Genomic DNA, 57,671 nt, shown 5'->3' on the forward strand with positions numbered 1-57,671 from the left:
CGTGCAATACGGTGATGCGGTCTGATGTTGTTGGCAAGTGTGATTCTATCGTTGTCTTGTCACCGACCAGCGTAATATGAAGGTCATCAAATGCCTCAATACTCTTCATTACTCCGTCAATAACAGCTTTGGGTGCGTTGTCGCCTCCCATTGCATCTACAGCTATTCTCATGCATGCTCCACCTTTATGATTGTTTTGAACGGTACATGTCAAAGTTTCCGGAGAATACGACTTCTTCTCCCACATAACTGTTTACTTCCACTACCGTTCTGCCTTTTTCTTTTTCGACTGCCGTCACTTTGGCTTTCGCAACAACGCGCTCGCCCTCTTTCACCTGTCTTGTAAAGCGGATATTTGCGCTTGCGGTCAGCGCCAGCTCATCATCTATGACGGCTACGGCGAGTGAGTTCGCCTGCGCAAACAAATGATGCCCCCGCGCAATCTGATTGCGGCTGAAAACATGTTCGCGTCTTACTTCTAATATAGAAATGGCCTGGCCGTCAAGCTCCAGATCAATGATTTCACCGATCACTTCATCTAAAGGCAGTGATTTCACTTCATCTTCAAGCGTTTGCTCTGCCACGTTTTTAATTCTTTCCCTCAGCTCCGGTATCGAGAGCTCTAAGCGGTCTAAACGGATCGTCTGAATGCTGACGCCGAATTTCCCCGCTAATTCTTCATCTGTGATGAAGGGTGTCGATTTGATCGTCTGCTGCAATAATTTTTGGCGTTCTTTCTTGCTTCTTCTCATCTATAAACACCATCCGGACAATTAAGACTAGGTACTAATAGTAGTATATAATTTCATAGATTGGAATGCAATGATTGTTTTTTGAAAGCCGCCGAATTTTGCAGAATCAGCTTAATTTCTCCCCTTCTAAGACACCGCTTGAAAGCAATTGAGCGCGAAGCATGCTGTACTCGTCATCTTTCCAAAAAGCTTCTGAAGACACAAGATTGGCCGCATCCTGACGGGCCGTCTCCAAAGCTCTGTAGTCATGAACCATATCCGCCACCTTGAACTCGGGCATACCGCTTTGTTTTTTTCCGAAGAAATCGCCGGGACCGCGCAGTTCAAGATCCTTTTCAGACAGTTCAAACCCGTCATTTGTCTCCGACATGATTCTCATCCGCTCTTTCCCGGTTTCGGATTTCGGATCGGCCATCAAGATGCAGAAAGATTGGTGGTCTCCCCGTCCGACCCGGCCGCGGAGCTGATGGAGCTGAGATAATCCGAAACGGTCGGCGTCATAGATGACCATAATCGTTGCATTCGGCACGTTCACCCCGACTTCTACGACGGTTGTTGACACGAGAACCTGACATTGATTGGCGCTGAATTCTCTCATCACCTGATCTTTTTCATCAGAATGGAGCTTCCCGTGCATCAGACCGACATTCCATTTGCCGCGGTACACATCAGACAGCATGTTATATACGTCAATCGCATTCTGCACATCCAGCTTATCCGATTCTTCAATGAGCGGACAGATTATATAGGCTTGTCTGCCCTGTTTCAGCTCTTTTTCAACAAAAGCCAAAATCCGCTCCAGCATGTCGTGTTTCACCCAATACGTTTCGATTTGCTTTCGTCCCGCGGGCATTTCATCTATCACGGAAACATCCATTTCTCCGAAGACGGTAATGGCCAGCGTTCTCGGAATCGGGGTGGCTGTCATAAACAGCACATCCGGATCCTGGCCTTTATTCTTGAGTTTTTTGCGCTGTTCGACCCCGAACCGGTGCTGCTCGTCCGTAATGACAAGGCCCAGCGCTTTAAATTCCACTTCATCCTGGATTAAAGCATGAGTCCCTACTAAAATATCAATCTCTCCGAGAGCAAGCCGCTCCAAAAGCTCCCTGCGCCGCTTGCCTTTTACAGAACTCGTCAAAAGCGCGATATTCACGTCTTCATTTGAAAACAACGATACGAGAGAGTCAGCATGCTGTTCGGCCAGAATTTCTGTCGGCACCATTAATGCCCCCTGATACCCCGACAGAATCGCAGCGTACAAAGCGATGGCGGCGACCGCCGTTTTTCCTGAACCGACATCACCTTGCAGCAGACGGTTCATTCTGTAAGGCGATGTCATATCAGCGGTAATTTCACGGAGCACGCGCATCTGTGCGTTCGTGAGCGAAAACGGAAGGCTGTCTGTGAAAGCGGCGAGCTTTTCAGCAGGATACACGTGGCTGATGCCTTTTGACTGTTCTCTTTCCGCTTTACGGAACGCCTGCATCTTCAGCTGAAACAATAAGAATTCCTCATACACAAACCGGCGTCTTGCCTGCTGCAGCGATTCCCTCGTCTCCGGCTGGTGCATCGTCTGCAGGGCTTGTTTGTAATCGGGCAGCTTGTAGCGGATTCTCAATTTTTCAGGAAGCGGATCGGCCGCACTGTCCAAATGATGCTGCAGCGCATCCTTAATAAATCGTCTCATCATTTTAACGGTGACGTTTTCTTTAACGGAATAAACAGGCTCAATGCTTTTATCTTCTTGATGAGGGCCGTTTTTTAGTTCCTGCACGGATACGGTCTGCCTGTGTTTATCCCATTTACCGGATATCGTGACGACAGAACCGAGCGTCAGTTTCTTTTTTAAGTACGGACGGTTAAAACAAACCGCGGTAATTAAATAATTGCCGACAAGCACTCTGAATGTCAGCCTGTTTCGTTTTTTGCCGTAATAGGTAAGAGAAGGTTCTGAATGAACCTTCCCTTCTACCGTCACTCTTTCTTCATGTTTTACTTCTGCTAAATCCCTCAGCTCATAGTCGTCATAACGGTAAGGGAAATAATTCAGAAGATCAGAAATGTCATAGATACCCAGTTCATGCAATGTTTTTTCTGTTTCCGGCCCAATGCCCTTAATCTCCGCTATACTAGTTTGCTGCTGGTGTTTCACTTGATTTCAGCGCTCCTCCGAAAATTTTTTTCTCTAATTCTCTTCCCGTCGGTGTCGCGGCTAAACCGCCTTGTCCCGTTTCACGCAGTGCTGTCGGCATCGTCTGGCCGATTTTGTACATCGCGTCTATTACCTCATCGCAAGGAATGCGGCTCGTAATCCCTGCCAGCGCCATATCCGCCGCGATCATCGCATTGGAGGCTCCCATTGCGTTCCGTTTGACACACGGCACTTCTACCAAGCCGGCGACCGGATCACATACGAGACCGAGCATATTTTTCAGCGTAATCGCCATTGCTTCCGCTGATTGCTGAGGCGTTCCGCCCGCCATTTCCACAATCGCAGCGGCAGCCATACCGGATGCCGATCCGACTTCCGCCTGACAGCCTCCCGCCGCTCCCGAAATACTCGCGTTATTTGCTACGACAAAACCGAACGCGCCGGCTGTAAACAGAAAACGGATCATTTGTTCCGTCGTAGGGTTCAGCTTATGCTTTACGGCGAATAACGTTCCCGGCACAACCCCGGCAGAGCCGGCGGTCGGTGTAGCGCAGATCGTTCCCATCGCCGCATTGACTTCATTTGTGGCCACAGCTTTAGACACGGCGTCTAAAATCAGATTGCCTGACAGGCTTTTTCCCGATTGGATGTATGCCTGCAGTTTCACGGCATCTCCTCCTGTTAAACCGGTCTGGCTCGTGACGCCCTTCAGCCCTTTTTCAACCGCCGCTTCCATGACGGAAAGATTGCGTTCCATTCCTTGAAAGATCTCTTCCCGCGTTTTTTGTGTCACTTCCATCTCTTGGGTGATCATCACTTCTGAGATCGGAATTTGTTTTTCTTGAGTGATTTCTATTAATTCTTTTACATTACGAAACATGTCATTTTCCTCCTGACTTTTTAGTCAGCTATCTTAGTAACCTGTATAATATTAGGAAGTGTTGATAGTTCGTCCAGCACTTCTTCTTCAATATTCTGATCGACCTCAATCGTCATCAGCGCAAGCTGGCCGACGTCCTTACGCGCCACTTCCATATGTCCGACGTTGATTGAGAATTTCGCAAGCACATTGGCAACGCCTGCAATTGTGCCGAATTTATCATTATGAACGACTAAAATAGCCGGGTGGTTTCCGGAAAGCCGCAGCTCAAAGCCGTTAAGCTCCGTGATTTCTATTTTCCCGCCGCCGATTGAAATACCGGTTAAGGCAAGCTCCCCCTCATCATCAGAAATGATGATACGCGCCGTATTCGGATGAACGGGCACGGCATCCTCTGTGCGGAACTCTATATCTATGCCCTTCTCTTCAGCAATTTGAATCGCTGTTTTAATCCGTTCATCAAATGTATCAAAATCAAGCAGGCCGCCGATAATCGCCACATCAGTGCCGTGACCCTTATACGTTTCTGCAAATGATCCGTAAAAAGACACAACGATCCGGCGGGGCTCCCGTCTGAATAAGCTTCTTGCCACTCTGCCGATCCGGGCTGCGCCTGCGGTGTGTGAACTGGACGGGCCGATCATTACCGGTCCGATAATATCAAAAACGCTTCTATATTTCATGCTGGTTTGTTCCTCCTTAACATCACTTCATTCAGCGCTTTTCTTTAGACTAATTGAACATTTATCAATTGGCAAGCAGGCACACTGCCGCACTGCCGCAGGTAAATTAAGGCATAAGAATAGAAGGGCCTGATAAGCCCTTCTATTCTGCCGCAAATATATATGGATAAAGAGGCTGTCTGCCGTTATGGATTTCAACTTCGATATCTTCACAGACGCTTGTAATATACTCAGCGAGTTTCTCAGCTTCTTCTTCCGGCGCGTCTTCTCCGTACAGGATGGTGACGATTTCATCTTCTTCCCCGATCATCTCATCCAGCAGTAATTTCGCCGCATTTATCCGGTCTTCGGCGCTGCCGATAATCGAACTGTTTAAAATGCCGATAAAATCACCTTTTTTGATATCCTTGCCGTCGATATGGGTGTCTCTGACTGAATATGTTACCTGTCCGCTTTTCACATTCCGGATGGCTTCAAGCATATTGGCTTCATTTACATCAGCCGGCTGGTCAGGGTTAAACGCAAGCAGGGCGGTCATGCCTTGAGGCACCGTTTTTGCCGGAATGACAATGACATTTTCTTCAGCCACGCTCGCCGCCTGATTGGCAGCCATCACAATATTGGAATTGTTCGGAAGAATGAAAACCGTTTCCGCATTCACAGACTGAACGGCTTCCACAATATCTTCCGTGCTCGGATTCATTGTCTGGCCGCCTTCGATAACGTGTGAGGCGCCGATGCTCGCAAACAGTTCAGAAATGCCTTCGCCCATTGCCACAGTCACGATCCCAAAAGGTTTACGGGCTTCTTTCATTACACCGGCCGGCTTTTTTTCATCATGTTCTTGGCTGATGATGGACGTATGCTGCTCCCTCATGTTTTCAATTTTGATTTTAATCAAATCGCCGTAACGCTGCGCGAGATTGAGCACGTTCCCTGGCTCTTCGGCATGAATGTGAACTTTCGCCAGCGTATCATCAGCGACGACCAGCAACGAATCACCGAAACGGCTCAGTTCATTTCTGAACGTCTCTTCTTTGAACGTCCGTTTATCTTGATCCAGCCTTACCATCACTTCCGTACAAAATCCGAATTCAATGTCTTCTGTACTCAGCATGCTCTGCGCGCTTTTATGATGTTCGGCATTCACCATATCATCGAGTGCCGGAAGAACCGCTTTTTTCGGTACGGACTCTCCTTTTAAGGAAGCCAAAAAGCCTTCATATACACAAAGCAGACCTTTTCCGCCGCTGTCAACGACACCGACGTCCTTTAAAACAGGGAGCAGATCCGGCGTGCGGTTGAGCGACGCTTCCGCTTCTTCAATAACGGCCTCCATGAGAGCAATGATATCGGTTTCTTCTTTGGCCGAGGCGACCGCTTTTTTAGCCGCGTCCTTTGCCACGGTTAAAATCGTTCCTTCAACCGGTTTCATGACCGCCTTATATGCCATATCCACTCCCGCTTGGAGTGCAGCGGCAAATTCTTGGGCGTTTATTTCTTTTTTGTTTTCAATGCTCTTTGTGAAACCTCTGAATAATTGGGACAGGATCACCCCTGAGTTTCCTCTTGCTCCCATAAGCAGGCCTTTTGACAGGGCGATGCCGACTTTGCCGATGTCAGGTGAGTCAAGGTGTTCTACCTCTCTTGCACCGGATGACATCGATAAATTCATGTTTGTTCCGGTATCGCCGTCCGGCACGGGAAACACGTTCAGCGCATCCACCGCGGATGCGTTTTGAGACAATGTCTCAGCCCCCGCCAGAATCATTGCCGCAAAAGCTCTCCCATCTAAGTTTCGTCTAGACAATACTCATCCTCCTCACTACGGGTTCGTTACTCGTACGCCTTGGACATAAATATTTACAGAATCAACTGCAAGTCCGATTGTTTGATTTACTGTGTATTTTACCTTCGTCTGAACATTGTGGGCTACTTCGGATATTTTCGTGCCGTAGCTGACAATAATGTACATGTCGATATGTATTTGTTCGGCTTCCTGACGGACATGTACGCCTTTTGCGAAGTTCTCTTTCCGGAGGATTTCAGACAAACCGTCTTTAATCTGGTTTTTAGAGGCCATCCCCACTATTCCGTAACAGTCAATGGCAGCGCCTCCGGCAACCATTGCGATGACTTCGTTGGATATATCAATCTGTCCGTATTTTGTCTTCATTTCAATGGACACACAGGTTCCTCCTTCAGGTGCATAGAGTTATCATTATTCTACTATATGTATCCCATTATGAAAAGAAAAGATACAGACAGCGGCCTTCAGCGCGGAAATGTGATTGGTTTTACATGTCAAGTGATTTTTCTTGAAAGTAAGGTAAACAATAGTTGCAAACGGTTTTTAGCTGTGGTAAATTATTTAAAGTATTGTATAACGAAAGCATCTGAGACACTATGTTTGAAAAGATGTTTCGCGCAGTTAGGAGGGAAACAAATGGCACGTAAATGTTTTATTACAGGTAAAAAAACAAAAGCCGGAAACAACCGTTCTCACGCAATGAACGCTTCTAAACGTACTTGGGGCGCCAACCTTCAAAAGGTCCGCATCCTCGTTGACGGCAAACCTAAAAAAGTATATGTATCTGCCCGGGCTTTAAAATCCGGAAAAGTTGAGCGTGTATAAGCAAAAATGAACGCCTGCCCTTTTATGCGGCAGGCGTTTTTTATGCGTTCAAAGAGGGCGATTTCAGCTCCTTGGGCCTACTCTTTTCTAAATGAGCCCAGCATCGCCCGGACAATTCCTCCTAAAAACTTCGGCAATTTAATGGTATAAAATTTCATTTTGTCCCCTCCTATAAGTTCCGTATCCGCTGCGTTCATCACTTTAGGATTCATGGTTTTTTCCGCATATGGCAGAAGCCGCTTTTTTAATCCGCGCTCCTTACCATTATTAATATGCCTTTTGCAAACGAAAAAGTACCTCGTGAATGAATGAGTTCGTTACTAATACATAGTGTGGAACCCAGGGGAATATGACAATTATCCAGAGGATATTTAAAACCGTCGAGTGTCAGGCCCTCTGCCGCTTCCGCAAACGGAATAAAAGAAACATAGCGTCTGTTGCTTTTTTCTTCAATTGTATAATGGCCGGGTCCGAACATCTGAATCTCATTCTGCCTGTCGATCAGTTTGACATCAGTGTCCTTATTTACGGCTTTATACAGCAGCTGAATGTTCCCTAAAAAATGATCGGCTCTTCCGCCCGTCACACCGAATATCCGAATGTGCTCCGGTTCTTTTTGTAAAGCCCAGTCAAGAGCGAGTTCCAGATCGGTATAATCTTTTTCCGCCTGATACACATGGAGGGACGGCGCAGCTTCTTGAATCTGCAGGAGCTCTTCTTCCGTAATGCTGTCAAAATCACCGAAAGCTTCCTGCGGAATGATCCCGGCCTCCAAAAGAGCGACCGTCCCTTTATCCACTCCGACCCACGTCGTATCTCCGTCTGTGTACACGGACAGCTCAGGAATAAACTCCCGAGGGCCGCCCGCAACAATATTGATTGTCTTCATACATTATCCTTTCTCTTAAATACGAAAAGAGCCGGCGGCTTTCACCGGGCTCTTTTTCAGCATGTTTATTCTGCGTTTCGGATGTCAGCGATGGCTTTTTTCCGATCCGGCTGATTATATACGGCAGACCCGGCAACAAGCAGGTTGGCGCCCGCTTCAGCGCATAAAGGAGCTGTTTCTTTATTAACGCCGCCGTCCACCTCGATTAAAAGTTCAGTAAGGCCTTTCTCCTCAGCCAGCTGTTTGACCTGACGGATTTTCGGCAGGACCGAATGAATGAAGCGCTGTCCTCCAAAACCCGGATTAACCGTCATTAACAGCACAAGGTCCAGCTCATCGATCACATGTTCAATGATTTGAACGGGCGTATGCGGATTGAGCACAACTCCCGCTTTTACCCCTTGCTCTTTTATCAATTGAATGGTCCGGTGAAGATGCGGACACGCCTCGGCGTGGACGGAAAGGATGTCCGCGCCGGCTTTTGCGAATGCCGGGATGTAGCGGTCCGGGTTTTCAATCATAAGATGGACATCCAGCGGCAGATCAGTCACCGGACGGACGGCTTCAACGATAAGCGGCCCGATTGTAATGTTAGGGACGAAATGGCCATCCATGACATCAATATGGATATAGTCCGCCCCTCCTTTTTCCACGTCTTTAATTTCCTCGCCCAGTGAAGCAAAATCGGCGGAAAGAATTGATGGCGCAACCTTAATCATATTAATACCTCGGCTTTCTCTCTTTTATTTCCTGCATAAATTCTTTGTAATGCTCATAGCGGTACGTCCGGATGTCTCCTTCTTCCACCGCTTGCTTTACCGCGCATTTCGGCTCCTTAAGATGCAGACAGCCTCTGAATTTGCACGAGGCGCTTATGTCTCTGATCTCAGGGAACGTGCTGCCGAGCTCTTCTTCTTCAATATCGGTAAACTCAAGCGAACTGAACCCGGGAGTATCCGCCACAAGACCGCCTGATGTATGAATGAGCTCCACATGGCGCGTCGTATGTTTCCCGCGTCCTAAATGTGCGGAAATCTCGTTTGTTTTCAGCTCAAGCTCCGGGCTGATCGCATTTAAAAGCGAAGATTTTCCGACTCCGGACTGGCCGGCAAACACCGTGGTTTTGTTCTCAAAGTGTTTCACAATGTCTGTTAAACCGCTGTTTTCTTTTGATGACGTCACATATACGTCATAACCAATCGCTTGATAGTCTTTCACATAAGACAGGATCTTCTCTTTCGTTTCCGCGTCTGAAGCTAAGTCCATTTTGGTTATGCAGATGATCGGATGAATGCCGTTGGCTTCCACAAGGACGAGAAAACGGTCCAATAATGACGTGCTGAACGCCGGCTGAACGGCGGAAAAGACGAGAACGGCCTGATCGACGTTTGAAATCGGCGGCCTGATCAGCTCATTTGTTCGTTCTTTGATTTCCAGCAGGTAGCCTTCTTTATCATTTTCAGCCTGATAAACGGCATAATCGCCGACCAAAGGCGTTATTTTATTTTTTCTGAAAATGCCCCGGCCCCTGCATTGAATGATCTTGTTCTGTGATTCATCCAAGACATAATAGAATCCGCTTAATGCTTTAATAATTTTGCCCTCAGGCATACGGTCCCTCCTTGGTCAGTCTTTATCTTCAGGGTATTCAATCGTCTTATAGCTGACGACTTTATGGTCGACCATCACTTGATAATACCCTTTTTGTCCTTGATCTATCTTCAGTTCAATCGTTTTTTCAGTCGGCTCTTTAATTTTAAACGAATCATACGTATCAGAGATGCTGTGGTCTTTATCATCGATGGCGATTTGCACTTCAAGCTCGTCCCCTTCATGTTCGGGTTCGTAGGGAATGCTGATTTTTTCTTTTACCGTTTTCGCCGGTTTTTCTTCAGGTCCGAGCGAAAACGTCACTTCAACATTACTTCCCGGCTTAACCGCTGTGCCGGCTGACGGCTCTTGCTTCATGACTTGTCCTACCGGCACGTCATCTGAATGCGCTTCTTTTTCAACAAGCTGCAGGCCATTATCTTCAAGATACCCCGAAGCCGCTTCTTTGCTGTAAGTTTTTAAGTCCCTCAGCGTAACATCCGCCGGCCCGAGGCTGACCGTTAAGCTGACTTCATCATCGCTTGCGACCATGTCGGTGCCGGCTGACGGGCTCTGATCAATCACGGTGCCTGCCGCACTGTCATCATTCTCTTCTTTTACATTGACATGTTTGAAGCCTTTATCCTTCAGCGCTTTTTTCGCGTCGTCGATCTGCCGGCTTTTCACGTCGATCAGCTGGGTTTTCGGTTTCCCGATACTTTTGTACAGTTTTACAGAAGAGCCTTCTTTAACGGCAGATCCCGCTTTCGGATCAGTTTTGACCATTAACCCCTCTTCGATTTTTTCATCTTCAATGTCCGCCATATCAGGGTCGGCTTCGAGACCGTTCTTTTCCAGCAGGGCTTCCGCTTTTTCGTACTTCATGCCCCGTACGTCGGGGACGCTTACATCTTTGGGCATAAACAGAGACGGGAACACGGTGACTGCTAGAACAGCCGCCATAATGAAAATGAAGCAGACGGCCAGCAGAATCCACGGCCATTTCCGTTTTTTCTTTTTGACGGGCTGCTGTTCTTTATCGTCCGTCTCCTCCGGCGTTTCCGCCTGTGGCGCGGTTTTTGCACCGTCAGTAATAACGGGAATCGCTTTCGTCATTTCCTCATCATCCTGCACGGAAAATTTTTGTTCATTCAGCCTGCTGGCGTCAAAAGCCGTTCTGATGTCCGCTTCCATGTCCTCTGCGCTGTCATAGCGGTGAAACGGATCTTTGGCGGTTGCCTTTAAAATAATGTTTTCAACGCTCTGCGGAATCGAAGGGTTCCACTTTCTGGCGGAAGGCGTTTCTGTCTGCAAGTGCTTTAATGCGATGCTTACGGCTGATTCTCCGTCAAAAGGGATTTTGCCTGTTAAAAGCTCAAACAGCACGATGCCGAGTGCGTAAATATCTGATTTTTTCGTTGCCAGACCGCCTCTCGCCTGCTCCGGAGACAAATAATGAACCGAGCCCAGCACAGAATTCGTATGTGTGATTGTCGTCGAGGTGAGGGCTGTGGCGATGCCGAAATCCGTCACCTTAATATGCCCTGAATGATCTATCAAAATATTGTGCGGTTTAATATCCCGGTGCACAATATGATTTTGATGGGCATGGGCGATGGCTGAGACGATCTGCTCCATAACGGACAGCGCTTCTTTCGGATGAAGCGGTCCGTGTGCGGTTATGTATTCCTTTAATGTCATGCCTTCCACATATTCCATGACAATGTAATAAATATCGCCTTCCTCCCCGATATCGTAAATACTGACGATATTCGGATGGTCAAGGCTTGATGCCGACTGTGCTTCTCTTCTGAAACGCCTGATAAACTCAATGTCATTCACAAAGTCAAACCGCAGAATTTTAATTGCGACTTCACGTTCGAGAATGATGTCCTCAGCTAAAAAAACGTTCGCCATTCCGCCGCCGCCAATGGGCCGGAGGATATGATAACGCCCGCTGATCCGCTTGCCGGTTAGCACTTGTCTTCACCCTCTTTTGCATCTGCGGAAAACTCAATCAATACAGCCGTGATATTATCTTCGCCGCCGTTTTGATTCGCTTTGCTGATGAGAAGGTCTACTTTTTCCTGAGGAGCAGATTCGGCTTGAAGCATTTGTTTGATCTCGTGATCTTCTATTTTATTTGAAAGTCCGTCAGAGCATAAAAGCAGCTGATCGCCGTCAGACAGCTCAAAAGAACGGGCGTCGGGGCTGATGGTTTCATCTGTCCCCAGCGCTCTCGTCAATACATTTTTCCGCGGATGATGCTCAGCGTCCTCTTTCGAAATTTCTCCCGTCTTGACCAGCTCATTCACAAGCGAGTGGTCTTCAGTCAGCTGAACGAATTCACCCTCTTGAAGCAGGTAGCACCGGCTGTCTCCGATATGGGCCACAGTGACAAACTTCTCCGTGAATAAAGCGCAGACAACGGTGGTGCCCATTCCCCGGCATTCTTCATTCGCTTTTGCGTGTTCATACACCCTGACATTCGCCTCATGAATCCGGTCTTTGAGCCAAACCTCACAATCAGACGGCAGAGACGGAACGGATTCGGCCCGGTTCCACTGCTCTTCCATCGCTGCAACCGCCATCCTGCTTGCCACATCTCCGGCAAGATGACCGCCCATGCCGTCGGCGACAACCGCAAGCACCGCTTCTTCTTTTGTGAAAATGCCCGCCGCATCTTCATTATGCTGGCGGACTTTACCTGTATCTGTTTTCAAGGCTGTAATCAACCTCTTCACCTCGTCTCGTCTTGACGCTCCTTCGCGCGAAGCTGACCGCAGGCCGCGTCAATGTCATGGCCTTGCTCTCTTCTGATCGTGACATTTACACCGCGGGATTTTAACGTTTTTTCGAATGCGAAAATCTGATCTCTCGGTGTGCGGACGTAATCCCGTTCAGGCACATAGTTTACCGGAATTAAGTTGACATGGCATTTCACGTCTTTTAACAGTTCTGCAAGCTCTTCCGCGTGTTCGACCTGATCATTTACGCCTCCGAACAAACCGTATTCAAAGCTGATCCGTCTGCCTGTTTTCTCGATGTAATATTTGACGGCTTCCATAAGGTCAGGAAGCTTATAGGCTTTGTTAATCGGCATCAGACGGCTTCTGATCTCCGTATTCGGGGCATGCAGAGAAATCGCGAAATTGATCTGCATTTTTTGATCGGCGAAATCGTAAATCTTCGGAATGATGCCGCTTGTGGAAACCGTGATATGACGCGCTCCGATGTTCAGTCCTTTATCATGGTTAATGATTTTTAAGAAAGCGAGCATCTCATTGAAATTATCAAACGGCTCTCCGATTCCCATGATGACGACTGAGCTGACGCGTTCATCCGTTTCATCAAGCGCCTTTTGCACTTTCACGACTTGAGCGACGATTTCTCCCGCTTCAAGATTCCGTTTCAGTCCGCCAAGTGTTGACGCGCAAAATGTGCAGCCGATCCGGCAGCCGACCTGTGTCGTTACACATACAGAATTGCCATACTCGTGTCTCATTAAAACCGTTTCAATTGTATAACCGTCGTGAAGCTCGAATAAAAATTTCATCGTGCCGTCTTGTGACGTCTGCTTTACAGCCGTTTTCAGCGTTGTCAGCACAAAATTGCTCTCGAGTTTTTCACGCAGGCTTTTTGAAAGGTTTGTCATTTCCTCGAAAGAAGAAACCCGTTTTTCATAAAGCCATTCAAAAATCTGTGCTGCGCGGAACGGCTTTTCGCCATTCTCAGTCAGCCATTGTTTGATTTCATCTAATTCAAAAGAGTAAATGGACGGTTGTTCAGTCCGCAGCTCTTTCCGTATGCTTGTCTTTTTTAATTGTGTCATTTTTTTATCCCTTCTTTCTCATGCTGCTAATAAAGAAACCGTCTGTTCCGAAATAATGCGGAAGAATTTGAAGGCTTCCATCCTGAACAAAGGGTCTCGCCTTTTCAGGCAGCCGCTTTTCAAGAGACAAATCGGGTTCAAACTCAGGGTGTTCTTGTATAAACGCATGCATAACTTCATCATTTTCTGTCCGGTCCATTGTACACGTACTGTATACGAGTGTGCCACCTTTTTTTACTAATGGGGCGATTTCCCTTAAAATACCGAGCTGGATCTCTGACAGCCGTCTGCTGTCATCCGGCGTCTTCGTATATTTCATATCAGGCTTTCTTCTGATGACGCCGAAACCTGAGCATGGGGCATCGACGAGAACCCGGTCAAACCGTTCTGCGCCAAAAGCGTCCCCAGCTTTTCTGGCATCCATCGTTTGCGCGTCGATGATCGTAAGTCCGAGCCGTTCCGCGCCTTCTTTAATCAGCTTCACTTTATGGCGGTGAAGATCAAGCGATGTGAGGCTCCCCTCGTTCTCCATTAATTCCGCGATGTGAGCCGACTTTCCTCCGGGTGCGGCGCATGCGTCTAACACGGTTTCCCCCGGCTTCGGGTCCAGCGCCCGCGCGACGAGCATTGAGCTTTCATCCTGGATGGATACTTGCCCGTTTTGGAAAAATTCCGTGTTTGCGATGCTTCCTTTTAAAAGCTTAATCGCATCAGGAGAAAGGTCTCCGGCTTCCGCTTCCAGACCCGCATTTTCCATCTCATTCAGCAGCTTTTCCCTGTCGGCCTTGATGTGATTGACACGGAGCGTCTGTTTCGGCGGAACGAGATGAATCCGGCAGATCTTTTCGGCCGCCTCAAAGCCGTATGCCTCAACCCACTCCTTTACGAGCCATTCGGGATGGCTCGTCTCTGTTGAAAGGCGGAGAATCGGGTCTTCGATTTCAGCGAATGACGGCGCGCCCTCACGCTGCAGGGAGCGCAGGATGCCGTTGACAAAGGACGCGATTCCCTTATGCCCGCGTTTTTTGGCGATTTCAACCGCTTCATGGATGGCGGCGCGATCCGGAATTTTTTCTAAATATTCCATTTGATATGCGGACAGACGCAACAGCTGAATCACCCATGGCTTCACCTTATTCGGCTTGCGGATAAAAGGCTTCAGTATATAGTCTAGAGCGATTTTATTTTGCAGCGTTCCGTAGACAAGCTCTGTCAGCAGTCCCCTGTCCTGGTCGCTGAGCGTGTTCGTTTTGATAACCGATGTAAGAAGCAGGTTGCTGTATGCCTGATTTTGTTCAAGCTTCTCAAGCGCTTCAAGGGCAAGCTCACGGACATTAATTTTTTTCATCTGCTGCTCCTAACACGTCACCTGACTGAACATTTTTTCCTCTTACAAAATCCTCGCCCTTCATCCGTTTTTTACCTGACGGCTGCAGCTCTGTGATTAAAAGGGCGGTGCTGTTTCCCGATGCGACGACAATGCCGTTTTGCTCCGTGCGGATGACTGTTCCGGGCGCTGCTTCAGTTTTTGCCGCAACTTTTTCAGACGCCCATACTTTAATATTTTGTCCGTTTAATGTTGTATAGGCGACAGGCCAAGGGTTTAAGCCTCTGATCTGGTTGTAAATCTCTTCCCCGGGCTTTGTCCAGTCGATCCGCTCCTGCTCACGCTTAATGTTAGGCGCGTAAGTCGCTTTTGATTCGTCCTGCCTGATCGGTTTAATATTTCCGGAAATGACGTTCGGAACGGTCTCTGACAAAAGCTTCGCCCCCGCTATGCTTAATTTGTCGTGAAGCGTGCCGACATTATCCGTTTCATCAATTTCCACTTCGATTTTAGAAATCATATCACCTGCATCAAGCTTTTCTACCATATACATGATCGTGACGCCCGTTTTCTTCTTGCCTTGGAGAATCGAATAATGTATCGGCGCTCCGCCTCTTAATTCAGGCAATAGTGACGCGTGCACGTTAATGCAGCCGTATTTCGGGCCGTCAAGCAGCTGCTTGGGCAGGATCTGTCCGAATGCCGCGGTAACAATCAGGTCCGGTTTCAGGCTGAGCACTTTTTCTATTTCTTCTTCAAGCCTTACTTTTTCGGGCTGAAGCACGGGGATGCCGTGACGTTCAGCTTCAGCCTTTACGGGAGGCGGCGTCATGATTTTTTTTCTGCCTTTGGGGCGGTCAGGCTGCGTAACGACCCCAACCACTTCATATCCGTCTTCAATAAGCGTGCGCAGCACGGGAACTGAAAAATCGGGCGTTCCCATAAAAACGATCCTTGTCATCCAATCATCCTTCCATTTCTGCCAGTTGTTCTTCAGTGTAGTAAGCCGTGATTTTTGACGTGAATAAAATGCCGTCTAAATGATCCATTTCATGCTGGACGGCTCTGGCCAAAAAGCCTTCCGCTTCTAAAACAAACGGTTTTCCTTTACGGTCGTAAGCTTTTACCTTTACGTAATCCGGGCGGGTGACGTCGCCGTAAACCCCGGGAAAGCTTAAGCAGCCTTCAACTCCGGTCTGCTCACCGCTCTTTTCAAGAATAACCGGATTCACAAGGTCGATCCGGCCGCTTTCTTCACCGATATCAACGACGGCCGCTCTTTTTAAAATGCCGATTTGCGGCGCGGCGAGGCCGACGCCATCCATTTCAAGCATCGTATCGTACATATCATCAAGCAGTTTTTTTAATTTTTTATCAAACACTGTCACTTCTTCAGCGGGTGTTTCCAGAACTTCCGCGGGGTGTGTGACGATTTTTTTCACAGCCAAAATTTTGCCCTCCAAAACTAATGTTACATCAGCATGTACGGATTCATATCGATTGAAATCATCACATGCTTTTGCGCAATGTCGCGTTTATAGTGCTCCAGTATTTTTTTTAACTGAATCTGCAACTCGTTTTCCTGTCTGTATTTTATCACGCATTGATAGCGATATCTATCTTTGATCCTGGCAATCGGGGAAGCCGCCGGCCCTAGAATTTTCGTGTCGGGCCCGCACCCCGCTCTTAAATAGTTTGTAATCTTTTCTGCGGTGACCGCGGCTTTTGCCGCTTCTTCATGAGAAACGGTCACCAGCGCCACGTAATAATAAGGCGGATATGACTGAGCCCGCCTGTGCGCCATCTCCTGCTGAAAGAAAGTTTCATAGTCATGCGATTTCGTCAGCTGAATGCTGTAATGAGACGGTGTATACGTTTGAATGACCACCGTTCCCGGCTTTTCATGCCGCCCGGCCCGTCCGCTTACTTGGGTCAACAGCTGAAATGTCTTCTCAGCCGCCCTGAAATCAGGGATGTGAAGCGTCGTATCCGCGCTTAATACTCCGACGAGAGTCACGTTCGGAAAATCAAGCCCTTTTGCGATCATTTGCGTGCCGAGCAGAATATCCGCTTTTCCTTCACCGAACGCGGACAATAGCTTTTCGTGGGCGCCTTTTCTTGAAGTCGTGTCCACATCCATCCTGATGACGCGCGCCTGAGGCAGTACTTTGGTAAGCTCTTCCTCCACACGCTGCGTTCCCGTGCCGAAAAAGCGGATATGTTCACTGCCGCATTCCGGACATGTTCCCGGAACAGACTCCTCATGACCGCAGTAGTGGCATTTCAGCCTTTGCCCGTAGCGGTGATAAGTCATTGAAATGTCGCAATGCGGACATTGCGGTACATAACCGCAGTCCCGGCACATGACAAACGAAGAATACCCCCGTTTATTCAGAAAGAGAACAGCCTGCTCTTTTTTCGCAAGCTTCTCTTCCAGCTGTTCCATCAGCTCTCTTGAAAACATCGACCTGTTGCCGTTTCTCAGCTCTTCTCTCATATCAACGAGAGAAACATCCGGCATGAGCTGGCGATTTACGCGGTGTTTTAACGGAAGCAGCTCATAAACGCCTTTTTTCGCCCGCGCAAATGACTCCAATGTCGGCGTGGCGCTCCCGAGGACGACCGGACAGCTGTGATGCTCGGCCCGGCGGATGGCTACGTCCTTTGCATGATACCGCGGCATTTCCTCCTGCTTATAAGAAGATTCATGCTCTTCATCAATAATGATCATGCCGAGATTCTCAAACGGGGCAAAGATGGCCGACCTGGCTCCGACGACAAGCCGGACTTCCTTGCGCTGAATCTTCCGCCATTCATCGTATTTTTCACCTGTGGATAAACCGCTGTGCATGACCGCAACCTGAGAGCCGAAACGGCCTTTAAATCGGTTCACCATTTGCGGCGTCAATGAGATTTCCGGAACGAGCACGATGGCTTCTTTTCCTTTTGCCAGCACCTTTTCAATGGACTGCAGGTAAATTTCTGTTTTGCCGCTTCCTGTTACGCCGTGAAGCAGAAAGACGTGATGAACATGATCGGCTACGGCTTGTTTAATCGGCTCAAAAGCGGCCTGCTGCTCTTCAGTAAGGGCAAGCGGCTCTGTTTTTTTGAACATTCTGTCCTGATAAGGATCGCGGTAAACCTCCTCAAAACTTTCCGTAAGAAGCCCCTTTTTGAGAAGCGTTTTCAGCGTCGCTGAACTGGAATCGGTCTTTTTGCAAAGCTCAGCCGCGGAAATCTTTTCTCCCCCGCCGATAAAATAAGTAAGGACGGCGAGCTGTTTAGCAGCCTGCTTTGTCAATGAATCTGCGTGCCGGGCGAGTTCCTCTCTGTCTGCCCCCGCCTCGATCATGCGGATCATTTTTTTATTCGTTTTCTGGGCGACCTTATACGTGACATCAATGCTTCCTTTGCGCACGAATTTTTGAAGTGACGAAAGAAGCCGTTCATCGGTAATATCCGAGTACAGAAGACTTTTCTGATTTCTGAAAAGCTGTCTGATGTCCGGTGTCAGCGCTTCTTCGTCAACGACTTTCAGCTCTTTTTCGTACTTCGCCTTCAGCGCTGCCGGCAGCATGGCCTGAAGCGCCGTGATTTTAAACGACAGTGTTTTGTCAGAAAGCCATGAAGACAGCTGCATCAGTTCTTCAGTCAGAACGGGCGTCAAATCCAGCAGCTTCTCGACTTCCTTCATTGACCCGCCGTTTAATTCAGACGAATCTTTCAAACCGGTCACAAACCCTTGAAGCTTGCGCGGGCCGAACGGGACAATCACCCGCATACCGACTTCGATCATTCCCTTTAAATGATCGGGGATTTTGTAATCAAAGGGTCTGTCAATGTTTTTGGAGCTTACATCAACAATGACTTCAGCTACATTCATACGGGTTTTCGGTCCTCATCTTTCAAAGAGATCATTTCCTTCAGCATTTCAAAGGAAACGTCAAGTTTAGACATAAGCGCAAGCTCCCGCTTTCTTCCGTCCCGGAAATAGAAGGTGACGAGATTCGTATCTGTGCCAAACCCGGCTCCTTCCGCTTTCACGTCATTCGCCACGATCATATCAAGGTTTTTCTGTTCAAGTTTTCTGCGCGCATAACGTTCGATGTCTTGCGTTTCAGCCGCGAAGCCGATCAGAAGCTGGTGTGTTTTCCGTTCGCCGAGTTCTTTCAGGATGTCTGCCGTACGGTTGAATTCGATCACGAGTGAACCGTCTTTCTTCTTCATTTTATGTTCAGAAACAGCCGCCGGCGTAAAATCGGCCACGGCCGCCGTCTTAATGACGATGTCACATGAATCAAACACAGATAGCACGGCTTCTCTCATATCTGCTGCCGATTGCACGGGAAGGAACTGATACAGCCCCTCAGGAGGTTCTATTGACACCGGACCTGAAATCAGCGTCACCCGCGCACCCAGCCGGACGGCAGCTTCGGCAGCGGCATAGCCCATTTTGCCGGTGGATTTATTTGTGAAAAAGCGGACGGGGTCCACGGCTTCGCGCGTCGGACCTGCCGTAATGACAATATGTTTTCCTTTCAGCGGCGCATCGTCTTCAGGCTCCTTAAAGTGCTCTCTGACACGCTCAACAATAAGCTCCGGCTCTTCTAATCTTCCTTTGCCGACATATCCGCATGCCAAATAGCCTTCACTCGGCTCAATAAAGCGGACGCCGTCCTGATAAAGCACGGAAATGTTCCGTTTCACCGCCGGATGATCATACATATGGACATTCATCGCAGGCGCCACCCAGACAGGAGCCTCCGCCGCCAGCACCGTCGTTGTGAGCATATCGTCAGCAATTCCGTTGGCAAGCTTGCCGATGACATTTGCCGTAGCGGGCGCGACAATAATTAAATCCGCCCAGTCAGCGGCGTCAATATGAGAAATCACCTTCGGATTTTGTTCTTTAAAAGTATTTGTATACACTTCATTCCGGCTCAGCGCCTGAAATGTCAGCGGAGAAACAAACTCACGCGCAGACTCAGTCATAATCACTTTTACGTTCGCCCCGGCCTGAACCAGCTTGCTCGTGAGCGCGGAAGCTTTATAAACAGCAATCCCTCCGCTTACGCATAGCAGAATGTTTCGGTTTTTCATGAAGTCTCTCTCCTTTATGAAAGCATTGGACAAATCCCAAACGGAAAAAAATAACAACCTATGTAGAGATAGGTTGCTACGTGTGCTTGTTATTCGCTGTCTTCTCTTTCAAACGAAAGCAGGCCCGCGTCAATTTCTTCTAAAGCTTTGCCTACATATTTGTGAGAAATGGTATGTTCAATCTGCTGGTCTTTTTTGATCTGCATTTCACGCGCGCGTCTTGCAGACACAGTCACCAGCGTATATTTAGAATCTAATTTATTCATTAAAGAGTCAATTGACGGATCTAACATAAGTTATTCTACCTCCAGCATTTTCTTATATCTCGGAGCAACGCGTTCACGCTTTAAGTGCTCGGCGAGAACAATTGCGTTAATTTTATCACAAGCCGTTTGGATATTGTCGTTTTCCACGACATAATCATACGCGTCCATCATTTCGATTTCAGCTTTGGCGGCCTTCATTCTGTTTTCAATTAAATCGTCTGTTTCTGTCCCTCTTGTCACGATTCTGTTTTTCAGCTCAGAAAGACTCGGCGGCGCTAAGAAGATAAACAGGCCTTCCGGAAATGCATTCCGCACTTGGAGCGCGCCCTGCACTTCAATCTCTAAGAAGACGTCTTTTCCTTCTTGAAGCGTCTGTTCGACATAATCAACGGGCGTTCCGTAATAGTTGCCGACATATTCTGCCCATTCAAGCAGTTTGTTGTTTTCAATCATGCGTTCGAATTCATCTCTTGATTTAAAGAAATAATCGACGCCGTCGACTTCTCCCTCTCTCGGGTTTCTCGTCGTGACTGAAATTGAGTATTCAAATTTTGTGTCTTCTTGTGAAAATATTGCTTGCCGAACCGTTCCTTTTCCAACTCCGGAGGGACCTGAGAGAACGATTAATAACCCTCTTTCTTTCATGCGGCAATTACCCCTGCCCTTCATCCATAATTTCTTCTTTCACAGAAAGTCTGTGTGCAACTGTCTCAGGCTGGACGGCAGATAGGATAATGTGATCACTATCCATGACGACAACTGCACGGGTTCTTCGTCCGTATGTAGCGTCTATTAGCATTCCGCGGTCTCTTGCATCCTGGATCATTCGCTTTATTGGCGCAGACTCCGGGCTGACAATCGAAATCATCCGATTGGCGGAGATGATATTGCCAAATCCGATATTAATCAGTTTAATCGTCATCTTCTACGTTCCCCCTGTAAAATAGACGTCTCTAGTGTAACCTGAAGAGACCGTCTGTAAACAATACGCACAGTCGCTATTCTATATTTTGCACTTGTTCCTTCAATTTTTCAATAGAACTTTTCATTTCCACGACAAGCTTTGTGATTTGATGATCATTGGCTTTTGAGCCGATCGTGTTCGCTTCGCGGTTAAGTTCCTGAACGAGGAAATCAAGTTTGCGGCCGACTGCACCGCCTTCTTTTAATATATCACGGAATTGAACAAAATGGCTCTTTAATCTGGTAATTTCTTCCGTTATATCAGAACGGTCGGCGAAAATGGCGCATTCCGTAATCAGCCTGCTTTCGTCAATCGCGTCCTCCGTCCATTCCTTCATTCGGGTGTAAAGACGCTCGCGGTAATGGGTAACAACGGCCGAAGCGCGGTCTTTCACCCGTTCGGACAGCGTCTCAAGCCGCTCAATGTGCAGAAAGCAGTCTTCCGCCAAAAGCCGGCCTTCTTTTTCCCTCATGTCACAAAGTTCCTTTACCGCCAGCTCAGCAGCCTCCCTGATGACTTCTTCAAGCTTGTCATCACGCATCTGCTCTTCATGAATCTGTGCAATGTGTTCAAAAGCAAAGAAATCCATTGCGTCGGGTTCAGCGGCCAGGCTGTAGCGGTCTTTCATGACGCGGGCGGCGCTCACATATTCATCAAGGAGCTCCCAATCGATTTTCAGGCTTCTTTTTATGAGCGCGTCACTGTTTACAGTAAGAAACAGTTCTACTCTTCCGCGCTGTATATGCTGCAATATGATTTGTTTCAGCTTATCCTCTACATATAGCAAAGGCCTTGGCAGACGGGCGTTCACTTCTTTGAACCGGTAATTGACGGATTTCAACTCAACGGTTGCCGAGAGATCGCCTTTTGTGCTGCTTGCGCTGCCGAAGCCTGTCATACTCCGTATCATATGAAACACCCAATTCTTTCCCGTTATCAAAATAAAAGGGCAATAGACATGCTATTACCCCTAAGATTATATCATATGGAATTATTTTTTTCTTGTCAAAAGTGAACCCGCCAGCAAAAAAGTAGGTATGCCCGACATGCCGAGAATCAGCATCCAATCGCCCGGCGTAATCGGCACAGTTTTGAAAATAGGCTGCAGCGGCGGATAATAGATGACGATGACCATCAGGAAAACAGAAGAAACGATGGCGCCTAGCAGATAGATATTTTCAAACGGATTGCGGGAGAAAACAGACGTTTCGCTCCGGCAGTCAAATACGTGTATAAGCTGAGCCAGAACAAGAGTCGCGAATGCGACGGTCTGTGCATACGGCAGATTTTCAGGATTGCGGTGATACACGACGATAAACGCTAAAATGGTTGCGGCTCCGATTAAAAATCCTCTTGAGACGACTTTCCAGCCCAGTTTTCTCGCAAATACCCCTTCTTTCGGATGCCGCGGCTTCCGCCTCATCAGGTCATCTTCCGGCTGATCCATACCGAGCGCCATAGCCGGCAGCCCGTCAGTGACTAAGTTCACCCACAATATCTGAATCGGAACGAGCGGCAGCGGCAGAGCGAGAAGCATCGCAAACAGCATGACTAAAATCTCACCGACATTGGAGGCGAGTAAATACCGGACGAATTTTCTTATATTTTCATAGATATTTCTCCCCTCTTTTATGGCTGATTTAATCGTAGCGAAGTTATCATCGACCAGAATGAGAGAGGACGCTTCCTTTGCCACATCCGTTCCCGTCACGCCCATAGCAACGCCGATATCAGCCTGCTTTATGGCCGGGGCGTCATTTACTCCGTCTCCTGTCATGGCGACGACGTGTCCGTTTTCCTGAAACGCTTTGACAATTTTCAATTTATGTTCAGGTGATACGCGTGCGAATACGTAAATATCATCGACCGTCTCCGTAAGCTCTTTTTCAGAAAGCTTATTCAGCGTTTTTCCGTCCATCACACGCCCTTTTTTCGGAAGAAGCCGCAAATCTTTCGCGATCGCCTTTGCCGTTTCGACGTGATCACCGGTAATCATCACCGTTTTAATGCCTGCTTCACGGCATTCTTTAATGGCCTGTCTGACCTCCGGACGGGGCGGATCAATCATGCCGGACAGGCCGAGTATCGTCAGGTTCTTTTCCGCCTGCTCCATTGTCGGCTTTTCACCCGGATTTAACGGTTTATAAGCAATCGCGATCGTCCGGAGGGCTTGCGACGCCAGTTCTTTCAAGACCGCTTCTGTCTCAGCTTTCTTTTCTTCTGAAAATGGCGCACTTCTGCCGCCGTGCATCATATGTGACGAGCGGTCAATCAGCACATCAGGCGCTCCTTTGGTGATGACGAACCGCTTTTTTTCCTTATCTTCGGCGATGACGGTCATCATTTTGCGGACGGAGTCAAACGGAAACTCGGCAACAACACGGTATTGTTCACTGAGCCAGTCGTTTGAATAGCCGCCTTTTCTCGCGGCCGTCAGTAGCGCTCCTTCTGTCGGATCGCCGTCAAGCACATAATGGCCGTCTTTCAGTTCAATTTCGGACGTATTGCATAATGCGCCGAAAACCAGCATCTGTTCAAGCATCTTCTCATCTTTCGGCTTGATTTCCCGCTCATCGCGCGTAAAAACTCCCGCCGGCTCATAGCCGATACCTGACACTTTAAATGTTTTTCCCCCTGACCACATATGGGTGACGGTCATTTTGTTTTGTGTCAGCGTGCCGGTTTTATCAGAACAAATGACAGAGGCGCAGCCCAATGTTTCAACTGCCGGGAGCTTTCTGACAATTGATTTTTGTTTGATCATGCGCTGAACGCCGATTGATAATGCCACCGTAACAATGGCGGGAAGCCCTTCCGGAATCGCGGCGACGGCCAATGACACCCCGGCCAAAAACATGCTGTAAAGCTCATGTCCCTGTAAGACGCCGACTGCAACGACCAATACCGTCAAAAGCAGCGCGACGATAATTAAAATTTTGCCGAGCTCTTCTAGTCTTCGCTGCAGCGGTGTTGAAAGGTTGCCGGCGGATTCCAGCATATCGGCGATTTTCCCCATTGCCGTATTCATTCCTGTACCGACGACGACGCCGACACCGCTGCCGCGCGTTACGATCGTCCCCATAAACGCCATATTGTTGATATCGCCTAAAGAAACATCCGGCTTTCTCAGCTTATCAGCTTGTTTGACAACCGGGATCGATTCCCCGGTCAGCGCCGATTCTTCGATTTCAAGGCTCTTCGCTTCAACGATCCGCACATCCGCGCCGATCCGGTCGCCGCTTGAAAATTTCACGATATCGCCGGGAACGAGCTCCTTGGACTGAATTTTCTTCCAGCTCCCGTCCCGCAATGCTGACACATACGGCGTTGACAGCTCTTTTAATGCATTTAATGACTTCTCCGCCCGTCTCTCCTGAAAAAAACCGAGCACCCCATTGACAAATACAATCGCCATAATCGCCACGGCATCTACATATTCGCCTAAAAACCCGGAAATTAAGGTTGCCACAAGCAGCACGAGCACCATAAAATCTTTAAATTGGGCGAAAAACACGACGATCGCCGGTGTCCTCTTGCCCTCCTGAAGCTCGTTCGGTCCGTGCTTTTCAAGGCGTTTTTTCACCTCTTTTTCGGTCAATCCCTGTTTAATGGACGTATTTGTTGCTTTCAGCAAATCGGTTTGACCCATTTCATGAAACTTCATTCTTCTCGTCCACTCCCCTGCCTCGCTTTAGAGATGTCACTCTGTAAACAAGCTTATTCTGACTCGTCCCTTTTCATGCTATAATTATCGAATGCAGGAAGAAGGAAAGGGTGTTTTATATGTCTTTTGATGGCATGTTTACATACGGAATGACACATGAATTAAACAGCCGGATCGCCGGAGGCCGGATTACGAGAGTCCACCAGCCTTTTAAGCACGATGTGATATTCCATATCCGCGCTAACGGAAAAAACCATAAATTATTATTATCGGCCCATCCGAGCTATTCACGGGTGCACGTGACAAACCAGGCCTATGAAAATCCGAGCGAGCCCCCGATGTTTTGTATGCTGCTCAGAAAGCATATAGAAGGCGGCTTTATTGAGAAAATAGAACAGGCCGGATTAGACAGGATTATGATATTCCGCATAAAAAGCAGAAATGAAATCGGCGACGAAACCGTCAGAACACTGTATGTTGAAATTATGGGGCGCCACAGCAACATTATTCTCACTGACGGAGAAGGTGCCATCATTGACGGACTGAAGCATTTATCTCCGTCGATGAACAGCTACCGGACCGTTCTGCCGGGCTATGATTACAAACTCCCTCCCGCTCAGGAAAAAATTTCGCCGCTCGCTGCGGATGAAGAGGACATTTTGCGTCATCTCAGTTTTCAGGAAGGACGGCTTGACCAGCAGATCGTCAGACATTTCTCCGGAGTTTCTCCGCTGTTTGCAAAAGAAGCCGTTCACAGAGCGGGCCTTGCTAACAAAATAACGCTGCCGAAGACGCTGACAGAGATGTTCCGCAGCGTGAAGGACTGCAGGTTCACACCGAACATCACGACAGCAGGCGGAAAAGAATACTTTTATCTCCTGTCTCTCACGCATGTAAACGGAGAAGAGCGAACCTTTCACTCACTGAGTGAACTGTTAGACCGGTTTTATTTCGGCAAAGCAGAGCGCGACCGCGTCAAACAGCAGGCCCAGGATCTTGAGCGGTTTGTCGCAAATGAACGGAAAAAGAACGCCAATAAAATCAAAAAACTGGAAAAGACGCTGGACTACTCAGAGAATGCGAAAGAATTCCAGCTATACGGCGAGCTGCTGACGGCGAATTTGTATATGCTGAAAAAAGGCGACAAAGAAGCAAACGTCATCAATTACTATGATGAAGAGAGTCCGACGGTGACCATCCCTTTAAATCCGAACAAAACACCGTCCGAAAACGCGCAGATGTATTTTACAAAATATCAAAAAGCGAAGAATTCCGTTGAGGTTGTAAAAGAACAGATCCGCCTGGCCGAGGAGGAAATCGCTTATTTCGATCAGCTGATCCAGCAGCTTTCCTCCGCTTCCACAAAGGATATTCACGAAATAAGGGAGGAGCTTGTCGAAGGCAAATATCTGCGTCCGAAACAGCAAAGAGGACAGAAAAAACAGAAACAGCACGTTCCTGTTTTAGAGCAATATGAATCTTCGCAGGGATTGACGATCCTTGTCGGCAAAAACAATAAACAAAATGAGTACTTAACGACAAAAGCCGCCGCAAGGGATGATGTATGGTTCCACACGAAAGACATTCCGGGTTCCCACGTTGTGATTAAAAGCAGCGATCCGGATGAACAATCCATATTGGAAGCAGCTGCAATTGCCGCTTATTTTTCCAAGGCGAAAGATTCCGGCTCCGTACCGGTTGATTATACAAAAATCAGACATGTGAAAAAGCCAAACGGCGCAAAGCCCGGCTTCGTCACCTATGACAGCCAGCATACCGTATTTGTCACACCTGATGCCGATCTTGTCATACGGCTGAAAAAATAAACGCACCATCAAGCTGATACCGCACTCAGCTTGGTGGTGTTTTTTTTATTTCCTGATTTCTGAACATAAATGGAGACACTCTCTCAGCTGTCAGAACTGATCTTTACAGGATGTGAACGGTTTCCCGTCATGTCTGCCTTCTCTGATCGGCTTGTTCCTTTGTATGAGGGCGGCGGTGACTCCCGTGTCAGCGTTCACATAAGCAAACCGCTTCCGTTTTTTGAATCATTTCTCCTCGTCTCGAAAGCAGCAAGGCAGTCAGGAAAGCATAAAAAATACCCTGCCTGATGACAGACAAGGTATAGTTTTTATAGTCTTCTTCTTTTCTCAAACAATCGATCCACTTCTTCAGCCAAATCATCAGTAATCAAGGGCTCAATGTTTTCAGCCAGTCTTTTCGTATGTACCGGGCTTGCGCCGCTTGTTGATACTGATACTTCAATGCGTCCTTTGCGGATGATCTTCGGCATATACACACTGCCCTGTTCAGCGTTGCTTACACAGTTGACCAGCTGCGTTTCAGAAGCGCTTGCAGCTATCTTCTGATTCACACCTCGGTCATTTGTCGCGGCAATAATGAAAAAAGCAGGCGTGAGATCCTTCATTTCAATTTTCCGGGCAATCCAGCGGATGCATCCTTCATCCGCAAGCTGTTTAATTTCCGGCAGGGCATCGGGGCTGATTACAGTAATATCCGCGCCTTCCGGAAGCACTGTTTTGAGCCTTCTTAAGGCAACATTGCCCCCGCCCGCAATGACAATTCTTTTTCCGCTGAGATTAATGTGAAGAGGCAGCATACTGTCCCCCCTTAAAATCAAACTGCCCGCCGGGGTTTCGAACAGCTTCCGTCACACGGTTCAAAAACGCCTGCTTAATATGCGGGTGAAAACCTAAGTATGAAGCGAGATGCACATTGCGATTGACCGTCTGAAGCTTTTGGACTTCCCGTTGAATTTCAGTCATTAAAAGCCCTGTAAACAGAAGATACGGGACGATAAAAACGGGTGCGCCGTCATCTTCTTCAAGACCTGTAAACACTTCTTTATAGTGGGGATCACAGGCTGTTAAAAAACAAGGGATGACTTCTTTAACAGGTGTGATCGCCTCCAGTTTTCCCGCAATCTCACTGACGGCATTTTTAACTGCCGGATCTGTGCTTCCTCTGCCGATCAGCACCACTTTCGCCTGCTCAATCGGCACTCCGGTGTCCTCAATGCGATGATGCACCGCTTTGACGACTTCATCATCCACTCCGATCGGGACACCGTATGTTACTTTTATATCGGGATGCCGGGCCGCTGCACGGGCGATTTCAGCCGGAATGTCATGTTTTGCGTGGGCGGCGGTCAAGAGCAGCAGCGGCACAGCCGCAATATGAGTGGCGCCTTGTTTGACACATGCTTCAAAGCCCGCTTCAATAGACGGTTCCTGCAGTTCTAAAAAACAGATTTCCTGAATGGGAGCGTCAGCGTGCGGCATGCACCCTTTTAAAAACGCCGCCGATTCTGCCTGCGCTTTTTTCAGCCGGCTTCCGTGCCCGATGTATAAAATCGCCTGCTTCATTTACAACGCCTCGCTCAGATCCGGATTTTTCAATTCAGATTCAAACCAATCCAGCTTGCAGTGATAATTAACGACATCACCGATGACGATTAAGCTCGGGTTTTTGATTTCTTCTTTTATCACTGTGTCTGAAAGCGTGCTGACGGTGCAGACGACTGTTTTTTGCCTGTCCGTCGTTCCCCAATGAATAAAGGCCGCCGGGGTGCCGCCGTCTCTGCCGTTTTCCAGCAGCATTCTTTCAATCTGCCGGATATTTTTAATCCCCATATAAATCACCAGCGTATCAATACCCGTCGCCAGTGCTTTCCATTTTTCTTCAAAGTCGTCTTCTTGTTTATAATGCCCTGTAACAAATGCGACATTGGAGCTCGCCTCCCTGTGCGTCACGGGGATGCCGGCGTAAGCAGCTGCCGCGATTCCCGATGTAATGCCGGGAACGATCTCAAACGGAATGGCGTTTTGCGCGAGAGCCTCCGCTTCTTCGCCCCCGCGGCCGAACACAAACGGGTCGCCCCCCTTGAGCCTGACCACGGTTTTTCCCTTTTTCGCATACTTCACAAGGAAACGGTTGATCGTATCCTGCTTCATAATATGAAAATCCGGGAGCTTTCCGCAGTAAATCAGATCCGCTTCTTCTCTTGCATACTGTAAAATCTCTTTGTTTACCAATCTGTCATATAGTATAACGTCCGCTTTCTGTATGGCTTTCATTGCCTTGACCGTTAATAAGTCCGGATCTCCCGGACCGGCTCCAACGATAAATACTTTCCCCATAGCATGTCTCCCCGATCCGTTTTGACATCTTCACAGAACAGCCGCGAGGCCGCACCTCAGCTATTTTACCATATCCCGCCATTAGGGGGAGTATCTGGCTGATTGCGCGGCCTTTTCGGACTTATTATGCTAAGCTGTTTTTCACAAAATCAATCAGTCTGCCGGTGCATTCTTCGCGTGCATATTTTCCTGAATCAAGTACGAGCTCAGGCGCATTCGGCTCTTCATACGGTGAGTCGATTCCCGTAAAGAACGGAATTTCGCCGTTTCTGGCTTTTTTATACAAACCTTTCGGATCGCGCTTTTCACATATATCGAGGTCGCATTTCACATAGATTTCATTAAATTCGCCTTCTGCCACGAGCTCTCTCACCTGATCTCTGTCCTCACGGAACGGAGAAATAAAGGCCGTAATGACGATGGTGCCCTGCTGAACGAAAAGCTTTGCCACTTCCCCGATTCGGCGTATATTTTCCTTGCGGTCATCATCAGAAAATCCTAAGTCCTTGTTTAAGCCGTGACGGATGTTATCTCCATCTAGCACAATGACTTGATAGCCTTGTTCAAACAGCTCGCGGGCTGCGGCGTTTGCAATCGTGGATTTCCCTGAACCGCTTAAACCCGTCAGCCAGAGGATAGAGCTTTTATGCTTGTTTTTCTGTTGGTATTCTTCTTTCGTTATTGAGGCTTCATGCCATACGATATCACGATTTGTCACTCTTTTTTCCTCCTTAAGAAACGCCTGCTTCTTCTTTTGTTTTCAGCCCTTTAATCAGCACATCGACAACTTCAGGACGGCTGAATTCCGCCGGCGGCATGACGCCGCTTCGCAGCATTTCTCTGACCTTTGTTCCCGACAGAATGACGTGGTCTTCTCTGTCATGCGGACATGTTTTGGCCGTTCCCATATTGCCGCATTTTTGGCAGAAGAAGCTGTGCTCGAATTTCATCGGTGTAATCCCGAGCTCATCCGCTGTAAATTGATCAAACAGCTCTTGCGCTTCGTATGTGCCGTAGTAATCACCGACGCCGGCATGATCGCGGCCGACGATAAAATGCGTGCATCCGTAGTTTTTGCGGACAAGCGCGTGGAAAATGGCTTCTCTCGGTCCCGCGTACCGCATTGCCGCCAAAAATACACCGAGGAAAACGCGGTCTTTCGGATAATAATGATCGAGCAGCACCTGATAGCTTTCCATTCTGACATCCGCCGGAATATCATCTGATTTTGTTTCACCGACGAGCGGGTTCAAAAACAGGCCGTCAACCGTCTCAAGCGCGGTTTTCTGGATATATTCGTGAGCGCGGTGAACCGGATTTCTCGTTTGGAAACCGACGATGGTTTTCCAGCCTTTTTCTTCAAAGCTTCGTCTCGTTTCAGCAGGTTCAAATGTAAACTCAGGAAACTGCTTTGACGCTTTTTTAATTAATGTGATCGGCCCGCCGACATACGTATCGCCGCGTGAAAATAGTTTTTTCACGCCTGGATGAGCGTCATCATCGGTTTTATATACGTGAACGGCTTCTTTTTGTTTATCCGGCGTATAAATATCTTCGATGTCCACTGCGCCGTATGTTTCTCCGCCGTAAGTCAGTTTTACGGTGTCTCCGACAGCAAGCTCAGCCGCTTTTTCTGAATCGACCGGAAGCGTAATCGGCAAAGACCAGACAGCCCCGGATGCCAGACGCATATTTTCAACGACTGACACGTAATCTTTTTCTGTGAAAAATCCTTCAATCGGGCTGTAGGCTCCGATTCCGATCAGCTCTAAATCAGCAAACGAAATCAAATCCAGCTCAATTTCTTTTTGGACGGATGTAAGATCATACTGCTCATTCACCCGATTAACTAATGTTCCTCCGTGCGGTGCTAGACTCATAGTACATTTTCCTCCCAGTTAACAGATAAATAAACTCAGATTAATAGTTAAATGCCCCCGCCTTGTTCATGGACAGAGCGTTTCTCTTTTCGGATGGCTTTCATCAGACTGGCGGCTCCGCCAGCTGCCAAAAGCACGCTGGCCATCATAAAGATGGAATAGTAATCTCCTTTTAACAGCAGAGAGACAAGCAGATACGAAATCGACAGTGACAAAAACGGCGAAACGACCCATACTTTGAGCATCGTTTTCACGACTTCTTTATGAAAAACGTTCGGCCCGTTTTTGGCCATTCCGATACCGATGATTGATGATGATGTCACCTGCGCCAAAGGAACCGGCAGACCGAACACGGAACTGATAATGACAAGTCCGGCTCCGGTTCCGGAAAGCAGTATGCCTTCGCCGGCGGAAAATCTCGTAATCTTTTTCCCGTTGGTTTCAAGCACTCTGCGTCCTAAAAGCAGAGCGCCGAGAGCGACAAAGATACCTCCGTACAGCGTCCCTTTGGACACGCTGAGCACGCCGGCGGCAACTAAAGGCCCTACCGCATTTGCGACGTTGTTCATTCCGGCTGAAAAAGCTTCCCAAAACCCCGCAATAAGCAGGACAACCCCCAAAACCTTCTGTTTCCGGCTCGAAATGACTCGAATATTCAGAGAACTGGATACCTTCGATACGAGAAACGTGAAACAGAACGCAACAAACGGTACGAGCACCCAAAAAATCACGATGACCAAAAGATGCTGCAGAAACAATACTTTGTACGCGACGCCGACCCCGACAATCGCCCCAACGGTGACCTCGCTTGTCGACAGCGGAATGCCGAGCACATTCGCCGTGAATAACGATAACGCCGCCGCTCCGATAATAATGCACACAATGGTGAGCGTAATGGTCTGTTCGGGAATGATTCCGCCGCTGATCGTCTTAACGACTTCTCCGCCGCCGATAACCGCCCCTGACAGGACGCCGGCCGCGCAGATAATCAGCGCATACGTTTTCTTTTTAACGGCGCCGGAACCGTAAGCGACCCCCATTGAAGCCGCGGCTCCGCTGGCTCCGATATTCATGGCGAAAAACAGGCAGAATAAAATAGCGGCTAATTCCATTGTGCAGCTCCTTTATTCATGCAGTCCGCATTCTGTTTTTGCCATTCCGTTCCATCTGCCGCTCCGCAGGTCTTCTGCGGTAAACGCAGGTGAAGTGCACGGTTCACAGCCGATGCTCGGATAGCCCTGATCATGAAGAATGTTATAATCCAGCTCATGCTTGGATGTATATCTCCAGATGTCTTTCCACGTCCAGTGGATCAGCGGGCATACTTTAATGGATTGAAACTTATCGTCTTTATTCAGGAAATTCGTATTCGCCCGGCTCGGCCCTTGATCGCGTCGGAGGCCGGACAGCCATGCCGGACGCCCGGCGAGCGCTTCTCTTAACGGCAGAATTTTTCTGATGAAGCAGCACTGGTTCGGTTCTCTTTCCCACAGTTTATCTCCGTGAGCCTCGGCCTGTTCCTCAAGAGTAAGGCTGGGCTTTTTCAGGATGATGTTCAGTCCCGGGTAACGTTCTTTCACTTTTTCGATCGTTTCATATGTTTCTTTAAAGTGAAGTCCTGTATCGAGAAACACGATTTCCGCGTCTTTTTTCACTTTAGAAATTAAATCGATCAGGACGATTCCCTCAATCCCGAAGCTGCACGCGTAAACAAGCTGGTCTCCGTAGTGGCCGTATGCCCATTTTAAAACGGACAGCGCGCCTTTATAGGAATCGTCTTCCGGAAATGTAATCGCCGGTTCCTCCCATGTGTCATACGTTAGCATTTTTTCTTTCCTCCTCCCGGAGACAATCAAACAGCTGTTGTTTTCTGCCGGTTGTCTTATCCCTCAATCTTTTTTCATATAAAAAACTTTCAATCCAGCGGAATGAAAGACAGTGACCCGTTATAGCCCTTATCTTCAAAATGCTGTGCATTTTTCTGGATGCGGCACCTTGCATGACACGCAGGTTGCCGGGCGTCATCGGTCCAGTCCCTCAGCCGCTCTTGATAAGCTTTTTAGATTTGTACTAAATTTTAGCACAATTCTAACAGAAGTCAACCCGAGTTTTTTGATAGGAATAATAAAACAGGCCCTGAGGCCTGTTTTATTGTCATTATTTTTTAAACCAATCTTTTGACTCGGGATTTTGTTTCCATGATTTCAGTTTCTCAATGTCATCTGAATGTATCGTTCCGTTTTCAAGCGCTACTTCAATCAGCGTGTCATAATCTGTTAACGAGTAGTACGGCAGACCCGCTTTTTTAAAGGCTTCTCTTGCTTTCGGCAGTCCGTATGTAAAAATTGAAAGGACGCCGAGAACTTCCGCGCCCTCTCTTTGAAGGGCCGCCGCAGCTTCAAGCACGCTGCCCCCGGTAGAAATCAAGTCTTCAATCACGACTGTTTTTTGTCCTTTTTTAACGGCGCCTTCTATTTGATTTCCTTTGCCGTGCGCTTTCGGTTTGCTTCTGACGTAGCACATCGGAGCGCCTGTACGGTCTGCGAGAAGCGCAGCATGCGGAATGCCTGCCGTGGCAGTGCCCGCGATCATCTCCGCCTCGGGGAAATGCTCTTTCAGCAGTCTGCCGAGCCCGTCCGCCACATTATTTCTCACTTTTGGATACGACAATGTCAGACGGTTGTCACAATAAATCGGCGATAAAATGCCGCTCGCCCACGTAAACGGCTCATTCGGGCGTAAAAAGACAGCTTCAATGTGTAATAGATGTTTTGCGATAGCCTGTTTCATCGGCGAACGCCCTCCCATTCCAGTTTAATGGCTTCATATGCTTTAACGGGGTTTTCCGCTTTTGTAATTGAACGGCCTACGACAATGGCAGACGAACCGTTTTCTTTCGCAAATGACGGAGTCGCCGTCCGGACTTGATCATCAGCTGCGTCATTGGCCGTGCGGATGCCCGGAGTGACTGTCAGAAATGACGGCCGGACCGCTTCATAAATGGCTTTTGTTTCATGAACTGAACATACCACTCCGTCCAGCCCGCACTCTTCAGCCATTTTGCCGTAATGTACAACCGTTTCTAACAGCGGCTTTTGCAGCAGAAGCTCTTCCTTCGCCATCTGCTCTGAAGTGCTCGTCAGCTGGGTGACTGCGATTAATGACGGGCGTTTTTTGCCTGCCGGCGTGCCTTCTTCAAGCCCCTCAAGAGCTGCGCGCATCATGCGTCCGCCCCCTGCGGCATGCACATTGACGAGATCAACGCCGAGGCCCGCAAGCCGCTTCATCGCTTTATTGACTGTAGTCGGAATATCATGAAGCTTCAAATCTAAAAATATATCACAGTTCCGTTCTTTTAATTGGTGAATTATGGCGGGTCCTTCCTGATAAAAAAGTTCCATCCCCGTTTTGACAAACAGCCTTTCCTTTTTAAACAAATCTAGAAACGCTAAAGTTTCTTCTCCTGATGCAAAATCAAGCGCGATGATGGGCAGGTTGTTCTGCATGTTTCCAGCTCCTTCCGATGCATTCACTTACAGATTGATAACCGTATTGGCGCAGCACACGAGGGAGCTGTTCAATGATTTCCGGGCAGACGAACGGATTGACGAAGTTGGCCGTCCCGACGGCAACTGCACTTGCTCCGGCGAGAAGAAATTCTAATGCATCTTCTGCGGTCTGGACGCCGCCCATCCCGATAATCGGAATGTCAACGGCCTGGCTGACTTCGTATACCATCCGGATGGCGACCGGTTTGATCGCCGGGCCTGACAGTCCGCCCGTTTTATTTGCTAAAATCGGCCGTCCCGTCTTAAGATCGAGCCTCATCCCGACGAGTGTATTAATCATCGTCAGCCCGTCAGCACCGGCCGCTTCAATCGCTTTCGCAATTTCGGTTATGTTTGCGACATTAGGAGAAAGCTTCACATACACAGGCACTGAGGAAACTTCTTTCACCGCTTTTGTCAGATCGGCCGCCATGGCGGGATCAGTTCCAAAAGCAATCCCGCCCGTTTTGACATTCGGACACGAGATGTTCAGCTCAAGCGCATGCACATTCGGCGCTTGGCTGATGCGTTCGGCTACTTCTTTATAGTCTTCCACCTGAGAACCCGCGACGTTTGCGATAATCGGCGTGTCAAACTGTTCGAGCCAAGGCAGCTCATGATTGAGCACATGCTCCAGACCGGGATTTTGCAGTCCGATGGCATTCAGCATTCCCGCGCTTGTCTCCGCCACTCTCGGTGTCGGATTTCCGAAGCGGGCTTCGTTCGTGGTGGCTTTAATCATGATGCCTCCGAGGCATGATAAATCGTAAAATCCGGCATATTCCTTCCCGAAACCGAAACATCCGGAAGCGGGGATGATCGGGTTTTTCAATTGGAGACCCGGCAGATTCACCTCTAACATTACAGCGCCACCTCCTCAGCTTTAAATACCGGCCCGTCAAGGCAGACTTTTACATACGACGTATCGCTTTCGCCCGTACGGCACACGCAGGCGAAGCAGGCCCCTATTCCGCAGCCCATCCGCTCTTCCATCGAAAGGTAAACTTCTTTATGGCCGTACTGCTGCTTCAGCGCTTTCAGCATCGGTGTCGGCCCGCAGCTGAGCAGGACATCGAATTCGAGCTGCTTTTCGCGGATGACATCGGTGACAAATCCTTTTTCTCCATATGTTCCGTCAGCCGTCGCCACGTAGGTATCTCCGTACGCGAGACATTCCTGTTCGTAAAAAACATCCTTTGCTGATTGAAACCCAAGCACGTGAATAACGTTTACGCCTTTTTCCGTCAGGCGCTTTGACAGTTCCTGCAAAGGCGGAACCCCGACTCCGCCTCCGACTAACAGCGCGGTTTTGCCGGGTTCTATCCGCCGGACGGGGAATCCGTTGCCGAGAGGGCCGAGAACGTCTATCCTGCCGCCCTCTTTTTTCTCAGACAAAAGACGCGTTCCCTCACCGTCAGCTCTGTAGATAACGGATACTTCATCTGCGGCGAAATTGACGTCCGCAATGCTGAGCGGCCTTCTTAATAGCGGCGTGACCGCGTCACTTACCTTCAGATGAAGAAATTGTCCCGGCTCGGTAAAGTGCCGGACAAGCTCTCCTTTCAGCACCATCTTATAAATCCGGTCGGCAATTTCTGAGTTGGATTGAACAGTCAAGTGCGCTTTCTTCATACCGTAACGGCCGCCTTTGGATTGGTTTTGGATGCAGGCATATGATCCGCCCGGAATGTCATGCTTTCCAACACCCGCAAAATGGCTTCGGCCGTATCTAAAGATGTCAGGCAGGCGACTCCGTTCTCAACGGATTCACGGCGGATTCTGAAGCCGTCTCTGGCCGGCTGTTTTCCTTTTGTCAGCGTATTGATGACAAATTGCGCTTCTCCGTTTCTGATGACGTCGATGAGATTCTTCCCTTCTTCGCCGATTTTCCCGACAACCTGAGCCGGAATCTGAGCGTCTTTCAAATAAGCGGCTGTTCCTTCCGTCGCCATGATGTTATAGCCGATAGCATGGAACCGCTTCGCGATCAGAAGTCCTTCTTCTTTATCTTTATCAGCAACGGTCAACAGCACCGATCCGTAATTCGGAATTTGAATGCCAGAGGCAATCAGTGCTTTATAGAGCGCTTTTTCAAGAGTTGAATCTTTGCCCATGACCTCTCCCGTCGACTTCATTTCAGGCCCTAATGTAATATCCACTCTTCTCAGCTTCGCGAATGAGAAGACAGGCGCTTTCACGTACACCCCCTGCTGTTCCGGCTGCAGTCCCTCTTGATAGCCGAAATCAGCAAGCTTTTGGCCGAGAATGACCTTTGTCGCCAGATTCGCCATCGGAATCTTTGTGATTTTGCTTAAGAACGGCACGGTTCTGCTTGACCGCGGATTTACTTCAAGCACATACACTTCACCTTGCGACAGGACGAATTGGATGTTCAGCAAGCCGACAATGTTGAGGCCTTTTGCCAAGGCTACAGTGTATTGTTCGATTTTTTTCTTAATGTCTCCGCTTAAAGACTGAGGCGGATAGACGGCGATTGAATCCCCTGAATGGACTCCGGCCCGCTCGATATGCTCCATAATTCCCGGGATGACGACTGTTTCGCCGTCAGATACGGCGTCGACTTCAATTTCTTTCCCCGTCAGATAACGGTCGATTAACACCGGATGCTGCGGGTTGATTTTGACCGCATTTTTCATATAGTGAAGCAGCTCTTCTTCGTGATAGACGATCTCCATCGCCCGGCCGCCGAGCACATATGAAGGGCGGACAAGAACCGGATAGCCGATGGATTCGGCAATTTTGACCGCTTCATTCACCGACACAGCGGTTTTTCCGAGCGGCTGCGGCACGTTCAGCGCCTCAAGCGCCTGCTCGAACTTATCCCGGTCTTCCGCACGGTCTAGATCCTCAAGTGATGTGCCGAGAATCTTGACGCCGCGGGCGCTCAATTCTTCCGCAAGATTGATCGCCGTCTGGCCGCCGAATTGAACGACGACGCCTTCCGGCTGTTCCAAATCAATGATATGCATGACATCTTCAACCGTCAGCGGTTCAAAATACAGCTTGTCTGAAATGCTGAAATCAGTTGACACTGTCTCAGGGTTGTTGTTGATAATAATTGCTTCATAGCCTGCCTGCTTGATCGCCCAGACAGAGTGAACGGTCGCATAGTCAAATTCGACGCCCTGTCCGATGCGGATCGGGCCGGAGCCGAGGACGACGACGCTTTTTCTTGATGTCACTTCAGATTCATTTTCTTCCTCATATGTGCTGTAGAAGTACGGGGTTTCTGATTCGAATTCCGCCGCGCACGTATCCACCATTTTATATACAGGCTTGATGGCTGCTTCTTTTCTCATTTGGTACAGCTCTTGTTCCGGCATATTCCATTCCCGGCTGATGTATTTGTCGGAGAAACCGAGTTCCTTCGCTGTCTGCAGGGCGGTGAGGCTGCCTTTTTCCGCTTTCAGCTCGGTTTCAAAAGCGACCAGCTTACAGAGCTTGTGCAAAAAGAAGACGTCAATTGCGGAAAACTCATGAAGCTGCTCGACTGTGTAGCCTCTTCTGAACGCTTCGGCAAGATAAAACAGCCGTTCATCTCCGGCCTTTCTGATCCGTTTTTCCAAAAGTGCGTCAGAAATCTCTTCCGCATCCTTCAGTTCCAGGTGATAGACATCGGCTTCCAATGAGCGGACCGCCTTTAACAGCGATTCTTCAAGGGTGCGTCCGATCGCCATGACCTCTCCGGTGGCTTTCATCTGCGTTCCGAGTCTGCGGTTTGCTGACTCAAATTTATCAAACGGCCAGCGCGGGATTTTTGACACGACATAGTCAAGCGCGGGCTCAAAAGCCGCATATGTTTTTCCCGTTACGGGATTCATCATTTCATCAAGAGAAAGCCCGACGGCGATTTTCGCCGCAAGCTTTGCGATCGGGTAACCCGTCGCTTTTGAGGCGAGTGCTGATGAGCGGCTCACCCGCGGATTCACTTCGATAATGTAATATTGGAAGCTGTCGGGATCGAGCGCGAGCTGAACATTACAGCCGCCTTCTATGCCGAGCGCGCGGATCAGCTTTAATGAAACATTGCGCAAAAGCTGGTATTCCCGATCGCTCAGCGTCTGGCTCGGAGCAACGACGATGCTGTCGCCCGTATGGATGCCGACCGGGTCGATATTTTCCATATTGCAGACGACGATCGCGTGATCTCTGCTGTCTCTCATGACTTCATATTCGATCTCTTTGTAGCCGGCGATGCTTTTTTCCAATAGGCATTGATGGACGGGGCTTAGTTTTAATCCGTTTTCGACGATCTCTTTCAGCTCCGCTTCATTCGAGCAGATGCCTCCTCCCGTTCCGCCTAATGTGTAAGCGGGGCGCACGATAACCGGAAACCCGATCCGGCCGACAAATTCCTCGGCTTCCTGCAAAGTGCGGATAATCTCACTTTCCGGCACCGGTTCATTCAGATCATTCATCAGTGTACGGAATAAGTCGCGATCTTCCGCCTGCTGGATGGCGGACAGTTTTGTGCCGAGCACTTCCACTCCGCATTCCTCAAGAACCCCGAGTTCAGACAGCTCGACGGCAAGATTCAGTCCGGTCTGCCCTCCAAGGGTCGGCAGGATGGCATCCGGCCGCTCTTTTCTGATGATACGCGTGAGAAATTCCGTCGTCAGCGGTTCGATGTATACCCGGTCGGCCATTTCCGTATCCGTCATAATCGTTGCCGGATTTGAGTTTACGAGAATGACTTCATAGCCTTCTTCCTTTAAAGCGAGACACGCCTGTGTGCCCGCATAATCAAATTCCGCCGCCTGTCCGATAATAATCGGGCCTGATCCGATCACTAAAATCTTTTTAATATCTACGCGTTTTGGCATACCGCTTCCCCTTCTTTCTCAGTTGTTTCGATCAAATCAATGAATCTGTCAAATAAATGATTGGCATCTTCCGGCCCCGGTGAAGCCTCGGGGTGGTACTAAACTGTAAATGCCGGCAATGTTTTATGCTTGAGGCCTTCGATCGTTTGGTCATTGATCGCAATATGCGTCACTTCTAGCTCCGTCTCATCTATAGAAGAAACTGTATATCCGTGGTTTTGAGCGGTTAAAGCGACTTTCCCTGTCGCAAGCTCTTTAACCGGATGGTTGGAGCCCCTGTGTCCGAATTTCATTTTTTCCGTATCCGCTCCTGATGCCAGCGCAAATAATTGATGGCCGAGACAGATTCCGAATAACGGCACCTTCCCGAGAATGCCTTTTATCATCTCAATCGCTTCCGGCACATCTTTCGGATCTCCGGGTCCGTTAGATAGCATGATGCCGTCCGGCTTCAGCTGGAGCACTTCTTCCGCCGTTACATTGTACGGCACAACGATGACATCACATTTTCGTTTGTTTAATTCTCTTAAAATGCCGTGCTTCATGCCGAAATCAACGAGTACGATGCGTTTGCCGCGGCCCGGACTCGGATAAGCCGTTTTCGCCGATACTTGAGCGACTTGATTTCTCGGCAGTTCCGTTTCTTTCAGACGTGTCAGAACCGCTTCGACATCCTCCTCGCAAGATGCAAATGTTCCTTTTAATGCACCCGCCGTGCGGATCATTCTTGTGAGCTTTCGCGTGTCGATCCCTTGTAAGCCGGGGATATTTTTCATTTTTAAGTACTCGTCAAGCGTGTAAGCAGATCTCCAGTTGGAAGGCAGCTCGCACAGTTCTTTTACGATCAGCCCTTTTACAAAGGGAGTGATGGATTCAAAGTCATCTCTGTTAATCCCGTAGTTGCCGATCAGAGGATACGTCAGCGTCACGATCTGCCCGCAGTAGGAAGGGTCTGATAAAATTTCCTGATAACCGGTCATTCCCGTGTTGAATACGACTTCACCCGCGGTATGCTCCAGGCTCCCGAATGCTTCACCCTCAAATACCGCTCCATTTTCCAGCACTAGTCTTCTTTTCATTTGACGAGTCTCCCTTCTTCATATGCAAGCTTACCGGCAGCCATCGTTGCAACAGGCCAGCCGAAGCACTTCATCTTGTTGAATGGCGTATTTTTTCCTTTAGATAAAAATGTATCTTTGTCAATGGCCGCTTCTTTTTCCAGATCAATCAGGGTGATGTCAGCCGGCGCGCCCGGTGCAAGCGTTCCGTACGGAAGACCGAACGCCTCGCAAGGTTTTGTTGTCATGAAATCAACCAGCTGCTTCAGCGTCCACGCCCCGTTTTTCACAAAATGTGTGTACAGAAGCGGAAAGGCTGTTTCTAAACCGACGATACCGAAAGGCGCAAGCTTCATGTCCGTGTTTTTCTCTTCTTCTGTATGCGGCGCATGGTCTGTGGCGATGAAATCAATCGTGCCGTCTAAAAGCCCTTCGATCAGCGCCGCTCTGTCCTCTTTGCTGCGAAGCGGCGGATTCATTTTAAAATTGGTATCAAGTCCCGGGATATCTTCGTCACAAAGCAGCAGGTGGTGCGGCGACACTTCGGCTGTCACGCGGATTCCCGCTTTTTTTGCGTCTCTTACGGCTCTGACGGATTCTTTCGTGCTGATATGACACACATGGTAATGGCAGCCCGCCGCTTCCGCCAGAAGCACGTCACGGGCGATATGTACCGCTTCACAAATGGAAGGTATACCGTTCAGGCCGTTCGCTTTTGAAAAAGAACCTTCATGCACGCTTCCGCCGTAAATAAGTGAGTTATCCTCACAATGAGCGACAATCGCTTTATTTATTGAAGCCGCCTTTTTCATGGCTTCATACATCATTCCGGCCGTCTGAACGCCGACGCCGTCATCGGTAAAGGCGAATGCGCCCGCTTCATGAAGCGCCTTAAAATCTGTCATTTCTTGGCCGGTTTGTCTGATCGTAATGGATGCGTAAGGAAGAACCCTGACAGATGAGGTTTCTTTGATCCGGTTTTGCAGCCATTCCATCTGCTCTTTCGTATCCGGCACAGGCCTTGTATTCGGCATGGCGGCGACTGTGGTAAAACCGCCGCGCGCCGCAGCTTTAGAGCCAGTTTCAATGGTTTCTTTTTTCTCACCGCCCGGTTCTCTGAAGTGCACATGAAGGTCCACGAGTCCCGGTGAGACGAACAGTCCGTCAGCGTCAATCACCGTTTCTCCGTCTTGTGCGGTCAGAATGCCGGTTTCCGCAATGATTTCTCCTGTTACCCGGATATCCTGTTTCACTTTTTCTCCCTGTTCATTTAGCATCCAGCCGTTTTTAATGAGATAAGACATAAGCCGCTTCTCCCCTTTTCGCATTGGTTTGCAGTGCTCTTTTTAAGACTGCCATTCTGATATACACACCGTTTTCCATTTGTTTAAAAATTCTTGATTTTTTGCATTCTACTAATGTTGTGTCAATTTCGACTCCTCTGTTCACCGGTGCGGGATGCATGATAATGGCATGCCGCTTCATGCTTTCCGCCCGCTTTGCGGTCAGCCCGTATGCTTCCAGGTAGCCTTTTTGGTCGGCTTCTGTCTGATGCCTTTCATTTTGAATGCGGAGCAGCATGACGACATCTGAAGCTTGTATGGCTTCATCCGTCTGTACACAGGTGCCGAAGGCGTTTTTCTCATCCTGCCATTGCGGCGGCCCTGAAAACAGCACGCGTGCGCCGAGCCTTGTCAGCACCTCGGCATTTGACCTTGCCACCCTGCTGTGTTTGATATCGCCATGAATGGAAACTGTCAGACCCTGAAAGGTCTCAAATTCCTCTTGAATTGTCATTAAATCGAGCAATGACTGAGTCGGATGCTGGCCGCAGCCGTCGCCTGCGTTTAAGATCGGAATATTGACTCTGTCTGTCAGATCTTTGTAATATTCATCCGTGCTGTGCCTGATAACGCAGGCGTCCGCTCCGATTGATTCCAGTGTTCTGACCGTGTCGTATAGGGACTCGCCTTTTTGAACGCTTGTGCTCGTGCCGTCTAAGCTGAGCACGTTCATTCCGAGTTTCTTTTCCGCCACTTCAAAGCTGAACCGCGTTCTCGTGCTCGGTTCAAAAAACAGATTCGCAACGAATTTTCCCGCGAGATCAGGGCGGACTGTACCCTCTTTTATCGCTTTTGCCTCACACAGCAGTTCTGTAATTTCAGCCGCGCTCAGTTCAGACATCGCCGTTAAATGATTCATGTTTTTTCTCCTCCGTTTCCGCTTGAAGGCCGTAAAAAACACCCCGGTCTATAGACTCGGGGTGCGGTTAAAGAGAGAAGCGGCGTACAGCTTCTTCCCGTTATAACCCTTCCAAGCCTCTCTGGACTTTCTTTAAAAGGTTTACATATGATTTTGTTTTTCCGTTACGTCCGTGTCTTCGTCATTTGCGTGCGGCAGGACAAGGTTCAGGATGACTCCGACGATTGCCGCAAGCGCCATGCCGGATATTTGAAACCCGCCTTTTGATACTTGAATGAACGCACCGCCGACGCCGATCACGAGGATGACGGATGTGATAATTAAATTTCGCTTGTTTTCATAATCAATGTTGTTGTCAATCAGCATTCTCAAGCCGCTGGAGGCGATGATTCCGAAGAGCAGGAAGGAAACGCCTCCCATAACCGCTGACGGAACAGAGCTGATCAGCGCTGAAACTTTGCCGATAAATCCGAAGCACAGCGCAATCACGCCGGCGCCGCCGATGACAAAGACGCTGAACACTCTCGTAATTGCAAGTACTCCGATGTTCTCGCCGTATGTCGTCGTCGGCGGGCCGCCGATTAACGAAGCGATGATCGTCGCAACACTGTCCCCCATTATGGAGCGGTGCAGTCCCGGCTTTTTAATGAAATCCTGTCCGACAACTTTACTCAGCACCATTTGATGGCCGATATGTTCTGACATCGTCACGAAAGCGACCGGCACCATCGCAGCCGCAATGCCCAACGTCACTGACGGCGTATAGTCTTTGAAAGGGATGATAAATTCAGGAACGGCGAACCATTTTGCATCAATGACCGGCTGGAAATTGACGATGCCCTGCGTCAGCGCAAACAGATATCCGCCTATAATGCCGATCAATACCGGAATCAGGCTTAAAAATCCCCGTAAAAAGATGGCGCAGATAATGGTGATGGCCAAAGTGACGCCGGCTACACTGAAATGTTTCAGGCTGTAGACGAGTTCCTTCGCATTCGGATCAGCATACATTGCCATATTGACAGCTGTACTCGCCAATCCGAGGCCGATGACGATGATGACCGGTCCGACGACCACCGGCGGCAGCAGCTTCATCAGCCACCCCGTTCCAAGCTGCCTGATGAGCAGTGCGATCAGGCCGTACACAATTCCCGCCAGGAAAGCGCCGACCATGGCAGCCCCCGGCCCTCCCGCCGCTTTCACCAAGATAATCGGTGATATAAAGGCGAATGATGAGCCGAGATAAGCGGGAATCCGGCCTTTTGTCACCAATAGATAGGCGAGTGTCCCGATTCCGCTCGTGACAAGCGCCACTGCCGGGCTCATTCCGACCAGTTTCGGCACGAGTATGGTTGAGCCGAACATGGCGAATAAATGCTGCAGGCTGAATGTCAGCCAGGACAATGGATTGGGGACGTCCCTGACTCCCAGGTTTACTTTTTTCTTACTCATGGCGTTTTCCTCCCGGTTGACTTTCAAATGGTATAAAAAAACCTCTTTGCTTATACGCAAAGAGGCATACAAAACCCGGCCGCGTCGATCCGCCCGGCTTTGTGTTTTAAAATCCTCTTTGCAGACTCTCTGGAATGCATTTAAAAAGGGTGATTATTCATTTTCGTATATGGCGACCATATCAGTCTGATCAACTTCACTCAGCTGAACCATCACTTTTTCAGCTTTTGAAGTCGGGATGTTTTTCCCGATATAGTCCGCTCTGATCGGCAGCTCCCGGTGCCCTCTGTCGACAAGCACGGCAAGCTGTATCGATGACGGCCGTCCGACATCAACGAGTGCATCCATCGCCGCTCTCACCGTCCGGCCGGTATAAAGCACATCATCGACCACAATGACCTTTTGGTCTGTGATATCAGCCGGAATGTCCGCGCCTTTTACAAGCGGTTCTTCATTGCTCGTTTTTTTGGTGAGATCGTCACGGTAAAGGGTAATATCAATTTCTCCGACGGTGACCGGATTTCCTTCAATCTGTTCGATCCGTTCAGCCAGCCGCTTTGCTAAATAAATGCCTCTTGTTTTAATCCCTACAAGAATGCAGTCATTCATTCCTTTATTCCGTTCGATCATTTCATGGGCTATCCTTGTCAGCGCCCTTCTGATGGCCTGTTCGTCGAGAATAACAGCTTTTTGATTCACTCGTGACACCTCTCCATTCGTATATAAGAAGAAAAAACCCCTCCTGCCAGAGCATAGAGGGGTTCCTTTCCAGGACGAAGACACACACGTATCTCTTCTGTCCTTTCCGTTATCCTTCTCAGCCTCTCTGGACTGTGTTAAAGAATCTATTCAGCTTGTTTTTATTATTTCAGAAAAGAAAGTCGCTGTCAATGGCTATTTCTCAAATGTTCAATGAGTTTTTGCATATCTTCAGGAAGGGGCGCTTCAAACTCCATGTATTCGCCCGTCCGCGGATGATCAAAACCTAATATTCCGGCATGAAGCGCCTGGCCGTTGAAATCAATGGTTTTTCTCGGTCCGTACTTCGGATCGCCTGCCAAAGGAAACCCGATATATTTCATATGAACGCGGATTTGATGCGTTCTTCCGGTTTCAAGACGGCACTCTACGAGCGTGAAGTCTTGAAAACGCTCAAGCACGTGGAAATGCGTGACGGCGTTTTTGCTGCCTTCTCTTGTTACGGTCATGCTTTGACGGTCTTTCTTATCTCTTCCGATCGGAGCGTCAATCGTTCCGTCATCATGTGAAATCAACCCGTGGACAACCGCTGTGTACTTTCTCGTCACGGTTTTATTGACGAGCTGATTAACGAGTGATTCATGCGCCATATCGTTTTTAGCGACCATTAACAGGCCGGAGGTATCTTTATCAATACGATGGACGATTCCCGGGCGCATGACGCCGTTAATGCCTGAAAGATCATTGCAGTGAGCCATCAGTCCGTTTACGAGCGTCCCTGTCACATGGCCGGGCGCCGGATGTACGACCATGCCCCGCGGTTTGTTCACAACCAAGACGTCCTGATCCTCATAGTAAATATCCAGATCCATCGGCTCTGCAAGCACGTCCAGTTCTTCCGGTTCAGGAATGGTGACGGTTACCTGATCGCCGGGCTGCATTTTGTAGTTGGCTTTGACGGATTTGCCGTTAACGGTTACCAGTCCCTCTTTCACCCATTGCTGCACCTGAGTGCGTGACCAGTTTTCTCCTGCTGCGGCCAAAAATTTATCAATCCGTTCGCTTTTTTGTTCAGGCTGAACGGTTATCTCAAATTGATTCATGTTATTGCTCCTTCTTTTTCCCGCTGTCAAACAGCATATGAATAAATAAAAGTATGACGCCGACGCACAGTGAGGAGTCCGCGATATTAAAAATCGGATAGTGATAATTCACGATGATGATATGAATAAAATCGACTACTTCCTGGCGTGCCGCCCGGTCGATAAAATTTCCGGCTGCACCTCCCAGCATTAAGCCGAGAGAAATTCCGAGTAACATCTGCCCTTTTGCATAACGCTGTATGTAATAAACGATTCCGATAATCACGGCGATGGTAATGACGTAGAAAAACCACATTTGGCCGGCTAAAATTCCCCATGCCGCTCCCGTGTTGCGATGAGAGGTGATATAAAGCACCTGATCGATGACAGGTATGCTTTGTCCCAATTCCATATGGCTGACGACAAGCCATTTGGTTAATTGGTCGGCAATAATAATAAAAAGAGCGATAAGATAATAAAGCACACACGTTCCTCCAGTATACAGTTACTTTTATCCTTTATGAATTTTATCAGTAAAAGATGCCGGAGTAAAGGCAGATCATAAGGGCATGAAGACAGACGCTGTCACTCATACAGCGCCTGATCATATGCATAATCTCCGGGTACCCAGTATGGAAGGGTTTTCTTTTCAAATTGAGCGGGATAATAAAAATCATCAGCGGTTCTGGCCGTCGGCAATACCGCAAGCTTGTCAATCGGAATGGGGGCGCCTGTTTTTTCACAATAACCGTACGTATTGTTTTCAAACTTAGACAGGGCAAGAAGAACATCCTGCAGTTCTTCTTTTACATGATAGATCAGAGTTGCTTCCTGGTCGTTCATTGAAGGTTCAACAGATGCTGACATTTGAAAGCAAGAATATTCGAATAATCTTGATTGAAGTTCTTCTTTCATCATGAGAAGCTCCGTGTGGATTGCGGTCAGTTGATCATTCATTCATCACAACTCCTGCTCTTGATGTTATAGCTTTATTGTTGCCTCCAGAGCGCCATTTGAAGCCCATAAGATTTTTCCTATCGTTCTAATCGATGACATTAGTGGCATGTAAAAAAACGCCCGGCTGTCAGCCGGGCGCTTTCTCATTCATTAATTTTGATAATATTTTTCAACGATTTCCGCATTGCGCAGTGATAATGTCGGATACTTCGGATTGGCGCCGACATCTTTAGAAATCACGCGGGACCGCTCACACATCTGACCTTCCGCTTTTTCTACGGTCATTTTTCCTGTTGTGAAGCTTTGCGCGTTTTCCGGCGCTTCGCTTTCGTCTTTTACTGTCAGTTCTGAGACGATAAACAGCTGTGCGATATTTTCTTTAATGGATGATAAGAGGTCGCGGTTTTCTTTGTTCGGATACAAAGTCAGACTCGCTTCCAATGATCTTCCGATAATTTTTTCGTTACGGGCAATTTCCAAAGCTTTCAGCACGTCATTGCGAAGCTCCATGAAACGGTCGAATTTTTCTTCTGTCGCCTGACTGTTCGGAACAGAGATGGTTTCCGGCATATCTGTCAGCTGCACGCTCGCCTCTTCAACAAATGATAAGTGAGACCACATTTCATCCGCCGTATGAGGGAGAATCGGCGCAGTCAGCTTTACTAACGCCAGCAGCGTTTCATAAAAGACTGTCTGCATGCTGCGGCGGTCCGGATGATCCGCATGCTCGATGTACACGACATCTTTTGCGAAATCAAGATAGAAAGAGCTGAGCTCGATCGTACAGAAATTATGAATGCTGTGATAAACAACCGCAAATTCATATTCATCGTACGCTTTTTTCACTTTATCGATCAGCTTATTCAGCTTGATCAGCATATATTGATCCACTTCACGAAGATCTTTTACATCAACGGCATTGACGCTTGGATCGAAATCGAACAGGTTGCCGTGAAGGAAGCGGAACGTGTTGCGGACTTTCCGGTATACTTCCGCGACCTGCTTCAGAATATCTTCAGAAACCGGGTGATCGGCCTGATAGTTTACGGAAGAAACCCATAAACGCAGAATTTCAGCTCCAAGCTGTTTTGCGATTTTTGTCGGCTCAATCGTATTGCCGAGTGATTTACTCATTTTACGGCCGTTTGCATCAAGTGTAAATCCGTGGCTTAATACGCCTTTATACGGCGCTTTGCCGGTGACTGCAACGGCAGTTGAAAGAGATGAGTTAAACCAGCCGCGGTATTGGTCAGAGCCTTCAAGGTATAAATCAGCCGGGCGGACGAGATCATCACGTTCCTCAAGAACGGCCTGATGAGAAGAACCTGAATCAAACCATACATCCATAATGTCTTGCTCTTTCGTAAAGATTCCGTTCGGGCTTCCCGGATGTGTAAATCCTTCAGGCAGAAGGTCTTTTGCCTCTCTTTCAAACCAGACGTTTGAGCCGTGCTGTTTGAACAGCTCAGAAACGTGTTCAATCGTTTCGTCAGTGATGATCGGCTCACCGTTTTCAGCATAAAATACCGGGATCGGAACGCCCCAGACGCGCTGTCTTGAAATACACCAGTCGCCGCGGTCGCGCACCATGTTGTAAAGGCGCTGTTCGCCCCACTCCGGCACCCACTTCGTTTGTTTGATGGCATCAAGCAGATCCGGTCTGAAATCTTTAATTGACGCAAACCATTGCGCTGTCGCTCTGAAGATAGTCGGTTTTTTTGTTCTCCAGTCATGCGGATAAGAGTGTGTAATAAACTCGAGCTTTAAGAGCGCGCCGTTTTCTTCAAGCTTCTCTGTGATCGGTTTATTGGCTTTATCGTAAAACATTCCTTCAAAGCCCGGCGCTTCGTCGGTCATGTTGCCTTTTTCATCGACAGGGCAAAGTACTTCTAAGCCGTACTTTTGGCCGACGATAAAGTCATCTTCCCCGTGGCCCGGAGCAGTATGAACACAGCCTGTTCCGGCATCGGTTGTGACGTGGTCACCGAGCATGACGAGTGAATCTCTGCCGTAAAGCGGATGTTCTGCAGTGATGTATTCTAACTCTCTGCCTTTATACGATGCGACAACTTCAGGATTTTCAAAGCCGCATGCCTCCGCTACGCTTTCGATTAATTCAGCCGCTACTACATAACGCTTGTCTCCAACCTTGATGACATTGTATTCAAGATCAGGATGAACGGAAATTCCGAGGTTGGCAGGCATTGTCCACGGCGTCGTCGTCCAGATAATAAAGCTTTCTCCGTTCTCGAGAACGCCTTTACCGTCTTTCACCTTAAATGCAACATAAATGGATGCCGAACGTTTATCCTGATATTCAATTTCCGCTTCTGCTAAGGCAGATTCACTTGAAGGCGACCAGTTGACAGGCTTCAGGCCTTTATAAATATAGCCTCTTTTCGCCATCTCGCCGAAAACGCGGATCTGCTGCGCTTCAAATTCAGGCTGAAGCGTAACATAAGGGTTTTCCCAATCGCCTCTGACGCCGAGACGCTTGAATTGTTCGCGCTGTCTTTCGATCTGCTGCCATGCATATTCTTCGCAAAGCTTGCGGAAATCGGCTACAGACATTTCTTTCCGGTTCACTTTTTTGTTTTTTGTCAGTGCCGTTTCAATCGGCAGACCGTGCGTGTCCCATCCCGGCACATACGGTGCGTTGTAGCCGCTCATTGATTTATAGCGGACGATAAAATCTTTCAGGATTTTATTCAGGGCATGACCCATGTGGATGTCTCCGTTTGCATAAGGAGGTCCGTCATGCAGTACGAATTTCGGGCGGTCTTTCGTCCGTTCTTGAACAAGACGGTAAATATCCTGCTCCTCCCATTCTTTCTGCATGTCAGGCTCACGGTTCGGCAGATTTCCGCGCATCGGAAAATCTGTTTTCGGCATTAACAGCGTATCTTTATAATCCATTTTCATTCCTCCACAACATTTTTCAGAAAATAAAAAAAGCCCTCTCATCCCATAAGGGACGAGAAAGCTTATCTCGCGGTACCACCCTTTTAGAAAAAACGGATCATCCGTCTTTTCCTCTCGAACATCGTAACGTGATGGAACGTCCTTTCCTACTCTCGGTTCAGAAAGGAAACTAAAGGGCTGATCTGCATGATTCCGGCCATCCCGGGCTTTCACCTTCCCCGGTTCGCTTTATGGCCTGCTTTGAGTCATGCCGGTCCCTTTCATCGTCTTTTCATCTGAATTTATGAACGTATTATATTCGAACGGGCCGAAGAATGTCAAGAAAATCTGAAAATTATTCTTTTTCCTCAAATACCGCGTCGACTTCGTATTCTAACAGATGATCCCAATCATCGTTTTTCAGCAGATCAAGCTGCGCCTCAATCAGCATTTGGAAACGCGTTCTGAACACTTTAGACTGTTTTTTCAGCTCTTCAATTTCCATTGCGATTTTTCTTGATTTGGAAAGCGACTCATTGATGATTCGATCAGCATTTTTTTCTGCTTCACGGACGATCAGCTTCGCCTCTTTCTGCGAATTGCGCTTTACGTCTTCTGCCGCTTCTTGAGCTACGAGAATTGACTTATTCAGCGTTTCTTCAATATTGGCAAAGTGTCCGATTTTTTCATCCAGCTCGTTCACTTTCGCCTCAAGCTCCGTTTTTTTACGGAGTGCGATTTCGTAATCTTTTCTGACCTGCATTAAAAATTCATTTACTTCATCTTCATCATATCCGCGAAAACCTTTTGTAAACGTTTTGTTATGGATATCATTCGGCGTTAATGGCATATTGCCACCTCCATTTTTACATTTCAGTACGGTTATCTAGTTCACATTATAAAACAAATACGGCCATAGATGGAGAAAAAATCTGAAAAAACGACTCATTTTTGCCGTTCGAATGTGACTTTCCATTTGTCTTTTTTCGTTTTTCCGTCTACTTTTGTCAAACTGCATCGTCCGAAGCCCCGAATCGAAAGCATGTCCCCTTCAGCAACCTGATAGGACGGATCCTCAACGGCTTTCCAATTCACCTTAACGAGCCCGTTTTTCACAAGGGTCTGCGCTTTCTGCCGGGATTGCCTGCTCATCGAAGCGCAGACGGCGTCGAGACGCAATGAAGAAACCGTGTCATCCCTTATTTCGACATCTGAAGCGGGAATGTGAAGGGCCGAAAGCTCGATTTTCTCAAGCTTTACCGGCGCTTTGCCCGCTTTGGTCAGCTGAGTGCCGACAAAATCGGCGATTTCACCGGAAACGATAAGCTGCACGGCTTCCTCTGAGAAAATCAGGTCGCCGTATTTCTGCCGCTTTAAGCCGATCCCCATTAATGATCCGAGAAGAGAGCGGTGATCGATGCTGACGAATTTTTCAGCGTATTGAACGTCAAAGGCCTGAAGCTCAAAATCATCTTGTTCAGGTTCCATATATTCAGGGTATAAAATCGCGCGTTTGCGCTCAGCTCTGTCATATCCCCCAAAAAAAGCAAGACCGCACGCATCGCCGATGACGGCTTTTACAATCACCTGTTCCCGCGGATCTAAGAAATCAGTCAGCTTCATCCGATATTGGTCCAGGACAATCTCTTTCCATTCAAGCGCCTGGTCGATAAAAGGCCGCTCGTCGTGTCTGAAGTGCTGGTAAATATCGCTCATGTTCTTTCCTTTCTATGTAAAGAGGCTTGGCTGGTGCCAAGCCCGTATCAAACTGTCGCATTCAAGTATACATTGCGATCATGCGGTATAGGCCCCAAAGTCCCGTCGTGGCAAACCGAAGCACGATAATCGCTACAATCGGGGATATATCCAGCATGGCAATGGGCGGAATGATCCTTCTGAACGGCTCTAAATACGGTTCGCAAATCGATGCGAGAAACCGTCCGACCGCCGTTTCTCTCGTACTCGGCACCCATGACATAAAGATGTAGATAATCAGGGCAAACGAGTAGATGTAAATTAAATAACTCAGAACGGAAAAAATTTGATAAAGAATCATCCTGCTTTACCACCTCTGATGTTCGTCTTCATTTATAAGCTCCGAAATCGTGCCGGAAACATCGACATTATCAGGCGTGCACAGAAAAATATCCGAACCGATTCTTTGAATGTCGCCGCCGATGGCATAGACGGTTCCGCTTAAAAAGTCGACGATTCTTTTCGCCTGATCATGCTGGATGCGCTGAAGATTGACGACAACCGCCCGCCTGTTCTTTAAATGATCGGCGATTTCCTGCGCTTCCGCATATACACGCGGTTCACTCAACACCACTTTAGAGGATTTCTGAACACTTTGCAAGCTTACTACGTTCTGTTTGCCCGCAGGCTTCTGAGCGTAGGCACTCTGTTTATCTTTTTGCTGTTCATGCTCTTCCGGACGATCCTGCTCCGTTTCAATGTATTCGTATTCGTACTCCTCCTCATCCATCGAGAAAAAGTTTTTCAGTTTATTTTTCATGCTCATTTGTTTACACCCCCTGTTTCATTTCCGACTAATGAAGAGCCGATTCTGATAAAAGTAGCGCCCTCTTCAACAGCGATTTCATAATCATTTGACATGCCCATTGACAGTTCCCGGCACGGTGCGTTTGTCTGGTTCAGCTTTTGCACCTGGTCCCTCAGATCACGCAATTGTCGGAAACAGGCTCTGATTGTTTCTGTATCGTCTGTCAGGGGAGCCATCGTCATCAGGCCCTCTACAGAAATGTTTCTAAACTCAGAAAGCTCTCTGATAAAGGGGATGACCTCCTCTGTTTTCAAACCGTGCTTAGACGGCTCAAGCGAAGTATTCACCTGCACAAAACAGCGAACCGCATGCTGCGCCCGTTTTTCAATTTCTTTAGCCAATGACAGTCTGTCTAAGGAATGTATATAAGATACACGGTCAACGACGGCCTTCACCTTTCTGGACTGAAGACTGCCGATAAAGTGCCACACGGGGCTGCCTTTGATGACATCCTGCTTACGGATAAGCTCGGCATCCCGGTTTTCTCCCAGACTTGTAATACCGGCATCCACGGCCTCTTGAGCCCTTTCGGCTGATACGTATTTTGTAACCGCGATGACGGTTACATCTTCGGGGCTTCGGCCCGATCTTTTACATGCTTCGTTTATTCTTTCGTTTATATGTCGTAATTGATCAGCAACACGCAAGATAACTTATGCCTCCTTCATTCCGATAAAGGACATCATGCGTCCCGTTTTTCCTTTGTCGCGGCGATGTGAAAAGAATAGTTCACGCTCTTGTTCGGTGCATAAACCGCTGACTGAAATGTTTTCTTCCGGAATGCCGCAATGTATCAGAAGAAGGCGGTTGACCTCTTTTAAATCAAGCTGATACCGGCCTTTTTCCGTTTCGCGTATGGCGGATTCTGCGGAAAACGGCAGCGCCCGGACTTCATTGATGACGCGGTCGTCGACGGTATAGCTGTCCGCGCTGATGGACGGACCGATGACGGCCTGAATATCTGTTAAGCGGGAGCCTTCTTCGTTTACCCAGCGTTCCGTCATGATGCACCCGATTTGTCTGACCGTCCCCTTCCATCCGGCATGGGCAGCGCCGATCATGGATTTCACCGGGTCATAAAAATACAAAGGCACACAGTCTGCAAAACACAGGCCCAAAAAAAGATCCGTATCTTTCGTATAGAGCCCGTCAGTCCCGCGGAATGCGGAGGAATAGTCTCTCGCCCCTTTACCTTTATCTCCCGCTGTCACGCATCGGACGCGGTTTTCATGTGTCTGATCGGCGAATACCCAGGAATCCAGATCAGTACCGCATAAGGACGCTATGATTTCACGGTTTTTCACAACATCATGAGCTTCGTCCCGGACGTGCAATCCGGTATTTAATGACTCATACGGAGGATTGCTGACACCGCCGTTTTTCGTTGTGAATCCGGCGATGACCTTTGTGTTATGCTGATTCACACGGTTCCAGTCTTCTATCATGAGTGCCGAGGGGGTGGTAAAACTAAACGGGTGATATGTATTCATGAAGATCCAACCTTTCGACAAACATTAAAAAGCGAATTTCCCACTCATTTTAACACAATTTTAAGCATACGTTTAGCGGCTGATTGAAAAATGAGATAAATAAATGTGCCGGAAACATTGAGATTTCCGGCTTTTTACAAGTAAAGGGAGGATTATGCTCCCCCCTTTGGTTCGTTTACACGCACTAAGATGACATCTTCCCCAATTTTAACTATATTTCGCCAAGGAATGATCATTTCCTCTTCTTTTCCGAAAAAACCGAGAACTTTTCCGCTGCCGCCTAAAATAATCGCCTGAATTTTTCCCGTTGTCACATTAATATCAATATCACCGATGCTTCCGAGTTTTTTTCCGTTCGACACGTTTACTACATCTTTTATTTGAAATTCAGATATGCTGATCATTTGTATCACGCCCTTTGCCCGTTCTTTTTCCTATTATATGAGCGGCCGGGCTGAACCTTGTCACATCGGGCAATCTTTTTTGCGGCTGCACCAGGTGTGGATAAATCTCAGCATGATTTTCGTATAGTCCATCAGCTCATCGACGGACACTTCTTCGTTTACGGAATGGGCGTTTTTTAAATCGCCGGGTCCGTATATGACGCTCGGAATCCCGGCATGATAAAGCCATCCTCCGTCTGTTACGGTTTGGGAAACATCAATGACGGGCTCCTGTTGTTTGACGGCTGAGTGCGATTCCGCCAGAACAGAAACGGCCGGATGGTCCGGGTCGATTTCCAGCGCCGGGAAGACCTCTCCTCTGTCTTCAATCATGGAAGATCCGCCCCATTTGAACACCGGCCTGTTTTCCCTGAGCCACAGATCACCGTCAGAGACACGATTGATATAGTCTTCGATTTCTGCCGCAGCTTGTTCGTGCGTTTCGTTCGGGTAAAAGTGGACGGTAATCCATAATCGGCATTCATCGGCGACAAACGCTGCGTGCCTTCCCCCTTCAATAACGGCGGGGTTGATCGTATTGGTGCCTGGTGAAAAGCCGGGATAGCTTTTCGTTACCGCCCAGTGGCGTTCCAGCTCTCCCAAGGCAGTGATGATTTTCGCCATTTTTTCGATTGCGCTCGCTCCGAATATGCCTCCGCCCGCATGAATCATATTGCGCCTCATGCCGTCATGAAATGTTTGTTTGCTTTTCAATTCTATCCAGCCGGTGATGACTCCGCCCTGCCCTTGAATATGCAGGCTGCTCGTATCCGCGACAACCGCAAAATCCGCGTGATAGCCGCGTTTGCAGCATTCCAGCGTCCCCGCCTCGCCGACTTCTTCTCCGATCACAGACTGTACAATGAGGTCGCCCGCAAGCTCAATGCCGGCATCATGGATCAGCTTCAGAGAAAAAAGAACACACGCCAATCCGCCTTTCATATCAGCGGCGCCTCTTCCGATCAGCATGCCGGCTTTAACGAGCGGCTGAAACGGGTCAGAGTCCCAGTCTTCATCCCTGACTTCGGCTACGTCAATGTGTCCGTTTAAAATCAGGCTTTGATGCCCGCTTGAATCTGTCCCTTTTAAAACACCGACTACGTTCGGGTCTTCCGGGTACACATCCCACATATCGACCGAGCAGCCCATTTCTTTTAAAAATCCGGCCACCCACTTCTGAGCTTCTGCTGTATTTCTTGCAGGCGGAGCCGGTGTCGGAAAGGCGATCAACCTTTCAGCAATATGTATTAAATCGCCCCGCCGTTTATCCGCCTGCTGCAGCAGCATGTCAAGCTGATTCATTGAACATCTCTCCTTTTGCTGTATTAAAAAAACCCGTTTCATCAAATGAAACGGGTAAAAACGGATTTCCCTCCGCTTTTTTTCACCGCTTCCCTCCGCCGGCATGATCCGGATCAGGTCCGTTAAGGGTTGAGACCAATGTCTCTCTCAGCTGCACGTCAGCAGCACCCCCAGGGTGAATTGATTTTAGTTGACGGATGATGCCGCTTTTGCACGCGTTAAAAATGGACGGCCGTTGTTCCATAAGACGTTGACAGGCATATCGAAAAACGCTGTAAGCCGCTCGTCAGAAAGCATGTCCTTGATTTTCCCGGCAGCGAACACCTCGCCTTGTTTTAAAAGCAGCGCCTGATCAAATACCGGCAGAATTTCTTCAGCATGATGAGTGACATAAAGGATGGACGGCGCATTTTCTTTTTCAGCGATCGACGTTATCGTGTCCAGCAGCTGCTCTCTTGCCATAAAATCGAGACCCGTCACGGGCTCATCCAAAATCAGCAGTTCCGGATCAGCCATAAGCGCCCGCGCAATCAGCGCTCTTTGCCTTTCCCCCTGAGATAACGTTTCATACCGTCTGTCCGCGAAACTAATGGCGCCTAAATCCTTCAGAAGACCGATCGCTTTTTCCCTCACTTGTTCACTCGGCGTTTCGTAAAGCCCGATTGAAGCGTACGCGCCGCTGAGGGCGATTTCAAAAGCGGAATCCGCGGCATATAATTTGTGCTGCAGACCCGCCGAAACAAGACCGATTTTTTTTCTGAGCCTGTCACCGAGCTCTGTTTTGCCGAATTGATGGCCGAGCACCTGCATCTCTCCTGAAGTGGGAAAGTAATAAGAACATAACATATTCAGCAAGGCTGTTTTTCCGGCTCCGTTCAGTCCGAACAGCACCCAATTTTCGTTTTTCTCAACGCGCCAGTTGATATTTTTCAAAATCCATTGGCCGTTTCTTTTTAATGACACATTGTCCAGCTGTAAAATCATTGCAGTTCCCCCGTTTATTTGTTTCAATTTTCTTAAAACTTTTACACATTAGAATACATCACTTTTTCGCAAACGTAAACCGGCGCACGAAAAAAGCCTTTAAAACAATGTTTAAAGGCTTTCTCCGTTATTGATGGATATTCTTATTCATTTGTTTAATGGCTGCCTTTTCAAGCCTTGAGACCTGAGCTTGGGATATGCCGATTTCTTCTGCGACTTCCATTTGGGTTTTCCCCTGGAAAAAGCGTTTTCGCAAAATCATTTTTTCCCGTTCGTTCAGTCTTCTCATGCCTTCTTTCAGAGCGAGCTCCTCAATCCATTGTGTATCCTTATTGCGCTCATCGCTGATCTGGTCCATCACGTAAATCGGATCGCCGCCGTCATTATAAATCGGCTCAAACAGTGATACCGGATCTTGGATGGCGTCAAGGGCAAACACAATTTCTTCATGGGGCACTTCAAGAACTTTGGCGATTTCCTCTGCTGTCGGCTCCCTGCTTGTCTCACTGATTAACCGCTCCCTTACTTGAAGCGCTTTATATGCGATATCGCGAAGCGACCTCGAGACGCGGATCGGATTGTTATCCCGCAAATATCTGCGGATTTCTCCGATAATCATCGGTACAGCGTATGTTGAAAACTTAACATTATGGCTTAGGTCAAAATTATCAATGGATTTCATTAGTCCGATGCAGCCGACCTGAAATAAGTCATCAACATACTCTCCTCTGTTGTTAAACCTCTGAATGACGCTTAAGACAAGGCGCAGATTGCCGTTTACAAGCTTTTCCCTCGCTGAATCATCGCCCTCATCCTGCAATTGCTTAAACAGCTTTCTCATCTCTTCATTCTTGAGTACCGGTAATTTGGAGGTATCCACCCCGCAAATTTCGACTTTATTTCTTGACACGTTTTTCCCTCCCACTAGGAGCTGCTGTACAACGTTAAGTATCTCCTCGGGTGGGAAAAATATGCACCGTCATTTTACAGAAATAAACATCCGGCACCGGCAATCCTTGCAGCAGTAAGGACTGTCAGATGGAAAAAATTTTACACCATTTTGTTAAACTCTTTTCTCAGTCTTTTAATAATCCGCTTTTCGAGCCGGGAGATATAAGATTGTGAAATCCCCATCATGTCGGCTACATCTTTTTGTGTTTTTTCTTCTTCACCGACAAGCCCGAATCGCAGTTCCATGATCTGCTTTTCTCTATCATTTAATTGCTCAAGCGCTTTTTTCAAAAGTTTTTTATCCACATTGGCTTCAATGTCTTTTGTAATAATATCATCATCTGTGCCGAGCACATCCGAAAGCAGCAGTTCGTTTCCGTCCCAATCAATGTTCAGCGGTTCATCAAAGGACACC

Annotated in this window: 57 protein-coding genes, 1 pseudogene, 2 riboswitches and 1 other annotated feature (2 of these 61 running past the window's edge); of the genes and pseudogenes, 2 read left to right on the plus strand and 56 right to left on the minus strand. The window is 48.3% G+C overall.

Features of this window, described 5'->3' with window-relative positions; all coding sequences use genetic code 11:
- The 7 genes from plsX to ACXN9U_RS06670 form a co-directional block, all read right to left on the minus strand.
- Positions 1-172, minus strand: the 5' portion of a protein-coding gene (gene plsX / locus ACXN9U_RS06640) for a phosphate acyltransferase PlsX (RefSeq protein ID WP_007409758.1). 827 nt of this gene lie to the left of the window's left edge; only the first 172 of its 999 coding nucleotides appear in the window; it begins with the start codon at positions 170-172; the stop codon falls past the left edge of the window.
- Between the two features lie 13 nt (positions 173-185).
- The gene (fapR, locus tag ACXN9U_RS06645) at positions 186-752 is read right to left on the minus strand and encodes a transcription factor FapR (RefSeq protein WP_016936149.1); all 567 of its coding nucleotides are present in this window, start codon (positions 750-752) and stop codon (positions 186-188) included.
- Positions 753-858: 106 nt separating this feature from the next.
- A complete protein-coding gene (gene recG / locus ACXN9U_RS06650) occupies positions 859-2,907 on the minus strand; it encodes an ATP-dependent DNA helicase RecG (RefSeq protein ID WP_489202348.1) in 2,049 nt (682 codons plus the stop codon).
- A complete protein-coding gene (gene sdaAA, locus ACXN9U_RS06655) occupies positions 2,885-3,787 on the minus strand; it encodes an L-serine ammonia-lyase, iron-sulfur-dependent, subunit alpha (protein ID WP_060962812.1) in 903 nt (300 codons plus the stop codon). The genes recG and sdaAA overlap by 23 nt, the downstream gene beginning before the upstream one ends.
- Before the next feature lie 20 nt (positions 3,788-3,807).
- A complete protein-coding gene (sdaAB, locus tag ACXN9U_RS06660; RefSeq protein ID WP_016936152.1) occupies positions 3,808-4,470 on the minus strand; it encodes an L-serine ammonia-lyase, iron-sulfur-dependent subunit beta in 663 nt (220 codons plus the stop codon).
- A 142-nt stretch (positions 4,471-4,612) separates the two neighbouring features.
- Positions 4,613-6,280 carry a DAK2 domain-containing protein gene (locus ACXN9U_RS06665; RefSeq protein WP_047475059.1) on the minus strand — a complete coding sequence of 556 codons (1,668 nt, stop codon included), beginning with the start codon at positions 6,278-6,280 and terminating at the stop codon, positions 4,613-4,615.
- A 15-nt stretch (positions 6,281-6,295) separates the two neighbouring features.
- Positions 6,296-6,658 carry an Asp23/Gls24 family envelope stress response protein gene (locus ACXN9U_RS06670; protein ID WP_016936154.1) on the minus strand — a complete coding sequence of 121 codons (363 nt, stop codon included), beginning with the start codon at positions 6,656-6,658 and terminating at the stop codon, positions 6,296-6,298.
- A gap of 258 nt (positions 6,659-6,916) precedes the next feature.
- Between ACXN9U_RS06670 and rpmB the strand changes: the two genes are divergently transcribed.
- Complete coding sequence (gene rpmB, locus ACXN9U_RS06675; RefSeq protein ID WP_003154328.1) at positions 6,917-7,105, plus strand: 50S ribosomal protein L28; 189 nt, start codon at positions 6,917-6,919, stop codon at positions 7,103-7,105.
- A gap of 77 nt (positions 7,106-7,182) precedes the next feature.
- Here the strand turns inward: rpmB and spoVM are convergent, their stop codons facing one another.
- The 17 genes from spoVM to ACXN9U_RS06760 all read right to left on the minus strand — a co-directional run bounded on the left by spoVM (position 7,183) and on the right by ACXN9U_RS06760 (position 24,737).
- Positions 7,183-7,263 carry a stage V sporulation protein SpoVM gene (gene spoVM / locus ACXN9U_RS06680; RefSeq protein WP_003154329.1) on the minus strand — a complete coding sequence of 27 codons (81 nt, stop codon included), beginning with the start codon at positions 7,261-7,263 and terminating at the stop codon, positions 7,183-7,185.
- A gap of 86 nt (positions 7,264-7,349) precedes the next feature.
- Positions 7,350-7,994: a thiamine diphosphokinase gene (locus ACXN9U_RS06685; RefSeq protein WP_489202349.1), complete on the minus strand. Its 645-nt coding sequence runs from the start codon at positions 7,992-7,994 to the stop codon at positions 7,350-7,352.
- A gap of 65 nt (positions 7,995-8,059) precedes the next feature.
- On the minus strand, positions 8,060-8,713 hold the full coding sequence (rpe, locus tag ACXN9U_RS06690; protein ID WP_489202350.1) for a ribulose-phosphate 3-epimerase: 654 nt from the start codon (positions 8,711-8,713) through the stop codon (positions 8,060-8,062).
- A 1-nt stretch (position 8,714) separates the two neighbouring features.
- On the minus strand, positions 8,715-9,605 hold the full coding sequence (gene rsgA / locus ACXN9U_RS06695) for a ribosome small subunit-dependent GTPase A (RefSeq protein WP_047475063.1): 891 nt from the start codon (positions 9,603-9,605) through the stop codon (positions 8,715-8,717).
- Positions 9,606-9,620: 15 nt separating this feature from the next.
- On the minus strand, positions 9,621-11,564 hold the full coding sequence (gene pknB, locus ACXN9U_RS06700; RefSeq protein ID WP_489202351.1) for a Stk1 family PASTA domain-containing Ser/Thr kinase: 1,944 nt from the start codon (positions 11,562-11,564) through the stop codon (positions 9,621-9,623).
- Positions 11,558-12,319, minus strand: coding sequence for a Stp1/IreP family PP2C-type Ser/Thr phosphatase (locus ACXN9U_RS06705; RefSeq protein WP_060962816.1), 762 nt, complete (start codon positions 12,317-12,319; stop codon positions 11,558-11,560). The genes pknB and ACXN9U_RS06705 overlap by 7 nt, the downstream gene beginning before the upstream one ends.
- Positions 12,320-12,324: 5 nt before the next feature.
- Positions 12,325-13,416 (minus strand): dual-specificity RNA methyltransferase RlmN, encoded by a 1,092-nt coding sequence (rlmN, locus tag ACXN9U_RS06710; protein WP_016936160.1) that lies wholly within the window; start codon positions 13,414-13,416, stop codon positions 12,325-12,327.
- A 4-nt stretch (positions 13,417-13,420) separates the two neighbouring features.
- Complete coding sequence (gene rsmB / locus ACXN9U_RS06715) at positions 13,421-14,764, minus strand: 16S rRNA (cytosine(967)-C(5))-methyltransferase RsmB (RefSeq protein WP_438421904.1); 1,344 nt, start codon at positions 14,762-14,764, stop codon at positions 13,421-13,423.
- A complete protein-coding gene (gene fmt / locus ACXN9U_RS06720) occupies positions 14,751-15,704 on the minus strand; it encodes a methionyl-tRNA formyltransferase (protein ID WP_060962818.1) in 954 nt (317 codons plus the stop codon). The genes rsmB and fmt overlap by 14 nt, the downstream gene beginning before the upstream one ends.
- Positions 15,705-15,708: 4 nt before the next feature.
- Positions 15,709-16,191, minus strand: coding sequence for a peptide deformylase (def, locus tag ACXN9U_RS06725; RefSeq protein ID WP_047475069.1), 483 nt, complete (start codon positions 16,189-16,191; stop codon positions 15,709-15,711).
- A gap of 23 nt (positions 16,192-16,214) precedes the next feature.
- Positions 16,215-18,626, minus strand: a complete 2,412-nt coding sequence (gene priA / locus ACXN9U_RS06730; protein WP_060962819.1) for a primosomal protein N' — start codon at positions 18,624-18,626, stop codon at positions 16,215-16,217.
- The gene (gene coaBC, locus ACXN9U_RS06735) at positions 18,623-19,843 is read right to left on the minus strand and encodes a bifunctional phosphopantothenoylcysteine decarboxylase/phosphopantothenate--cysteine ligase CoaBC (protein ID WP_060962820.1); all 1,221 of its coding nucleotides are present in this window, start codon (positions 19,841-19,843) and stop codon (positions 18,623-18,625) included. The genes priA and coaBC overlap by 4 nt, the downstream gene beginning before the upstream one ends.
- Before the next feature lie 89 nt (positions 19,844-19,932).
- Entirely contained in the window at positions 19,933-20,136 is a 204-nt protein-coding gene (gene rpoZ, locus ACXN9U_RS06740) for a DNA-directed RNA polymerase subunit omega (RefSeq protein ID WP_003154346.1), read from the minus strand.
- Between the two features lie 3 nt (positions 20,137-20,139).
- Entirely contained in the window at positions 20,140-20,754 is a 615-nt protein-coding gene (gmk, locus tag ACXN9U_RS06745; RefSeq protein WP_016936166.1) for a guanylate kinase, read from the minus strand.
- Positions 20,755-20,761: 7 nt separating this feature from the next.
- Complete coding sequence (gene remA, locus ACXN9U_RS06750; RefSeq protein ID WP_003154355.1) at positions 20,762-21,031, minus strand: extracellular matrix/biofilm regulator RemA; 270 nt, start codon at positions 21,029-21,031, stop codon at positions 20,762-20,764.
- 76 nt (positions 21,032-21,107) lie between these two features.
- Positions 21,108-21,983, minus strand: a complete 876-nt coding sequence (locus ACXN9U_RS06755) for a YicC/YloC family endoribonuclease (RefSeq protein ID WP_060965040.1) — start codon at positions 21,981-21,983, stop codon at positions 21,108-21,110.
- 81 nt (positions 21,984-22,064) lie between these two features.
- Positions 22,065-24,737, minus strand: coding sequence for a calcium-translocating P-type ATPase, SERCA-type (locus ACXN9U_RS06760; protein ID WP_060962821.1), 2,673 nt, complete (start codon positions 24,735-24,737; stop codon positions 22,065-22,067).
- A 119-nt stretch (positions 24,738-24,856) separates the two neighbouring features.
- On the opposite strand from ACXN9U_RS06760, the gene ACXN9U_RS06765 reads away from it, so the two are divergent.
- Complete coding sequence (locus ACXN9U_RS06765; RefSeq protein ID WP_060965041.1) at positions 24,857-26,563, plus strand: Rqc2 family fibronectin-binding protein; 1,707 nt, start codon at positions 24,857-24,859, stop codon at positions 26,561-26,563.
- Positions 26,564-26,871: 308 nt separating this feature from the next.
- Here ACXN9U_RS06765 and ACXN9U_RS06770 read toward each other — a convergent pair whose 3' ends face one another.
- The 32 genes and pseudogenes from ACXN9U_RS06770 to sigE form a co-directional block, all read right to left on the minus strand.
- Complete coding sequence (locus tag ACXN9U_RS06770) at positions 26,872-27,360, minus strand: precorrin-2 dehydrogenase/sirohydrochlorin ferrochelatase family protein (RefSeq protein ID WP_060962823.1); 489 nt, start codon at positions 27,358-27,360, stop codon at positions 26,872-26,874.
- A complete protein-coding gene (locus ACXN9U_RS06775) occupies positions 27,341-28,126 on the minus strand; it encodes a sirohydrochlorin chelatase (protein ID WP_489202352.1) in 786 nt (261 codons plus the stop codon). Before ACXN9U_RS06775 ends, ACXN9U_RS06770 begins: the two co-directional genes overlap by 20 nt.
- Entirely contained in the window at positions 28,127-28,900 is a 774-nt protein-coding gene (gene cobA, locus ACXN9U_RS06780) for a uroporphyrinogen-III C-methyltransferase (protein WP_016936173.1), read from the minus strand. It abuts the gene before it with no gap.
- Positions 28,901-29,024: 124 nt separating this feature from the next.
- Positions 29,025-29,618 carry an adenylyl-sulfate kinase gene (cysC, locus tag ACXN9U_RS06785; RefSeq protein ID WP_060962826.1) on the minus strand — a complete coding sequence of 198 codons (594 nt, stop codon included), beginning with the start codon at positions 29,616-29,618 and terminating at the stop codon, positions 29,025-29,027.
- A 13-nt stretch (positions 29,619-29,631) separates the two neighbouring features.
- Complete coding sequence (gene sat, locus ACXN9U_RS06790) at positions 29,632-30,780, minus strand: sulfate adenylyltransferase (protein ID WP_016936175.1); 1,149 nt, start codon at positions 30,778-30,780, stop codon at positions 29,632-29,634.
- 47 nt (positions 30,781-30,827) lie between these two features.
- Complete coding sequence (gene cysP / locus ACXN9U_RS06795) at positions 30,828-31,892, minus strand: sulfate permease (protein ID WP_060962827.1); 1,065 nt, start codon at positions 31,890-31,892, stop codon at positions 30,828-30,830.
- 12 nt (positions 31,893-31,904) lie between these two features.
- Complete coding sequence (locus ACXN9U_RS06800; RefSeq protein WP_047475086.1) at positions 31,905-32,606, minus strand: phosphoadenylyl-sulfate reductase; 702 nt, start codon at positions 32,604-32,606, stop codon at positions 31,905-31,907.
- 126 nt (positions 32,607-32,732) lie between these two features.
- Positions 32,733-32,837, minus strand: a riboswitch (SAM riboswitch).
- Between the two features lie 100 nt (positions 32,838-32,937).
- Positions 32,938-33,570: an orotate phosphoribosyltransferase gene (pyrE, locus tag ACXN9U_RS06805; RefSeq protein WP_489202353.1), complete on the minus strand. Its 633-nt coding sequence runs from the start codon at positions 33,568-33,570 to the stop codon at positions 32,938-32,940.
- The gene (pyrF, locus tag ACXN9U_RS06810) at positions 33,567-34,286 is read right to left on the minus strand and encodes an orotidine-5'-phosphate decarboxylase (protein ID WP_060962828.1); all 720 of its coding nucleotides are present in this window, start codon (positions 34,284-34,286) and stop codon (positions 33,567-33,569) included. The genes pyrE and pyrF overlap by 4 nt, the downstream gene beginning before the upstream one ends.
- Complete coding sequence (locus ACXN9U_RS06815; RefSeq protein WP_060962829.1) at positions 34,255-35,190, minus strand: dihydroorotate dehydrogenase; 936 nt, start codon at positions 35,188-35,190, stop codon at positions 34,255-34,257. The genes pyrF and ACXN9U_RS06815 overlap by 32 nt, the downstream gene beginning before the upstream one ends.
- Complete coding sequence (locus ACXN9U_RS06820; RefSeq protein WP_060962830.1) at positions 35,190-35,960, minus strand: dihydroorotate dehydrogenase electron transfer subunit; 771 nt, start codon at positions 35,958-35,960, stop codon at positions 35,190-35,192. Before ACXN9U_RS06820 ends, ACXN9U_RS06815 begins: the two co-directional genes overlap by 1 nt.
- Positions 35,957-39,172, minus strand: coding sequence for a carbamoyl-phosphate synthase large subunit (carB, locus tag ACXN9U_RS06825; protein ID WP_489202354.1), 3,216 nt, complete (start codon positions 39,170-39,172; stop codon positions 35,957-35,959). Before carB ends, ACXN9U_RS06820 begins: the two co-directional genes overlap by 4 nt.
- Positions 39,157-40,251, minus strand: a pseudogene (locus ACXN9U_RS06830) (carbamoyl phosphate synthase small subunit). The gene carB and the pseudogene ACXN9U_RS06830 overlap by 16 nt, the downstream one beginning before the upstream one ends.
- The gene (gene pyrC, locus ACXN9U_RS06835; protein ID WP_060962832.1) at positions 40,248-41,534 is read right to left on the minus strand and encodes a dihydroorotase; all 1,287 of its coding nucleotides are present in this window, start codon (positions 41,532-41,534) and stop codon (positions 40,248-40,250) included. The pseudogene ACXN9U_RS06830 and the gene pyrC overlap by 4 nt, the downstream one beginning before the upstream one ends.
- Positions 41,518-42,432, minus strand: coding sequence for an aspartate carbamoyltransferase catalytic subunit (locus ACXN9U_RS06840; protein WP_489202355.1), 915 nt, complete (start codon positions 42,430-42,432; stop codon positions 41,518-41,520). Before ACXN9U_RS06840 ends, pyrC begins: the two co-directional genes overlap by 17 nt.
- Before the next feature lie 141 nt (positions 42,433-42,573).
- Positions 42,574-43,884, minus strand: coding sequence for a uracil permease PyrP (pyrP, locus tag ACXN9U_RS06845; protein WP_060962834.1), 1,311 nt, complete (start codon positions 43,882-43,884; stop codon positions 42,574-42,576).
- Positions 43,885-44,037: 153 nt separating this feature from the next.
- Positions 44,038-44,583 (minus strand): bifunctional pyrimidine operon transcriptional regulator/uracil phosphoribosyltransferase, encoded by a 546-nt coding sequence (gene pyrR / locus ACXN9U_RS06850; RefSeq protein WP_003154392.1) that lies wholly within the window; start codon positions 44,581-44,583, stop codon positions 44,038-44,040.
- A 188-nt stretch (positions 44,584-44,771) separates the two neighbouring features.
- Positions 44,772-45,686, minus strand: a complete 915-nt coding sequence (locus tag ACXN9U_RS06855; RefSeq protein ID WP_047475104.1) for an RluA family pseudouridine synthase — start codon at positions 45,684-45,686, stop codon at positions 44,772-44,774.
- A gap of 1 nt (position 45,687) precedes the next feature.
- A complete protein-coding gene (gene lspA, locus ACXN9U_RS06860; RefSeq protein ID WP_060962835.1) occupies positions 45,688-46,149 on the minus strand; it encodes a signal peptidase II in 462 nt (153 codons plus the stop codon).
- A 101-nt stretch (positions 46,150-46,250) separates the two neighbouring features.
- On the minus strand, positions 46,251-46,622 hold the full coding sequence (locus ACXN9U_RS06865) for a TraR/DksA family transcriptional regulator (protein WP_060962836.1): 372 nt from the start codon (positions 46,620-46,622) through the stop codon (positions 46,251-46,253).
- 150 nt (positions 46,623-46,772) lie between these two features.
- Positions 46,773-49,538, minus strand: a complete 2,766-nt coding sequence (gene ileS / locus ACXN9U_RS06870; RefSeq protein ID WP_060962837.1) for an isoleucine--tRNA ligase — start codon at positions 49,536-49,538, stop codon at positions 46,773-46,775.
- A 51-nt stretch (positions 49,539-49,589) separates the two neighbouring features.
- Positions 49,590-49,817, minus strand: a binding site (T-box leader).
- Between the two features lie 61 nt (positions 49,818-49,878).
- Positions 49,879-50,373, minus strand: a complete 495-nt coding sequence (gene divIVA, locus ACXN9U_RS06875) for a septum site-determining protein DivIVA (protein WP_003154406.1) — start codon at positions 50,371-50,373, stop codon at positions 49,879-49,881.
- 95 nt (positions 50,374-50,468) lie between these two features.
- Positions 50,469-51,239 (minus strand): YlmH family RNA-binding protein, encoded by a 771-nt coding sequence (locus ACXN9U_RS06880; protein WP_047475109.1) that lies wholly within the window; start codon positions 51,237-51,239, stop codon positions 50,469-50,471.
- A gap of 61 nt (positions 51,240-51,300) precedes the next feature.
- Positions 51,301-51,579 carry a YggT family protein gene (locus ACXN9U_RS06885; RefSeq protein ID WP_016936193.1) on the minus strand — a complete coding sequence of 93 codons (279 nt, stop codon included), beginning with the start codon at positions 51,577-51,579 and terminating at the stop codon, positions 51,301-51,303.
- A gap of 6 nt (positions 51,580-51,585) precedes the next feature.
- Positions 51,586-52,044: a cell division protein SepF gene (gene sepF, locus ACXN9U_RS06890; RefSeq protein WP_060962838.1), complete on the minus strand. Its 459-nt coding sequence runs from the start codon at positions 52,042-52,044 to the stop codon at positions 51,586-51,588.
- Positions 52,041-52,733, minus strand: coding sequence for a YggS family pyridoxal phosphate-dependent enzyme (locus ACXN9U_RS06895; protein ID WP_060962839.1), 693 nt, complete (start codon positions 52,731-52,733; stop codon positions 52,041-52,043). Before ACXN9U_RS06895 ends, sepF begins: the two co-directional genes overlap by 4 nt.
- 6 nt (positions 52,734-52,739) lie before the next feature.
- Positions 52,740-53,576: a peptidoglycan editing factor PgeF gene (gene pgeF / locus ACXN9U_RS06900; protein ID WP_060962840.1), complete on the minus strand. Its 837-nt coding sequence runs from the start codon at positions 53,574-53,576 to the stop codon at positions 52,740-52,742.
- A gap of 152 nt (positions 53,577-53,728) precedes the next feature.
- Positions 53,729-53,980 carry a YlmC/YmxH family sporulation protein gene (locus tag ACXN9U_RS06905; RefSeq protein WP_003154415.1) on the minus strand — a complete coding sequence of 84 codons (252 nt, stop codon included), beginning with the start codon at positions 53,978-53,980 and terminating at the stop codon, positions 53,729-53,731.
- A gap of 60 nt (positions 53,981-54,040) precedes the next feature.
- Entirely contained in the window at positions 54,041-55,321 is a 1,281-nt protein-coding gene (locus ACXN9U_RS06910) for an acetylornithine deacetylase (protein WP_060965042.1), read from the minus strand.
- 73 nt (positions 55,322-55,394) lie between these two features.
- Positions 55,395-55,503: riboswitch (TPP riboswitch) on the minus strand.
- 4 nt (positions 55,504-55,507) lie between these two features.
- A complete protein-coding gene (locus ACXN9U_RS06915) occupies positions 55,508-56,305 on the minus strand; it encodes an ABC transporter ATP-binding protein (RefSeq protein WP_060962841.1) in 798 nt (265 codons plus the stop codon).
- Between the two features lie 127 nt (positions 56,306-56,432).
- Entirely contained in the window at positions 56,433-57,215 is a 783-nt protein-coding gene (gene sigG, locus ACXN9U_RS06920; protein ID WP_013352181.1) for an RNA polymerase sporulation sigma factor SigG, read from the minus strand.
- A gap of 140 nt (positions 57,216-57,355) precedes the next feature.
- On the minus strand, positions 57,356-57,671 hold the final stretch of the coding sequence (sigE, locus tag ACXN9U_RS06925) for an RNA polymerase sporulation sigma factor SigE (RefSeq protein WP_016936200.1). It continues 404 nt past the right edge of the window; 316 of the gene's 720 nt are visible here — the last part of the coding sequence; its start codon lies beyond the right edge, outside the window; it ends in the stop codon at positions 57,356-57,358.

The sequence above is a fragment of the Bacillus sp. BACIII genome (genome assembly GCF_057836745.1).

Bases quoted from the DNA above. Each gene is read 5' to 3' on its own strand.
- ACXN9U_RS06760 (WP_060962821.1), bottom strand. From the start codon at position 24,737: ATGAAGTTTCATGAAATGGGTCAAACCGATTTGCTGAAAGCAACAAAT.
- pyrC (WP_060962832.1), bottom strand. From the start codon at position 41,534: ATGTCTTATCTCATTAAAAACGGCTGGATGCTAAATGAACAGGGAGAA.
- ACXN9U_RS06905 (WP_003154415.1), bottom strand. From the start codon at position 53,980: ATGATCAGCATATCTGAATTTCAAATAAAAGATGTAGTAAACGTGTCG.
- ACXN9U_RS06855 (WP_047475104.1), bottom strand. From the start codon at position 45,686: ATGAATCAATTTGAGATAACCGTTCAGCCTGAACAAAAAAGCGAACGG.
- sdaAA (WP_060962812.1), bottom strand. From the start codon at position 3,787: ATGTTTCGTAATGTAAAAGAATTAATAGAAATCACTCAAGAAAAACAA.
- fapR (WP_016936149.1), bottom strand. From the start codon at position 752: ATGAGAAGAAGCAAGAAAGAACGCCAAAAATTATTGCAGCAGACGATC.
- rsmB (WP_438421904.1), bottom strand. From the start codon at position 14,764: ATGAAAAAAATTAATGTCCGTGAGCTTGCCCTTGAAGCGCTTGAGAAG.
- ACXN9U_RS06880 (WP_047475109.1), bottom strand. From the start codon at position 51,239: ATGAGCGATATTTACCAGCACTTCAGACACGACGAGCGGCCTTTTATC.
- ACXN9U_RS06840 (WP_489202355.1), bottom strand. From the start codon at position 42,432: ATGAATCATTTAACGGCGATGTCTGAACTGAGCGCGGCTGAAATTACA.
- carB (WP_489202354.1), bottom strand. From the start codon at position 39,172: ATGCCAAAACGCGTAGATATTAAAAAGATTTTAGTGATCGGATCAGGC.
- priA (WP_060962819.1), bottom strand. From the start codon at position 18,626: ATGAATGTAGCTGAAGTCATTGTTGATGTAAGCTCCAAAAACATTGAC.
- ACXN9U_RS06770 (WP_060962823.1), bottom strand. From the start codon at position 27,360: ATGCTGCCTCTTCACATTAATCTCAGCGGAAAAAGAATTGTCATTGCG.
- ACXN9U_RS06755 (WP_060965040.1), bottom strand. From the start codon at position 21,983: ATGATACGGAGTATGACAGGCTTCGGCAGCGCAAGCAGCACAAAAGGC.
- pyrE (WP_489202353.1), bottom strand. From the start codon at position 33,570: ATGAAACAGGCTATCGCAAAACATCTATTACACATTGAAGCTGTCTTT.
- ACXN9U_RS06885 (WP_016936193.1), bottom strand. From the start codon at position 51,579: ATGATTCTTTATCAAATTTTTTCCGTTCTGAGTTATTTAATTTACATC.
- sdaAB (WP_016936152.1), bottom strand. From the start codon at position 4,470: ATGAAATATAGAAGCGTTTTTGATATTATCGGACCGGTAATGATCGGC.
- sepF (WP_060962838.1), bottom strand. From the start codon at position 52,044: ATGAGCATGAAAAATAAACTGAAAAACTTTTTCTCGATGGATGAGGAG.
- spoVM (WP_003154329.1), bottom strand. From the start codon at position 7,263: ATGAAATTTTATACCATTAAATTGCCGAAGTTTTTAGGAGGAATTGTC.
- pyrP (WP_060962834.1), bottom strand. From the start codon at position 43,884: ATGAGTAAGAAAAAAGTAAACCTGGGAGTCAGGGACGTCCCCAATCCA.
- divIVA (WP_003154406.1), bottom strand. From the start codon at position 50,373: ATGCCATTAACGCCGAATGATATCCATAACAAAACGTTTACAAAAGGT.
- sat (WP_016936175.1), bottom strand. From the start codon at position 30,780: ATGAGTCTAGCACCGCACGGAGGAACATTAGTTAATCGGGTGAATGAG.
- rpoZ (WP_003154346.1), bottom strand. From the start codon at position 20,136: ATGTTAGATCCGTCAATTGACTCTTTAATGAATAAATTAGATTCTAAA.
- ACXN9U_RS06765 (WP_060965041.1), top strand. From the start codon at position 24,857: ATGTCTTTTGATGGCATGTTTACATACGGAATGACACATGAATTAAAC.
- pyrF (WP_060962828.1), bottom strand. From the start codon at position 34,286: ATGCAGAACAACCTGCCCATCATCGCGCTTGATTTTGCATCAGGAGAA.
- ACXN9U_RS06865 (WP_060962836.1), bottom strand. From the start codon at position 46,622: ATGAATGATCAACTGACCGCAATCCACACGGAGCTTCTCATGATGAAA.
- coaBC (WP_060962820.1), bottom strand. From the start codon at position 19,843: ATGAAAAACCGAAACATTCTGCTATGCGTAAGCGGAGGGATTGCTGTT.
- ACXN9U_RS06775 (WP_489202352.1), bottom strand. From the start codon at position 28,126: ATGAAGCAGGCGATTTTATACATCGGGCACGGAAGCCGGCTGAAAAAA.
- ACXN9U_RS06910 (WP_060965042.1), bottom strand. From the start codon at position 55,321: ATGAATCAGCTTGACATGCTGCTGCAGCAGGCGGATAAACGGCGGGGC.
- ileS (WP_060962837.1), bottom strand. From the start codon at position 49,538: ATGGATTATAAAGATACGCTGTTAATGCCGAAAACAGATTTTCCGATG.
- fmt (WP_060962818.1), bottom strand. From the start codon at position 15,704: ATGACAAGGATCGTTTTTATGGGAACGCCCGATTTTTCAGTTCCCGTG.
- pgeF (WP_060962840.1), bottom strand. From the start codon at position 53,576: ATGAATACATATCACCCGTTTAGTTTTACCACCCCCTCGGCACTCATG.
- remA (WP_003154355.1), bottom strand. From the start codon at position 21,031: ATGACGATTAAACTGATTAATATCGGATTTGGCAATATCATCTCCGCC.
- rlmN (WP_016936160.1), bottom strand. From the start codon at position 13,416: ATGACACAATTAAAAAAGACAAGCATACGGAAAGAGCTGCGGACTGAA.
- ACXN9U_RS06820 (WP_060962830.1), bottom strand. From the start codon at position 35,960: ATGAAGAAAGCGCACTTGACTGTTCAATCCAACTCAGAAATTGCCGAC.
- ACXN9U_RS06800 (WP_047475086.1), bottom strand. From the start codon at position 32,606: ATGCTAACGTATGACACATGGGAGGAACCGGCGATTACATTTCCGGAA.
- gmk (WP_016936166.1), bottom strand. From the start codon at position 20,754: ATGAAAGAAAGAGGGTTATTAATCGTTCTCTCAGGTCCCTCCGGAGTT.
- cysP (WP_060962827.1), bottom strand. From the start codon at position 31,892: ATGGAATTAGCCGCTATTTTATTCTGCCTGTTTTTCGCCATGAATATC.
- ACXN9U_RS06915 (WP_060962841.1), bottom strand. From the start codon at position 56,305: ATGATTTTACAGCTGGACAATGTGTCATTAAAAAGAAACGGCCAATGG.
- cobA (WP_016936173.1), bottom strand. From the start codon at position 28,900: ATGGGGAAAGTATTTATCGTTGGAGCCGGTCCGGGAGATCCGGACTTA.
- rsgA (WP_047475063.1), bottom strand. From the start codon at position 9,605: ATGCCTGAGGGCAAAATTATTAAAGCATTAAGCGGATTCTATTATGTC.
- ACXN9U_RS06685 (WP_489202349.1), bottom strand. From the start codon at position 7,994: ATGAAGACAATCAATATTGTTGCGGGCGGCCCTCGGGAGTTTATTCCT.
- rpmB (WP_003154328.1), top strand. From the start codon at position 6,917: ATGGCACGTAAATGTTTTATTACAGGTAAAAAAACAAAAGCCGGAAAC.
- rpe (WP_489202350.1), bottom strand. From the start codon at position 8,713: ATGATTAAGGTTGCGCCATCAATTCTTTCCGCCGATTTTGCTTCACTG.
- ACXN9U_RS06815 (WP_060962829.1), bottom strand. From the start codon at position 35,190: ATGTTAGAGGTGAATCTGCCGGGTCTCCAATTGAAAAACCCGATCATC.